The following is a 57,671-nucleotide window of genomic DNA, read 5'->3' on the forward strand; positions in this document are numbered from 1 at the left end:
TGGCTGCCTCTTTCTTGGCCTCTTTTGCTTTCTTGGCAGCTTCTTCTTCCGCCTGCTTAGTATCAAATAGCTCGGTTACTTCATCCGGTGTTTGTGTATTCATCAGCTTGTCGATGAAATCAGTATCAATGAGCAACCGAGAAAGGGCAGCCAGTGTGCGAAGATGTGTGTTTGCTGCTCCCTCTGGAGCTGCAATCATAAAGAATACCTTCGCGGGTTCACCGTCCAGCGATTCGAATTCTACGCCTTTACTGCTTTTGGCAAAAACGACGGTCGCTTCATTCACGGCTTTCGTCTTGGCATGCGGCATCGCAATACCACCGCCGATTCCAGTGCTGGATTCAGCTTCGCGTTTGTATATCATTTCTTTGAACAAGGCCCGGTCATTAATACGTCCACTTGCTTCGAGACTGGTGATGAGTTCCTCAATCGCCCCGTCCTTTGTCGTCGCCTGCAGGTCCATGATCATCGTTTCTTTAATCATCAGGTCTGTTATTCTCATTGTTCACACTCTCCTAAGTTCGATCAGCGTGTAGACACACGCATAATAAGCTCATGCTGTAGCCAGATTACCGTTTTGAAATCGTGACTTGCGGCCGTAATTGTTCAATTTTCTCTCTCGTAGCCAGATCATCGGAGAACGCGGTTGCGCTTCCGGATGCCACTCCTGCACGGAAGGCTTCGATCGGATCGCCATGTAGAGCCAGCGTACCCACGAATCCAGCAATCATAGAATCACCTGCGCCTACAGAATTTTTCACCATTCCTGCTGGTACATTTGCGTGATACACTTCATCTGCCGTAATGAACAAAGCCCCTTCTCCTGCCATGGAAATGAGTACATTTTTTGCACCTGCTTCCAGTAGTTTACGACCGTAAGTGACGATCTCCTCCTCAGAATGAATAGTTACGCCAAACAACTCAGCCAGCTCATGATGATTCGGCTTGATGAGCAGCGGTTTATGAACCAAGGCCTTCATCAGCGCCTCACCTGTGGTGTCGATAACGAATTCAGCCCCGGTTTGCTGACATACGCGAATCAGTCGCTCGTAGAAGTCCCCTCCAAGGGATGGCGGGATGCTTCCCGACAAGACGACAATGTCATTTTTCTGGAGACTCGCCAGCTTTTGCACCAATGCATCGGCTTCTTGCTCACGAATCGCAGGCCCCAAACCGTTAATTTCCGTTTCATCACCATGCTTGAGCTTAATATTGATCCGTGTATCATCTTCGATCATTACAAAATCAGTTTTAATGGATTCTTCCCGCAATGTATCGTCGATAAACCTGCCTGTGAACCCTCCGAGAAAACCAATCGCCGTGCTGTCTGCCCCCAACTGGTTTAGTACACGTGATACATTAATTCCCTTGCCACCTGGCAGTTTTAAATCACGTTTCATCCGGTTCAAATCACCAAGCTTCAAATCGTCAACTTCCACGATATAATCAATGGAAGGGTTCAGCGTTACTGTGTATATCATCGTTATCCCTCGATTATCTTAGTTTTCTGTGCGATGGATCGGCGTGAACGTTCTGGCACCGATTCAGTAATAAGGATAGCTTCCTTGAGTTCGAACAGTTTGGCGAAGGTTACTTCTCCAATTTTGCTGGAATCGGCCAACACATATGTTTTGCCGGACAGCTGGTGGGCACGCCGCTTGATCAGCGCCTCTTCAGGATCAGGAGTGGTATACCCCATCTCCACGTCTACCCCGTTCGTTCCCAGAAAGCACTTGTCGAATCGGAAATTGTCCAAATTCTGTAGGGCAATACTCCCGATTACGGCTTTGGTATGAATTTTCATCATCCCTCCCAGTAGATAGCTTCTAATTCGTTTGCTTACCAGTGCTTCTACGTGGGAGAGACCATTCGTCACGACCGTCACGTCTTTAGCTTCAATGTAAGGAATCATCGCCATCGTTGTTGTTCCCGCATCCAGATAGATACATTCACCATCCAAAATTTCTTTGGCTGCCATACGAGCGACTGCGTTTTTTTGTTGAACGTTTTTGAATGTTTTTTCTTCCATGCCAGGTTCCTGACTTTTCTGATTCAGCATGGTTGCCCCGCCATGAATCCGCTTTAACAACTGACGGCCTTCAAGATCTATCAAATCACGCCGAATCGTTGACTCAGAAGCTCCCAAGAGATCAGCCAATTCCTGCAATTTTACAACACCACGCTCTTGTAAGCGCTGTATTATTAACTTGTATCTTTCTTCCGTCAGCATCTTCATTCCCCCAACTGTTCTTATCGTACCACAAACCTAGCAAAAAACAATCATTTTTCTTCAAAAAGATTCAAAAAAATTCATTCCAACTTCATTTTTTTACAAAATGGTGAATTCCTGCTCCAATAAGCATGATTGCGTTTACATTTTAAAGAAAATTCAGCTACTTTTATGTAAATTCATTCTTCTTACATAGGAATTCAGCAGTAAACGTTCAAAAACGTTCTGACCCTTTAATATGCCCCATCATATCCCTTGCTCCCTACGGTCTGGATTTGCTGTAGCTGTAATTCTCGATTCTTCAGCCAGCAAATCATAAAACTTCTTATGCCCTGGACGCGAGGGTCAGTACTGCAAGCTTGGATTAACTCAACAAGAGCCATGATTGCATGCATACCGCATTCATGGCTCACCTCGTTATGATAAATATTCACCCTCAATCATCTTCTCCAGGTAATCTCCCGGCTGCGCAAGAAACTCAGCAAAGCTGCATACATCCGCATATTCCTGATGCTCTTCATCGTAATAGCCCAGACACTTGTGCTTGGGATTCCACACCAAAAGGATATCCGAATAGTTATCTACTTCTAGAGACAAACGCAACAGCTTTTGCCGACCTACTTTCATCTCAACCGTATCTATGAAAGAGAAGAACTCAACAAATTGGATACCTAAATCATTTTCTGGAAGATCCACACGGAGCTGATCTCCCATCAGAAAGGCTACAAGATCCTTAGGAAGCTTGTAGCTTTTTAAGGTATGTCGTTTATTCTCCAGATTATGAAACGCTGGTGGTTCCACAGACTTTAGATATTCGGCCATTTCCACGTTCTTATTGCTAACAGCAATCGTATATGCACGATCTCCATCCTTTTCTGCCAGTGTCACATCAGCCCCATACTCTACCAGGTACTTCACCATCGCAAAATCATTATTTCGTGCTGCCACAGTTAAAGGAGTCGCTTTATAGGGATATACCATATTATGGGCATTGTAATTAATATCCGCACCATGCTCCAACAGTAGTGCCACGGTGTTCAGATCATGGTTACTAACTGCGTTGCGCAGCGTTGCCCCACCGTGCTGCTTTATATCGAGGCCAAGTTCGTGAATCAGCGGGATATTCTTTTTATTGCCATAATAGGCTTGCTCATAGGCACCAGATTTGACTTGATTTTTTCCGTCCAGCTTGGCACCATGAGCCACCACATAGCGGACAATCTCTTCTGAGCAGTAGCGAACAGCTGTTAAAAATGCAGGGCGATCTTTTGCATTGAGTTGAACTCCCTGCTCCACCAACAGCTTTAACACGTCCATTCGCTGAGAAATAAGCGCAAGGTCTAATGGACTTAACGTCGTATGTTTGCTGAGTTTAATTTCTTGTTCTATATCCCAGCCTTCGGTCAGCGCTTGGCGTAATGCCGATATATTGCCTTCTACAATATGCATTGCGATTTCGGGAAGAACGTCAAATTTGCCGATATCTTTTAATTGGATCATCGTATACCCTCACTCTTTATGTATCTATTATCATGCAAATCTATTTTATACCAATCTCCCCTTTACATAAATCCGCCTGACTTCCCAGTTTATTTGCTCACTTTTAATGCAAACAAGTGAGTAGTATAGGTGAAAGTACCTTAGAGAAGCTATAATTGTATAGTATTATGATTCTGTATACTCGATGCAACGAAAGGAGAACATATGAATAGCATTCAATACTTATCCCAATTCAATTTGCTACATAGTCTCTCACGAGAAGATTTGATTGAAATGGATCAAATGACCTCCATTACGACTCTACCAAAAAATACATTTATTCAAACCCCAGATACCTTTTCCGAAGGGCTTTATTTTGTGAAGAAGGGAAAAGTACGTCTATATAAGCTAAATGCTGACGGGAAGCAATTTACTTTGGATATCCTCAATGAGGGGAATGTATTTGGTGAAATGGATATGATTTCATTAGGGACAAGGGATATGTATATAGAAACGATAGAAGAATGCGATATCTGCCGGATGGACAAAGACCGCTTTGAGCATTTTTTAATACAACATCCCCGGTTTATGATGAACATGATCAAGGTGCTAAGTGACCGAATCTCAGGAATGAGTAGTCTGGCCCAGCATTTAGCCTTGGGAAATTTACAGGATAAAATTTTATATGTTCTTTTAAAATTATGCGATCAATTTGCCCTTCAAAGTCATGATGAGTATTACAAAATTGATTTCCCGCTTTCTCACCAGGAAATAGCACATTTGGTTGGAGCCACCCGTGAGGCTGTAACAACCGCTCTACAGGAGCTCGTCAAAGAAAGGGTCATTAAGACCGGCTTTAAGACAATTTACATCCATCGCCAAAAGCTAGTGAAGTTGTAAGCTACATTACATCTTTCCTCCTGACAAAAGAATTATCGTATACCTACCAGCAAATATACGATATGGAGTGATGAAATGCTACACCGCAAAGGGGCTCGCAAAAGAACAGATATCCCTACTGATGTACTTCAATTGCTACAACAGGGACAACTTGAGACTGTGAATCTTACCGAATGGCTGGCTGTAGATCATATTGTACTTCTGCGGAACGCTCTTGATGAGTTTGGATTGCAGCGATCATTCAATGTCTTCTTGACTGAATTGGATCATCTGAAGGAAAAAAAGATCATGAAAATAATACCCGCAATAGCACAAGCATGGCTTCATGTGTTTGAGCAACAAACGTTAGAAGAGCGTACTCGTATCTTTGACGCGATGGCCTCTCATCTTTCAGATAGCATTCGCTGCTGGGCTGCCTACATCATCGGGGTAGATTCCCGTTTAAGTCTAGAAGAAAAATTAGCTGATATTCGACCATTTGCAGCAGATTCCCATTTCGGAGTACGTGAAATTGCCTGGATGGCAATGAGAGAACCTATATCCTTGCAACTGGATGAGGCGCTTGTGCTGTTAAACAGCTGGATGCGAAACAAGGATGCTAACATACGTCGTTTTGCTATAGAATTAACCCGGCCACAAGGCGTTTGGGCCAAACACATCCCTGAACTAAAAGAACATCCCGAGTTAGCCCTTCCACTTTTGGAAGTGGTTCAATCTGACCCTGTCAAATATGTTCAAGACTCGGTGGGCAATTGGCTGAATGATGCCAGCAAAACTAACCCGGAATGGGTAATTCAGGTATGTGATACATGGCTGTTGGCTTCAGATACAAAGGAAACGAAGCGAATAGTAACTCGGGCACAAAGAAGCTTGAACAAAATGGAATAATCTGGAGACTCCTCCCCATCCAATCCATAGCTAGAATATTTACATAAACTATGAGATACATCTGGAATATTAGGAATGGAGGAATTCCTATGTCTATTATCCGAATCTATCTGGAAGCAGACAGTGTTGTATCTGGAGACACTGCCATCACCACGAATATAAATGTCACTCCAATTGTCAATCGGTACACAGCCGTTGTTGTGCTCGGCAACATCCTAGGGGGAGTGACCACCATCCCGGCACAAAATTTTACGAATGATAGTGGGACTTCAGTTGCGGCAAACAGTCTGGTGGTTCCGACCAGTAACGGTTACTACAATGTATTTGTGAATGGAACGTTGCAGCGAGGCGGATTAACGACACTTTCTCCTACTAATCTAATCATAAATACTGGCTTGTTAGTTGGCGCTACCGTAGTTATTGAGGTGATCAATTTCAACACCAGCGCTTCCTCAACATCTGTCAACAACGTCACCGTGACGACCACAATAAGCGACTGAGCTACGTAAAACAGGACAAACGCCTCTTTTTTATAATTTAATAAAAGGGTAAAATTCCCTTTATAAATATGAAGCAGAGGGAGTTATTTCCATGCGATTCAGTTTTGCCTATTTTCGATTTTATATTATTGTACTTATAGCACTATTCATTCTTACCAGTTGCAATTCCAAAAATGCTGTAACTACAGTCCAAATGAATTCTAATGTAGACAATACGACTCATAATACAGCCGTTGTGGACAAAGAAAGTCAACCTGTCCCACACGTCACAGAGTCGTCAGCTCATACCGTTACCTCGGATAAGGATCTTGTGGCTCTCACCATTCCCGCTGGCTGGCGTAAATTTAAACAAGGACAACTGGATTCAGTGCTTAGTGTTTGTGACAAAGAAAAAAAGAACGTAGGTCTGGTTTTCCGTGTCCCCAAGTCAGCTTTTGCAAATAATATGACGCTCGACGAATTCGTACAGCAACGTGAAGAAATCTCCGCACTGGGCCTAGAAAACTTTAAGGCTGTGGATACTACCCCAATCCAGATTGATTCCACAACCGCTAGAACAGCCGATTATAGTGGGAATTTTCAGGGCCAACAGGTCTATTACTTCAGTGCCATGTTTGAGAGCAAACAGCATTATCTTCAAGTATTGATCTATTCAAGGGGAGGCTCAGCTATAGAAAAACATCACGAATTTGCGACAATAGCCAGCTCCTTAAAAATATTAAGCGACTCACAAGTGGAGCCTGATCTTCGTTCAACAACTATTTTAAAAACTTTTAAAAGCGAAGATGCCCAGCAACGAATCCGTCTCCCTTATGTATGGAAGGCTGGTTTAATTCTTAATCCAGATGCGTTAATTCAAGCCTGGTATGAGAAAAACGATGCGTACATGGTGGTCATCAAGGATTGGAAATCTGAACTACCTTATGAGAAATCCTCAATGATCACATTAAAAGAATACGCTGAGTTTTCAGCTCAATTAGTACTTAAAAGGTCTGGAAAAGGGATAATATTGACGGGACCAATAAAGGTCAATATTAACGGGAATCAAGGCTTGCAATACGAAGTATGGACAGAGAACGATAAAGTGAAAGTTGTATATTTAATCACTTATTTGGAGCATACCGATTCTTTCTCTCAAATTATTTTTTGGACGAGAGCTGATTATTACGATAATCAAAAATCTGAATTTCAAAGATACACCAAAACATATAGAGAAGAAGAAATATAGACATGACAAAATCCGCCAAACACTTAGAAATCTTTGTGTAAAGCGGATTTTTTCTATGTGACTATCACAGCTTGAAATCCTAAAAACTTCTCCATATTAAAATGGAACTATATCACCTTAATTCTTATCTTTTGTGGGCTAATAAGAGATTAACTATAGTATCCAGTTGAAGTTCCAGCGAATAGGGATCTTCCATCACAAACTCATCCCCTTTATCGCTGAATGAACCGTACATGTACACCTGTCCTTTTTTTACAGCCGGAAGACCCTTCCATAGCTCACTATGTAGAATCTGATTGGCCCCTTCATCTTCTGAGCCATATACAAAGATGTGATCTCCCATATACTCGGGTAAAACCTCAAGCGAAATATTTTCAAATCCTTCTTTCATATTCAATGCTTTCTTAGTGGGTGGCAGCTGTAGCATTTGATATATGGTTGGACTTCCGTAGTTACCGCCTTTCGCCGCTAAAACATAGATTGATTTATTGGCGACTTGTACGATCGAAATCGTCTCTCCATCTTTAATAATACCGTCAATTTTAGTTCTAGCCTCTGCAACTTTCTTCTCATATTCAGCAATCCACTGCTCGGCTTCTTTCTGCTTACCAAATATTTCACTGATTCTGCGGAATTTATCCAGTGGTCCCGCTGTAGATTCACCCTCCCAATACGGCAGGAACACAGTCGTTCCTACCTTCTGGTAGCTGTCGATGTTCTTTTCAATTGAGCCGATAATTAAATCCGGTTGCAGTACGGTCAGTTCCTCCAAATCCATAGGAAAATCCCCGAGATCTTTGATTCCGGCTAACTTCTCTTTGGGATATCCCGATTGATCAATCCAAGCCTCATTCAACATAAAGCTTCTGACCCCTACAGGTATAATCCCCAGTTTTAAAAGATGACCCATATACTGATCCGATGCTACTCGTTTTGGGTTAGCAGGTACTTCCACATCGCCTTTTAGTGTCTTTACCGTTCTGGTCTGTGCTTGTACTGCCGCTTGTCCATCGCTGTTGGATGATGTCGCTGTATGATTGGCTTTCGTTTGCGAGCTTCCATTTGTATTCGTCGGAGCTGAGCAGGCTCCCAGCATCAATGATAAGCACAACATGATCATCATTGCTGTAATTTTGCCTCTTCCGTGCATGAATAAATCCCCTTCCGCATGATACGATATTGATAATCAATATCAGTATAACGGGTGAAAGCTGTCCGCTGAAGGGCATATTTAAGCTTCGTTTGGGGCATATCCTGATCTTGCGCCTGGATATGCTGCTGCCGTTCTTTTTTGAATCGTACAGGAGATAGTCCCTTATATTTCTTGAAGCTGCGACTTAATGAATGAGCATCTGGATATCCCACACGCTCTGCGATCTCCTGCAAAGTGGCATCCGTCTGCATTAGCAGCTCTGCCGCTCGATTTGCCCGTATCTGGCCCAAGTAATGAATTGGACTGGTATGCATTTTACTTTTGAACAGCCTTGATAAATATCCGGTACTGCACTCTAGCTCCTCCGCAATGGACTCTAGTGTTATAGACCGACTAAAATGCTCACAAATATAAGTTACAGCTTGCGCTACCAAGTCAGGCTTAAGGGGCTGAATGCCTTGTCGATCCAATTGATGTAACAATTCGAAGACAAAATGATGAAATAAAGCTTTGACGTGCAGTTTACCAAGTCCCGATCCCTTATGCCATTCTTGCTCCAACAGCTTCACTTTATCATACAGGGGCAGCGGGTAATGAGGTGCGAAAGCATACTGATTCTGAAAAGGATTTCCCTTTTCCAGCAATTGTGCGATCTCCTTCCGACCAGGTAGGGCCAAAGTTGCCTTGTACAGAATGATGTAATATTCAAGCACATCCTCCGTCATGACGCTCAGGCACATTCCTTTTCCCCCATGCAGGACATGAAAACGATCCACCCTATGAACACTGTCATCTAACCATACCCGCGCACTTCCGCGTACAGTATATAAAAACGCACTGACCGGAAGTCTGTAGTTTCGCAATTCTTCCCCTTTATCCATTTTCTTATGGCGAACATCCATCACTTGTATAAACACATGATTCCACAATAAAATGTGTTCGTTCAACTTCATTACTACCGCTCACCCCCTATCCAAATATAAGAAAAAGCCCTGTAAAGGGCTATCTTTTTTTGTAAACCATTCAATTGTCGCTTGGATTTTCACCGATATGATTAGGTTCCAAATCGTTTGCGATAACCACACTTTCGGCACAACTCTTCCACTGCTTCTCTCTTGGAGAATCCAAAGTACAGACGGTTTGCACGCTCACCTTCCACGATCTCGGAAAAAGTTTGCTCATGCACATTTCCTAAATTAATGACGCCTTCTCCATCAAGACAGCAAGGGACCACTGTTCCATCCACCAAAACCGCCGCTTGACTGCGAAGCGCATGACAAAAGCCTTTTCCGTCATCTTCTGGTGCACTCAGGCTAGGCCATTCAAATTCGTAGTCTTGATTCAAATATACATTGGGGGCGATTTTGACCCCACTGCCCGGTATTACTTTTTCCTCAATCCGATAATCCAGTCCAAACTCTTGCTCCAATTGCTCCAGTGTCTCGCGGTTGCGCTGACGCTGCACATTAGTCAAATTATCTTGAGTCAGATTCCAGAGACGGAAGGAAATAATGATATTGTGCTTCACAGCTTCTCTGACAAACGTGAAAATATGACCCAAATAACCTTCTCGATCCACAGAACCTTCATGCCCGTCAAAACTATGAAGAGAAAAATTCATCTGCCGTAATGCCGGCTGACCAAGCAGCTTATGTCCGGTCTTCGGCAGCAAGGTACCATTGGTGGTAATGTTGACCTTTAAGCCTTTCTCATGCGCACTCTCTAGCAAAAGATCAATTTTGGGATGGAGCAAAGGCTCTCCTTTGACATGCAGATAAATGTAATCCGTATGCGGCTTGACCTGATCAAGCACATTCCGAAAGACTTCCGGATCAATAAATTTTTTGACACGTTGTGTCTGAGGGCAAAAACTGCATGCAAGATTGCAAATGCTTGTTATCTCAATGTATACCTTCTTAAATGTCTTCAACATAATTTCCCCATTCTAACCTTCATCCTGAACATTTGGTTTATGCTCACTAATCTTATGATTATAACGGGTTATGAACGAGAGGTAAACTCTGCGGATATTTTCTATTGACCTTAGGTCTGACCTAAGGTTTATAGTGAAGTTATTCAATTATCAAGAAGGAGACCTGTCATTGAAAAAACACATTACGATTAGTCAGCTTGCTCAGCTCATGAATGTATCTGTACATCAGCTGCGGTATTTTGAAGAAAAGGGTATCCTTTATCCGTTATACACAGATGAAAATCAATATCGAATGTACGGACTTCATGAAATTTATCAACTTTCACATATTTTAATGCTACGTAAATTAAATATCCCTGTCGGTCAAATTGAAGAATGCATGACTTCCTACACTGCCGATGATTACAACCAGCTTTTAGAACATTCGTTACAGAAGGTACAGGATGAAATCGCTAACTTAAAGCTGCTCGAACAGTTTATTCATAAAGTGCTAAAAGAACATCATAACCTTACCCGGCAAAACAATGAGTATCGAATCAAGCTTTTGGATACTCGACATTTAAAGCTGTGGTTTGCATTGGAGAGTGATCAAGAACTCACGGCCAGGAATCTATTTGAGCAGCGGCCTTCACCACCACAATTATTTGAAAATGATCTACATTATCTATCTGATTCTGGACAGGTGAAACTATATTATGAAACGACATCAGGAGCAGCTGACTATATTCTGGAAGAAGGCAGCTATCTTTATAAGCACTTCTCTGCCACTGAAGACGCTGAGATCGAACACCAAGTCCAACAACTGGAGCATTATGCGACCCAGCACCAATATGAATGCCTAAGCAAGGTCATTGTGGTGGAAAAATCCTATCTATCCATATTCGACAGCAACGAGCTGCAATATGAGATTCAAGTAAAAATTTCTGATGTGCAGGAGGACGTTACATGAGTCCACAATCCTATGACATTGTTGCTTATCAAGAGCAAGACCATGAAGCCGTATGTAAGCTCTTAGTGGAATCGTTTAAGGCAAAATTTCAAGCTCTTATTACTTTGGAGGATCAAGATATACAGCGTTTATTAATGCAGGTTTGGGTTCAACATCCTGATTCTACATCTGGGAAGCAATTTGTGGTTAAAGAGAACGAAGATGTTGTTGGTGTCCTTTCGCTCAAATGGAAGACCCCCTCCTCTTCACTTCCTAAAACAAATCTCACTTCTTTGGCTTCGCTTATAAAACAGTTTGGCTGCTTCAATGTATTTAAATTTTTGACAGGCATGTATGCGCTGGACTATAAACCTGCCATAGATGAGTGTTACATTGATCATTTGGCGATTCGCTCAAGTCATCGCAATCAAGGGATCGGGCGACGTTTTCTAGCTTTCGCACAGCAGTTTACGGTTGAATCCGGGTTCCATACGTTGACACTTTATGTAGCACATCAGAACCGGCAGGCTATCCGCTTGTACCGCAATCTAGCGTTTGAAATAGAGCAGTCCCGATATAATGGTTGGCGGCATTTTTGGTTCAAGGAGCCTGTATGGCATCTAATGAGCTGGAAAGAACAAAACTGCATTCGAGGAGAGAACAGCATTGAAAAAAACATATAAACTTACCCTTGGTATTGCGGCAGGTCTGGCTGTTGCCTTGATATTGATTGTTTTATATCAAAATTCCTACAAGATGACGGAAGAAAAAATACAAATTGCAACTCCCAAAGGAGTATTAACAGGTACACTGGCTTTGCCTAAAAACTACTCGGGAAAGGTTGGATTGGTTGTTTTTGTCCATGGAGATGGTCCAATCAATGACACCTATGATGATGGATACAAACCACTGTGGGAAAGGTTTGCTTCTAAGGGGTATGCTTCCTTATCCCTGAATAAGCCCGGTATTAACCGCGCTCCAGGCGATTGGCTGGAGCAAAGTATGGAGGACCGGGCACAGGAGATTCGATATGCAGTTGACTGGGCCAAAACCTTACCGATGATTGATAAGCACAAAATCGGCCTTTGGGGAGCCAGTCAAGCAGGCTGGGTCATTCCGAAAATCGTTAAAGAGGAGCATGATATTGCATTCAGCATCCTTGTATCGCCGGCTGTGAATTGGATTACACAAGGGCAATTTAACACAAAAAAAGAGTTGGAACAAGCAGGAGCTAGCCCGCAGCAAATTAAAAAGAGACTGGACTACGACCATAAGGTTCTACAATTACTGAAAAATCATGCTTCCTATGAAGAATACCTAAGCATAGCCAGTCCTAACGATATCATTTCCAAAGAAAGATGGAGCTTTATAGGCAAAAATTTTCGTTCTGATTCTACGGAAGAATTAAGCTACTTTAAATCTCCTGTACTCTTGGTTCTGGCTGGGAAAGATATAAACGTAGATGTAAAAGACACTGAGCGAGTATATCGCCAAAAGATATCTCCAGACCTGCTGTCTGTTATTCATTTGCCAGAAGTTGACCATTCCATGATGAATGAACAAATCGCGCATTCCAAGTCCCTAACCTTCTTAACCGCCGTATTTGCCCCCAGACAATTGGTAAATGATGATTATCTACAAATTCTCGCCGATTTTGTTAGTCAGCATTAAGCTTGGAACTGCTGTATACTCTATTAGACCGGGAATAGATATATAAACAGCAAAAAAACGGCATTTCTGCCGTTTTTTTAAAGGATGGACTCTCAGGGACTCGAACCCTGGACCAATTGATTAAGAGTCAACTGCTCTACCAACTGAGCTAAGAGTCCATATAAAATTATGGTGGAGCCTAGGGGGATCGAACCCCTGACCTCATCGCTGCCAGCGATGCGCTCTCCCAGCTGAGCTAAGGCCCCGTCTCATGTAAGTTAATTAACGTTTCAAGCGACTTCTATATCATATAAAATATTCGACCCTGTGTCAATACTTTTATAAAAAAAATATTAACATCTTCCCGCCACGGCCCTAAAAAGATACAGTCAGCGATCAGTCGCTGTCTGTATCTTTGGATAACAGTGTTTTCAGTTCCTTCATAAACATATTGATGTCTTTGAACTGCCGATAGACGGACGCAAAGCGTACGTAGGCCACTTCATCCACAGGATAGAGCTGTTCCATGACCAGCTCACCAATCTGCTGGCTATCCACCTCTGTGGCTGCCGTGTTGCGAATGGCGTTCTCCACCTGAGATACAATCAGATCGAGCTGCTCGACTGATACTGGACGCTTCTCACAGGCTCGAATGAGACCGCGCAGCATTTTATCACGGCTAAACTCTTCACGGCTGCCATCTTTTTTGATGACCATCAGTGGGGTCTCTTCCACCATTTCAAAGGTGGTAAAACGCCTGGCACACTGTTCGCATTCGCGGCGGCGTCGGATGGACTTATTATCATTCGCTGGTCGCGAATCCAACACTTTCGTGCCGTTGTAAGCGCAATACGGGCACTTCATAATCTCATCACTTCCTTTTTCCAATAAATTCCCGAAGCTTTTTAGTAATAATTTTGTCGAAACGGATCATAATATGTTTACCACGTCGCGAGGAGGTGAACAACAATGGCACAAGGAAACAATGGCAACTCCAACAACCTGGTAGTCAGCAGATCCTCCGGTGCTCTGGAGCAAATGAAATATGAAATCGCTCAAGAGCTGGGTATCAGCATTCCTCAAGATGGATACCAAGGTAACATGACTTCCTATGAGAACGGTTCGATCGGGGGCTACATCACAAAACGCCTCGTAACGATCGCCGAACAACAATTGGCAGGACAATACCAATAATCTCGGTAATAATGAAGAAGTAATACGAAAAAGTGTAGGGATAGGCTGCTAAAAACAGCCTGTCCTGCGCTTTTTTTCATTTTAAAGCGAAAAGGCTCATGTTGTCATTAACCTGTCCCTTAAAACTCATTATAAATTTTTGTATATTGCCTGTAGTAATAGATGACTCGCTGTACATAATGCCGTGTCTCACCAAAAGGGATTTGCTTAATGGACTCTTCTTTGCCATCCCACACCCCCTGATCTAGCCATTCCTGAACTTTACCTGGACCAGCATTATAAGCCGCTACGATGACCACAGGATTATCCTGAAACTTCATAGACAGGTTATGCAGATACCAGGTACCCAGCTCAATATTGGTGCCGGGCTCGTGCTTGACACTGTCCAGCGGGACCTTCTGAATCTGGGCACTCTCCATAATCCAATTGGCCGTGTTCGGCATAATCTGCATAAGCCCCAGCGCACCCTTGTGTGACTGCTTGCTGGTTTTGAAATTTGTTTCCACACGGATAATAGACGCCACCAAAAATGGGTCCACTTCATAGGTCTGTGAATACTGCCGAATCTCATCCTTATATTGAATCGGGTAAAACCAGGACATCCAATTCGAGTTGAGGAACAGAATCAGGACAAATCCGACAAACAAAATGAGCAGGACTCTTTTCTTACGTAAAATGTTCATGCAAGTCCCTTTCGCTGCCAAAACTGATCAATTTGCATCTGCGTCTCAGACTGTGTTCCGCTATTATCAATAACAATATCAGCTAAATTTTTTTTCTGCTCGATATCCATTTGTGCGGACAAACGAAGCTCGGCTTGCTCTTCTGTCAGACCGTCTCTGAGCATCAGACGTCGGAGCTGAACATCACGTGGTACATATACAACCATAATTTCCTCGTACAGGCTCTCCAGCCCAGACTCATACATTAACGGGATATCTGCCAAAACAAGCTTGTCCGGCTGCTCCCGTTCATAAGCTTCCATGCGCAGACGCATTTCCTCACGAATAGCAGGATGCGTAATATCGTTAAGTGCCTGTCGCTGTACAGGATCTCTGAATACAATCTCTCCCAGTCTTTTGCGGTGCAGGGTTCCGTCACTGTTCACTATAGCTTGTCCAAAATGCTGTATGACCGCCGCCAGCACCGGATGCCCCGGAAGCATAACTTCCCGGGCAATGGCATCTGCGTCGATCAGCAGCGCACCCTTGGCGACCAAAAGAGCCGACACGGTGCTTTTTCCGGTAGCGATCCCTCCGGTTAATCCGATATTCATGCTCTTCACCTCATAACAGCTTCAATATACCCATCATAATCAGTAATAATGCCGGCAATACGCCGAGCGCCTTCATAAATCGAAATGCTGACAGGAAGAACCCTGCCTTCATACCAGCAATCAAAAATACACCACTGAATAACGTAATAGCCAGCGCAGTAGACAGGGGCTGAAAACCAAGCATGGCTGCACCTAAGCCCGCTCCGAACGCATCGACCGATAATGCAATACCTAACCAAACCGCTTCGGTAGCAGATATACTGCCGGAACGGTCCATATCCGCAGCAGACGGGCTTCGAAGAATCCGAATAACAAGCCCCCATTTGCGGAACTCCAGCGAAAATAACGTTCGCTCCTCCTGCTGTAGCTCCAAAGAAGTCTCTGTCGATAGATCTCTTCCTGAGCTGGTTAGAGACTCTGTATTGGCATTCTCAGCACTTTTTTTCTCCGCAAGCGCTGATATATGCCCTGAATCTGAATCAACCTGTTCCGTAAGGTGCAGATCCCGAGGGACTTCCGCTGTTTCTTCCGTCAAATCTTCCTTGCGTTGCAGAGCCTGAATCAAAGAGTAACAGCCGATACAGATCAGAATGACAGCACCGAAAACCGTCGTATATACAGGAGACAGGACACGGGATAGTAATGCGCCGAGCTGCATAGATATGCCGATCACCAAACCTGAACATACGGAGATGATAGCAATCGACAACAATGGAATTTTCATTTTGCGCAGACCATATGTAACACCGACTCCGAAACTGTCCAAACTTAGCGCAAATGCCAGTAACAGCAGGGCTCCCCAATGATTAGCCACTCCAATTCCCTCCCATTGCGAAGGCTGGGCCTTACAGCAACCGACTCCCTTCGCAGTATTGGTACTTGGAACAATATATGAGAGGGATGGGCTTGGGGTGACTGTGCCTGTTTAGCGCAAAGGCTGGCAGACCGGGCAATGATGTGTGCCACGTCCAGCTACGACGGATTTTTCGATCAATGTACCACAGTTAATACAAGGCTTCGCGTTGCGTCCATAGATTTGCAACTGATGCTGGAAATCGCCCGTTTTGCCCTGTCCGTTAACGAAAGATTTGATGGACGAGCCACCAACCTGAATCGACGCGCCCAGCGTGGAGACAATAGCTTCATGCAGTACGCGAAATTGGCTATCCGTTAGGCTTTTGGCTGGCTGTGCCGGATGAATCCCTGCCTTAAATAACGATTCATCTACATAAATATTCCCGATGCCTACCACATATGACTGGTTTAACAGCGCTGCCTTGATCGAAGTCGAACGAGTTCCAACAGCGGCACGCAGCATTTCAGGTGTAAAAGCCTCGTCCATCGGTTCCAAACCGAGTTTATTCAGCGGCTTTTCCAGCAAATCCTGTCCTGCTGGAAATAAGTGCATTGTACCAAATTGGCGCACATCCTGATAACGCAGCTCTGTACCATCTTTAAAATGAAAGATGACATGGGTATGCTTTTCCACAGGATCATCTTGTGAATACAATCCATAGCGTCCTTCCATTCGAAGATGGGAGACAAGCACGAGCCCGTCCAGCAAAATCCGCAGAAACTTACCGCGTCTTTCCACCCCAATAATCCGGTGGTCAGCCAATTCCATCGCAAATGCGTGGATATCATCGGGACGTTGGATAATACGCGGCAAATTTACGGTTACATGATCTATATGTTTATCGACGATAAGCTCGTTTAGTGTTCGTTTAATGGTTTCTACTTCCGGTAATTCCGGCATGATGTCTTCACCTCACCCTATATTATAACGGAAGCAACGTCAAATTGGGACTATCTACTCATTGAAATATCTTACTTGGCCTCATACCAATTGCTGCCATAGCTTACTTCCGCTTTAAGCGGCACAGCCAGCTTTAATGCAGCTTCCATGGTAGCGGGAACAAGCTCTTTCATCGTTTCCATTTCCTCAGGCGGAACCTCGAATACAAGCTCATCATGTACTTGTAACAGCATACGGCTGCGAAGATTGCGCTCACGCAGCGCTGCGTCCATCTGCACCATCGCCAGCTTGATAATATCGGCTGCGGTACCTTGAATCGGCGTATTCATCGCTGTACGCTCGGCGAACGAACGCTGGTTGAAATTGCTGGCGTTAATCTCTGGCAAATATCGTCTGCGTTCCAACAACGTTTTTACGTATCCATCCCTCTTCGCATCCTTCACAATATCATCCATGTAACGGCGAACACCCTGGAACACGTCAAAATACTGGTCGATAAAGCGAGCCGCTTCCTTCCGCGTAATATTCAAATTTTGCGACAGACCATAGTCACTAATCCCGTAAACAATCCCAAAGTTGACCGCCTTTGCAGAACGGCGCATATCGGAGTCTACAGCCTCTGCCGGTACACCGAACACATCGGATGCGGTCTTGGTATGGATGTCCATATCGTGAACAAAAGCCTCTTTCAAGCGCTCATCATCCGAAATATCAGCCAGCACCCGCAGCTCGATTTGTGAATAGTCTGCCGCCAAAATCGACCAGCCCGGCTCCGATGGAACAAATACTTTGCGGATTTTGCGTCCTTCTTCGAGACGGATCGGAATGTTTTGCAAATTCGGAAATTGACTGCTCAAGCGTCCAGTTGCTGCAACCGTCTGCCGGAAATACGTGTGCACTTTACCTGTCTTCTCCGAAATTTCTTTAAGCAATCCTTCGACATACGTCGATTGAAGTTTGGCAATGGTGCGATATTGCAAAATGTTTTGCACAATATCATGATATGGCGCAAGCTTTTCCAGCACCTCTGCATCGGTCGAGTAGCCGGTTTTTGTCTTTTTAATAACGGGCAGACCCAGCTTATCAAACAAAATCTCACCCAACTGCTTGGGCGAATTAAGGTTGAACTCTACCCCTGCAATGCTGTAGATCTCACCCACCAACGTTGCAATCTGGGCTTCAAATTCTTTTCCCAAAGCGCGCAGTTCCTCTACATTCACCAAAATACCCTGCTTCTCCATATCCGCCAGAATGCGGGATAATGGCATCTCAAGCTCATGGAACAGCTTGTGCATTTCCGTTTTTTCCAGCTCCGCCTGCTGCACAGGTACCAACGCTTCGATCACCGTTGCCTTACGCGCCACATGATCGGATAGTACATCCACGTCAGGAACTTTATATTTAGCTCCTTTACCAAACACTTCGTCGTCTGGACGAATTGATGACAAGCCATACTTGGCTGCCAGCCCACTCAATGTCTGATTCGCGTCTGTCGGATCTAGCAAGTATCCGGCCAGCTGCACATCAAATTCAGCTCCAGCAAACTCAATTCCATGCCAGTGTAAAGCCAAGTCCGTACGATGCAGATCATGACCGCGTTTTTTGCGTTCAGGGTCGGCAAGCCATTCGCGAATAGGGGTAGCTGCATCACTTTGTAGAACTTCCAGTGTCATAAAAAACTGACGCCCTGTTGCGGCAAATATCAAGCCTACAATCTCAGCATGATGCGGATTATCACCATGCGTCTCAACATGCAGCACATCTACGTTATTCAGCACTTCTACCAATTCGCTGATCCGCTGTTCATCCAGCACAGTCACGTCTGCCGCGGCTTCCTCTACGCCGACTCCAGCACTGCCGACCTCTCCCGAAAAGGATAAACGCTCCAGCAGGGACTTGAACTCCAGCTTCGCCAAAGCTGGCCCAGCCGTCTCTGCCTGTAGCCCGCTGAAAACCACATCTTCCAGTTGCTTGTCCAACGTTACATCCCGATAAATGGTCGCCAAATCCTTGCTCATTCGCGCATCGTCAGCATGAGTCTCCACGCGTTCTTTCATTTTACCCTTCAGCTCATCCGTGTGCGCCAGCACCTCTTCAACTGAACCATATTGATGCAGCAGCTTGAGCGCTGTTTTCTCACCCACGCCTGGAATACCAGGAATGTTATCCGACGTATCGCCCATTAGGCCCTTAAGGTCTATGATTTGCAGCGGCTTCAAGCCGTAACGTTCCTGAATCTGCTCAGGTCCATACGTTTCCACCTCGGTAACCCCTTTGCGGGTCAAGCCGACCGTGACATGGTCTGAAGCCAATTGAAGCATATCCTTGTCGCCGGTCACAACCAGCACATTAAAACCCGCTTCGTCCGCTGTTTTGGACAGGGTGCCTATAATATCATCTGCCTCATAACCATCCAGTTCAAATTGGGCAATACCAAAAGCCGTCAATAGCTCTTTCAGCAGCGGAAATTGCTGGGACAGCTCCGGCGGCGTTTTCTCCCGTCCACCTTTGTAATCCTCGTACCCTTTATGGCGAAACGTAATTTTACCAGCATCAAACGCAACCAAAATATGTGTTGGTTTGTGCTCCTCCAAAAGCCGCAATAACATTGTCGTAAATCCGTACACCGCATTCGTCTGCTGTCCGCTTGAATTCGTCAACGGCGGCATAGCAAAAAACGCCCGGTATATGATACTGTTACCATCTATAAGCATGAGTTTATCCATTTCGCACCTCGCAAGTTCATCAATGCATTCGTAACGTTCTTACGTATTACGCATTCCTCTTCCTATCTTAACATACAAGACTCTTTTTCAGAAAAAAACGGCTGTTTCCTAGCCAAATTTGCCTTTTGCTCAAGACAAATCTGGATTAGAAACAACCGCTATATACTAAAAGCCTTACTGGTTCAAATCTGGTCGCTCTCCTGTCACGAGATATACAGTGCTTTCACCGATATTCGTAGCATGGTCGCCAATGCGTTCAATGTAACGTCCTACAAGCAGTTGCAGCATGGCTTGTGAAGCCTCTGCTGGCTTTTCTACCATAAATGCGTATAGATCGCTGATCATGTGGCTGTACAAGGAATCCACCCGATCATCCTCTTTAGCCATTTTGTAGGCCAGATCTGTATTTTCATCCAAATAGGATTTGATCGCATCGTCGATCATTTCTTTAACAATGGAAGCCATGTGTGGAATATCCACTAACGGCTTCATCGCCTGCTGCCCTTCCAAGCGAAGTGTGACCTTGGCAATATCAAGTGCCAAATCACCCATCCGTTCCAAATCACTGGAAATTTTAAATGCAACAATGATCCGGCGTAAATCCTTCGCTACTGGCTGCTGGGTAATAATGAGCTTGGAGCCCATATCCAGAATATTTTCTTCCATTGTATTGAGGGATGCATCATTTTTGACTACCTGCTGGGCCATTTCTGTATTTTTGGTCTGCAAACATTCAATAGCCTGATCGAGCGCCTTCGAAACGTGTGCACCCATTTCGCGCAGTACGGCTCTCAGTTCTTCTAATCCTTCATCAAAACCTTTTCTACGTATCATTTCGAAGTCACCCCTTCTCGCATAATCATCAATTTGGCTTTAGCCAAAACGCCCGGAAATATAATCTTCTGTACGTGAATCCTGTGGCGTGGAAAACATCGCCTCTGTATCCGCTGCCTCTACTACAACCCCATTCAAAAAGAACGCAGTTCGACCAGACACACGCGCTGCCTGATGCATGTTATGCGTCACCATGACGATGGTATACGTGTCTCTTAATTCTTGAACCAGTTCTTCAATTTTCATCGTCGAGATCGGGTCCAGCGCAGATGTCGCCTCGTCCATAAGTAAAATATCTGGCTGTACAGCAAGCGCCCGGGCAATACATAGCCGTTGTTGCTGTCCGCCGGACAAGCTCAGAGCAGAACGCTTGAGAAAATTTTTAACCTCTTCCCAAAGTGCTGCCTGCCGTAGGCTTTGCTCTACCAGTTCATCTAACTTGTCCTTTTGCCGGATTCCATGCAACCGCGGACCATAGGCCACGTTATCATAAATGGATTTGGGAAACGGGTTAGGCTGTTGAAAAACCATTCCCACCTGTTTACGCAGCGTTTCTACTTCCATAGTATCGCCGTATATATCCTGCCCTGCGATGCTCACGGTCCCTTCAATACGCGTTCCCGGTATCATGTCATTCATCCGGTTTAGCGTACGCAGCAAGGTTGATTTTCCACAGCCGGATGGGCCGATGAAGGCCGTTACCGTTTTTTCAGGAATATCCAGGTTTATATGTTTCAGCGCGTGGAATTTTTCATAATACAAATTCAGCTTATCAATCCGGATTACGGAATCATTCATGGATTTATGATCTCCTTCGTGTTGCAGTTATGGTCCTCAAGCATTGCACCTGATTTGCACAATATGAAGATTATATAAGCTGTGTGTAAATTCAGTGTGGTGGATTTGTTAACGGTATGTAAAATGATCAAGAACTCAGCATGAGCTCAAGCTCCTGTGCTATTCCAGCTGCATTCAAGGCAGCTTCTTCTGCGGAACGGGACATTTCACTATTTTTAGCCTCTATTTCATCGACTGACTGCAATAATTTGGTAAACGTTTGGGTTCCGGCAGATATAAATTTAGAGCCTGTATGAATCTGCTGCATACTTGTATCCGTCAGTTCAGCAGTGTCACGCAGCATTTGCTCAATATGAGTGAGTAAGCCGGTAATCTGTACAGAAAAAGCTTTGGTCTGGAGTGACATATTCCGAACCTCTTGAGACACAATCTGAAAGCCACGCCCGTGTTCGCCAGCATGGGCCGCTTCAATAGACGCATTGATCGCCAGCAATCCGCTGTGATCTGCCAATGCACGAATGGATGAGGCCATGCCCGCAATATCATTCAGCGATTGGGTTAAGGCTGTCATCTGCTCATGCTGGCGCTTCATTTGTTCCGTTACTGCATGATAAGAAAGCAGAACATCCTCCAGTTCCACTTTACCACGGCGGGATAATTCACTCATTGAGCGAGTTAGCTGCACACTGTCATCCGCCTCTTTCGCTGCATCCAAAACAGTCATCCGAATACGCTGGACTCCGTCATAGCTATGTCGAATCACATCGCCCCGATCTTCGTCTGCTTCTCTTTGCATTCGCTGAACGACAGACAGGATGTCACGAATTGTGAGTACACCGAGTAATCTTGTCCCTTCCTTTATCAATAAACAATCGTAAAAACGCTGATCTTCACGCATCATCGCCTGTTCTACAATTTCCGTTGCTGGACTTTTTAGATCCACAATTAATGTATTGGGATCGGCAAATAGGGAAGCTGGTTTGTCATAGAACAACGCCGCAGCGAACCTGCCCGTAAAATGACGATTGTACGCATCTCTCATGATAATGCCCAAAGGAAGATCATTTTTATCCACAACGATGACACAGGGAATATCTTCCTGTGTCTTCATGAGTGCTAACAGTTCCTTGCAAGACATATCCGTGCCAATGATCGGAACCTCCCGGCATGGCACATAGGTAGTAATCAGCTTGAACGTTTCACGTTCAATCACGGCAGTGGAACTCGGCTGGGTCTTTGGTTCCGTTATCATCGTTCTGAAGTCCCCTTTTTTTAACTACTTGGAGTGACGGGAACATCATATCGGTCATTTGTTGATTTTAATGGCTAGTTTTGTCAACGAAATGTAAAATCACAAAATGGACATAAAAGTTGCTGCTACGGCCTGGAAAGAGAAAAACGCTCCTCATTTATAACAAATGAGAAGCGCTTCTTTTTTTATTTACAACAAGCTTATACCCCACTCCGCGGATCGAATCAATATGAACCGAGTCGGGATCAAGCTCCAGCTTTTTACGTAAGGAGCTGACGTGTACATCCACCGTCCGTTGACCACCGATGTAGTCAAAGCCCCACACGGCATTCATTAGATCATCTCGAGTCAGGACGACACCCGGCTTGCGGGACAAATAGAGAAGTACCTCAAATTCCTTGGGTCTTAAGCTGATGGATTGACCTCCAAGAATGACTTCATATTTTTCAGGGTAGATTTCCAGCTCGCCCAGTTGAATTTTGGAGCCATCCTTCTGTTCAGACAGCACTCCCTCATCCCCTCCGGATGTTCTTCGCAGCACAGCCGTTACGCGGGCCAACAGCTCAGAAACGCCAAAGGGCTTTGTGATGTAGTCATCAGCACCCGACTTCAGTCCTTGGACAACCTCAGCCTCCCCGTTTTTAGCGGTGAGAATAATGATAGGTGTCGTCAGCCCCTGATGGCGAAGTCTGCTCAGAATGTCCAGTCCATTCATTCCCGGCAGCATCAAATCCAGCAGGATCAAATCGTAGGATTCTCTGGACGCTCTTTCAAACCCAGCACTGCCATGATCCTCCGTGTCCACTTCGAAACCTTCTTGTATCAAATTGTAGGATAGCAATCTGGCAAGCGTTGGTTCATCCTCAATAACCAGCAAACGTTGTCCCATTAATAACTTCATCTCCTGTTTACCTGTTAAAGGCGCATTAGTCAAAATCCTGAAATCTTTTCCATGCTCATGCGACACCCGTTTATTTTATCACGGCATTGTTAACACAATGTAAAAAATGTTATAGTTCATTCTTCCTGTTGCAATAACGGTAATTCAACGGTAAACGTCGTACCCAAACCAAGCTCGCTTTCGACCGAAAGTGTACCATGATGCAGATCAACCAGGTGCTTGACAATAGATAATCCCAAGCCCGTTCCGCCCGAGTTGCGTGAGCGACCTTTGTCCACCCGATAAAAGCGCTCAAAGATACGGGGCAGGTCCTTTTTCGGTATCCCAATACCCGTATCACTGACTGTAAATACGACCTTTTCCGTGTCATGGTCTCGCTGTAGCGTTATAACCTTAATTTTTACCTTGCCGCCATCAAGTGTATAGTTAATGCCATTAGACAAAAGGTTCAGGAAAATCTGCTGAAGCTTATCTTCATCTGCCTCCATAAACAATTCATCCGGGATATCCATGTGCAGTGTAATCCTTTTCTTCGCTGCTACATTGTTCAGTTTCTCCAGCAATGATTCTATGAAAGAAGAGATATGAATTGGAGAGCAATCCAGCGGAGAGCGCTTGGACTCGATTTTGGAAAGCTCCAGAATATCGCCGATCAGTCGATTCAGTCGTTCGCTTTCGTCATATATAATTTGTAAAAAGGAACGGGCTGTTTCCTCATCTTTGACCCCGCCACCAAGCAATGTCTCGGCAAAACCCTTGACTGCGGCAATCGGTGTTTTTAGCTCATGAGAGACGTTTGCCACAAATTCGCTTCGCATATTTTCCAACCGTCGAATAGCTGTAATATCCTGCAAAAGGAACAGCATCCCCCGGTATCCCCCTTCATCCTCATACATAGGGACACCATCTAGCAAAACGAGTCGTTCTTCGGGATTGTACAAATGCACCTCACCATGTAGCCTTTCTCGGCTTTGTATACTGCCCTCAATTAGCTTTGTGAGCTCATAGTGCTTCTTCAGCTCATGATACGGCTTGTCTGTCACCCGCTTACCCGCGACACCGAGCATACGCTCAGACTCACGGTTGACAAGCGCAATGCGTTCATTAGCATCGATCATCAGAATCCCGCCTGTCATATTACTCATGACGCTTTGCAGCAGATCCTCATTGTCACGAATCGTTTTCATTTGGTTTTGGAGGCTGTCAGCCATACGATTAATGGCTTCACCCAGTTGTCCTACCTCATCCCGGCGCTGTACGCCGACCCTTGCGTCATAATCCAGTCCTGAAATACGGTTGGCTACCCCTGTAATATGTTCAATGGGCGAGGTGAGGCTGCGAGCAATACGATAGCTCATCAGTCCAGCAGCAATAAACAGCAACACAAGACCAACCCCGATGGCCGTCCAGCCGCGCTGCATTCCCTCTTCCACCGCTTTCAGACTCATGGATAAACGGATATATCCGTCAAAGCCCTTGTCCGATACAACAGGCTCAGCGACGTATAGCATGTTTCGTTGCAAAGTTTCACTGTAGCGTATCGTCCGTCCGATTCCTTCCGACGTAGCTTGTCGTATTTCTTCACGCGATGCATGGTTTTCCATTTTGCGCGGATCGCTTAACGAATCACCCACCACCGTCCCGTCCTTACGAATGAAGGTCACTCGCGAATCGGTCAGATGGGCAATTTCCTTCGCCTTCTCAGAATAATAGGAGACGTAATCTGTGCTGGATAGGGCATCAGCATTAACAAATGGGAAAGTAGCGCGAAGCAAGTCAATCTCGCGGCCCATGTTCTCCTCTAGCACCTTCATATTCGAATTTTTGAAAATTTGTCCCATAGTGATTCCAGCAGCAAGGACAGATACGCCAATCAAAATCAGCATGATCAGGGTAAGCCTGAAACGAAACGATTTCATAGAAATTTGCCCATCCTTTTATGTAAGTTAATCTCATTCTACAGGCTACCTGCATTATGTTCCACTGTGAAAAGAAAAAAGGCCGGAGCAAAAGACTGCCCCAACCTTTTCTTTATCCTCTTATCCGTTTACAACTTCACCGCCATTGATATGAATAACCTGCCCGCTTACATAAGACGAATCGTCTGAAGCAAGGTACACATAAGCTGGCGCCAGTTCTTCCGGCTGACCCGGTCGCTTCATGGGCTGTGCTCCTCCAAATTCGCTGACCGTCTTGGCATCAAAGGTAGACGGGATTAACGGTGTCCAGATCGGCCCTGGGGCTACAGCGTTCACTCGAATACCTTGATCCACCAAATTGAGTGATAGGGAACGAGTGAATGATGTGATTGCCCCTTTGGTGGAGGAATAATCAATGAGTGTTTTATTCCCAGCGTATGCGGTAATCGACGTTGTGTTGACGATCGCGCTCCCTTTCTTCAAATGCGGCAATGCCGCTTGTGTTAGGAAGAACATACCGAAGATATTCGTGCGGAACGTGCGCTCCAGCTGTTCCTTGGTGATATCCTCCAGCTTTTGCTGTGGATGCTGCTCGGCCGCATTGTTCACGACGATATCGAGCTTGCCCAATTCGTTCACCGTCTGTTGCACCGCTTTTTTGGCAAATTGGTCATCTCCGATATCGCCAGGAATCAACACGCATTTGCGTCCTTCCTGTTCGACCTGACGTTTGGTTTCTTCCGCATCCTTATGCTCATTCAAGTAGACGATAGCTACATCCGCACCTTCTTTGGCGTACGTGACAGCTACAGCCCGCCCAATTCCACTGTCTCCACCAGTAATCAGTGCAACTTTGCCTGTTAGCTTGCCAGCCGCTTTGTAAGTTGGTTTTTCAAATTGCGGTGCAGGCGTCATTTTGGACTCAATCCCCGGTTGCTGTTCCTGGTGCTGCGGGGGCAAGGTTTGCTGAGGTTGGTTGCTTTTAGCCATTGTACATTCTCCCTTCAAAATCAGATATTTTTTAGGATGCAACATTTGCATCCACTCTACTCCTGATTTACCACACAAACTTATCCGTTAAACGAAAAAAGAAAAATCCAGCTATGTGAGCACACAAAAAAACGACCTATGCTTATTCTGCACAGACCGTTTTTTCAACGTTAGCCGTTGTCATTATTCAATTCCAACCGCTCATAAAATGATTCATTAAATAATATGGCTGTATACCATTAAAAACGTAATTAAGATCATGAAGACGGCCAACAGTGTACTGAACATTCGCACTTTACCAGCGTATTGCGTAATTGGCTGTTGGTTGCGAACCGCTTCCAGTGACAATCGTAATGGCTTACCCATAGCACCTGCGATACCAGAAATAGCAAGAAACAACAACAACACGACCACGATCCATGCTACCGAATAAGACTTCCAAGCAAAAATCATATAGATGCCGCTAATAAGCACAAGGATTAGTGCAAATTGCGCCAAACGGTTCAATAGCTGCACAGCCGATATCGTTCCCTCCTGCGCACTTGGAGCCAATTTGTCGATTTTGCCCACGACGAAGGGAAGCAATAAATAAAAGCCCATTGCCAGTGATCCAATAATGTGAATAAAAAACATTCTTTATAACCTCCAATTCTTTGTTTTCTTACAAACTGATTTTTCCATAGAACGATCATATTCCAACGAATGACTAGCATCTTTGCAATGTTTTGGGACATGCTTTTCTATGTAACTATTAATGCATATGAACTCTATTATACCGGGGAAGTGGGTCAAAGCAAAGGAGTATGAGGGGGAAAGTTTCAACTCGGGTGGATGCTTGTCCGCAATCATTCCGTTCGCTCCGCTGGTGCCAGCAAATCCTAACTGAAACTTTCAATATTAAAAGAAAAGGAAGAAAACAATAGACTATTTAAAAATAAAAGAGGTGGCCGACAGCCATAACTATGACTTGTGGACACCTCTTTAAGTAAAAAAGTATACCGTTTTAGTAGCAAATCGTATCTATACGTTGACTATTTTAGTAACATTACGAACCGCTTCGGCAGATTGATCGAGCGCTGCTTTTTCTGCAGCTGTCAATTCCAACTCGAACACTTTTTCGATGCCGTTACCGCCAAGAAGTGTAGGTACACCGAGGAACAGGTCCTGATAGCCATACTCTCCTTCCAGGTAAGCAATGACTGGAATAATCCGTTTTTTATCTTTTACAATCGCTTCTGTCATTTGCGCAAGCGAAGCTGCTGGAGCATAATATGCGCTGCCATTACCCAATAGGTTAACGATTTCTCCGCCACCCACTCGTGTACGTTGTACAATCGCTTCGATACGTTCCTGAGAAATCAGGTTATCGATAGGTATACCTCCTACGCTGGAATAGCGTACGAGCGGTACCATATCATCACCATGCCCTCCCATAACGAAACCGCGCACGTCTTCAACCGAAACATTCAGTTCCTGGGCAATAAAGGTACAATACCGAGCCGTATCCAACACACCTGATTGGCCAATAACCCGATTTTTCGGGAAGCCAAGCGTTTGGTACGCCGTATAGGTCATAGCATCGACCGGATTACTCAGAATAATGACGATAGCATTGGGCGCGTACTTCTTCACATTCTCACATACGGATTTTATAATTCCTGCGTTCGTGTTGACCAAATCATCACGGCTCATCCCCGGCTTGCGCGCGATCCCGGCTGTAATAATGACGATATCCGAGTTGGCTGCATCCTCATAATTAGAAGTGCCCATGATCTGGGTGTCAAATCCCTGCACTGGACCAGCTTCCAAAATATCAAGCGCTTTGCCTTTAGTCGGATTCTCTAGTTGCGGAATATCAATGAGTACGATATCACCTAACTCCTTTTGAGCCAGCAGCAATGCGGTAGTGGCACCGGTAAAACCGGCGCCAACAATGGATATTTTTTTGCGTTGAATGGTCAAGTAGTATTCCCCTTCCTTACAGGTTACTAATAATAGTGTCCGCGAACTCGGAGCATTTCACCTGTGTAGCACCGTCCATCAGACGGGCAAAGTCATAAGTTACGATCTTTTTATTAATGGACGTCTCCAGCCCCTTGTAAATCAGGTCAGCTGCTTCTTTCCAGCCCAAATGTTCAAGCAGCATAACGCCGGACAGAATTACGGAACCAGGGTTCACTACGTCTTTGTCTGCATATTTTGGAGCTGTACCATGCGTAGCTTCAAAGATAGCATGCCCGGTTACATAGTTAATGTTTGCACCTGGCGCGATCCCAATTCCACCAACTTGAGCAGCCAAAGCATCGGACAGATAGTCCCCGTTCAGGTTCAGCGTAGCAATGACATCAAATTCAGAAGGACGAGTCAGCACTTGTTGAAGTGCAATATCAGCAATCGCATCCTTAATAATGATTTTGCCTGCATCTTCAGCTGCTTTTTGAGCTGCATTTGCCGCATCCTCACCTTCTTTTTCCTTGATGACATCATACTGAGCCCAAGTAAATACTTTATCTGCAAACTCTTGCTCAGCTACTTCATAACCCCAGTTTTTGAAGGCACCTTCGGTAAATTTCATAATGTTACCTTTGTGTACGAGCGTTACACTCTTGCGCCCATGGTCAACGGCATACTGAATAGCTGCCCGTACCAGACGCTTTGAACCCTCGGAGGAAACTGGCTTAATCCCAATTCCTGAGGTTTCAGGGAAACGGATTTTATTCACGCCCAGCTCTTGCTGAAGGAACTGAATTACCTTTTTCACGTCTTCAGACCCTTCGGCATATTCGATCCCTGCGTAAATATCTTCTGTATTCTCACGGAAAATGACCATGTCTACCAACTCAGGACGTTTTACTGGAGATGGGACACCGTTAAAGTAGCGAACAGGACGCAGGCATACGTATAAGTCCAGTTCTTGGCGCAATGCCACATTCAATGAACGGATACCACCGCCAATAGGTGTCGTAAGTGGACCTTTAATGGCTACAATATACTCACGGATGGCTTCCAAAGTATCGTTAGGGAGCCACTCGCCGTATGTATTGAAAGCTTTCTCACCAGCGAATACTTCATACCAGGCAATCTTTTTCGTGCCGTTATATGCTTTTTCTACAGCCGCGTCCAGTACGCGCTTGGAAGCTTTCCAGATGTCGCGACCTGTGCCGTCACCCTCGATAAACGGAATTACCGGATGATTTGGAACCTGCAGTTGACCGTTATCAATTGTAATTTTTTCGCCTTCAGTTGGGAGCTCAAACTTTTCAAATTTCGCCATAAGTTCCTTTTCCTCCTCAGATATGAATGGGTACAGGACGAAAGACATGATCTTTATCACAGACAAAAACGTATATCTTTCGCCGACCCTTCTATTGTACCTTATTTTTTAAATTCAGGGTATACAACCTCAATCTTCCTCCAAAGGTTAGCGCAACTCTGGTGACACATATTTTTGATCCATCGGACCTGTGTATTCCGCACGCGGACGAATCAAGCGGTTATTTTCATACTGCTCCAAAATGTGTGCAGTCCACCCCGATACACGGCTTACAGCAAAGATAGGAGTAAACAGGTCCCTCTTGATACCCAACTGGGTATATACGGAGGCAGAATAAAAATCCACATTCGGCTTCAAGCCTTTTTGCCCTGTTACAATACTCTCAATTCGAACTGACATATCAAACAACGTAGTGTCGCCGTTCATTTCTCCCAGCTCGCGGGACATTTTGTGCAAATGTTTGGCACGCGGATCACCGTTTTTATAGACACGATGCCCAAAGCCCATAATTTTTTCGCGGTTATCCAGTTTGGCCTGAATATAGGAGTCCACCTGATCCAATCCGCCAATCTCCTCCAGTGTTTTAGCAACAGCCTCATTGGCCCCACCATGTAACGGTCCTTTTAAGGCCCCAATGGCAGACGTGATCCCGGAATAAATATCTGATAAAGTGGCTACCGTTACACGCGCAGCAAAGGTCGAAGCATTCAATTCATGATCGGCATGCAGCACGAGAGCCTGATTGAACGCCTTAATAGCCGTCTCCTCCGGGTCCTTGCCAGTCAGCTGATACAAAAAGTTTTCAGCAATGGAAACACCTTTTTTAGGCGCAATTGGTTCCAAGCCTTCGCGTATACGCGCTATGGCTGCCACAATTGTGGGCAATTGCGCCTGAAGCTTGACGGTTTTGGTCACATTGGACTCTCTTGACATATCATCCGCCTCTGGGTCATACAAAGCAAGAGACGATACAGCTGACCTCAAGGCAGCCATCGTACTCAATTCTTTCGGGTATAACTTTAATTGAGTAATAATTTCATCCGGAATAGCAGCATATTCGCTTAACTGGCTGCGAAGCTCTTGCAATTGCTCTTGGTCAGGTAATTTTCCAAACCACAACAAATAAGCTACCTCTTCAAAATCGGCGTTAACAGCCAAATCATCAATGTTATAACCCCGGTACGTGAGAACGCCATCTACGATAGAGCTTATGGAGGAAGTGGTCGCTACGATCCCTTCCAGACCTTTAGTCGCTGTCATCGTTACATCTCTCCTTTGTAAAAACATTGTGAACGGACTTGCAATGTAAACATTTTCAAAAGTAAGATATGTCTTTTATTTAGCTGAGTAATGTTAACGCCATATGTCAATATTTAAACCTTCTTTCACTATACTGGATTTTGTCGTTTATGTGAACATTGAGGGCTATTCCAACACATTCAATTGTTTTATCGCATCTATAAAGAAATTTTTGAAACCCCTTACAAAATATATGCGTTCATTTGCACTTTTTTACATAGGTCTTGTCTTACCCTCCTCCCGCATAAGTATAGTAGAGCACTTCCTTTAAGGAGTGCCATCGAAAAGAAAGGAGTCGTGAGAGCTTGAGTCGGTTAATCTTGAATCGCATATTTCGTGCTCTATGGGTCGTAATCGTGATTGTAGCTCTGTTGCTGGGCATATATATGCTGTTCCCTCTCGTTTATCCTTTCCTATTCGCCTGGCTTGTGGCCTATGCTATGAACCCATTGGTCGTTTTTTTGCGTAACAAGGCTCGTATGCCACGTTGGGCGGCTGTCACGGTCTCCTTATTTGTATATTTAGGCGGAATCGCAATCATCCTGTCTGCTGCAATCACCCGAATGGTTCGAGAAATGATTAAGCTGGCCATGACTTTTGACGGGCATATCGAGCGTTTTAAAAGCCTGTTTATTGATTGGACGCAAAGCGATTTAATCCAAAATATAATTATTGAAATCAACCATTTTATTCGGGATAATCCCGATTACCAACACACCATTAACAGCAATATTGATAAAACGACTCAAACCGTCAGTTCTGCTGTTACTACGCTAGTCGGTCAATTTTTTAATGGGGTTTTAAATTTGCTAACCTCTCTGCCTAATATGGGAGCTGTGCTAATGGTTATTGTATTAGCGGCCTTTTTTATTAGTAAGGATTGGGATCGACATAGTCGAATACTTTCGAATACGGTTCCTGATACGATCCGCAAACCATTGTCAGATATTTGGCACGATCTGCGTAAAGCATTGTACGGCTATTTGCGTGCACAGTTTATTATCATTTCCATTACGGCATTAACGGTTATCATTGGGCTGTTCATCTTGCGTGTGGAATCGGCCTTTACCATCGGTTTGATGATCGGGCTGGTGGATTTGTTACCTTATTTAGGGGTTGGCATTGTGATGATTCCGTGGACACTGTATGCGTATATGTCAGGGAATTTGGCACTAGGGGTTGGATTGTCGATCCTCTATGCCATCCTGTTGATTGGACGGCAGATCGTGGAGCCTAAGGTGCTGGCCAGCAGCGTGGGATTGAACCCGCTTCCCACCCTCATCGGTATGTTCATCGGGCTCAAGCTGTTTGGCGTTTTAGGACTCATTATCGGACCTGTATCACTCATCGTTCTTGATGCACTGAATCGTGCAAATGTCATTCAGGACTTGCGCAACTACATTCTTGCTGGAAGAGTCCGCTAGGTTATAGAGAGGGGACAACGGCAGCTCAGTCAAAACCGCCGAAACGTAATACTGCCGTTTTTCATTTTTTTCTCCAGCCACTTTAATAAAAAACGTCGGTACAATACTCGTGTTAAAGGAAACACCAACGTAAAACCAATAATATCCGTTATAAATCCAGGGATAAGCAGCAAGCTCCCGCCGAAAAACACACATAATCCATCCAGCATTTTACGGCCAGGCATTTGGCCCCGGTTCATTTCATTTTTGGCATCGGCAATCACCTTTCGACCTTCAAATTGCATCATGGCAGCGCCAATCAAGGTCGTCAGAATAATGAGCAGGATAGTTTTCCCCGCTCCAATCCAGTGACTTACCCATATAAACCCGTACAGCTCCGCCAAAGGAATGAGCAGCAGCAACAGCCACAGACGTTTACGCATCATCATGACTTCTGTCCCTCCCCGCCTGTAAAAGCAGACCTTAACGCAGTGTACAACTCAGGCAGTGCCTGATCGAGCCGAACGGGCTTCCAGTCTGTATTCAACCACGCATGTCGTGTCGATCCTGTGACCAGCAGTTCTCCCGGCAGCGTGTCAGCCTCTGTCCATACCTTTCCCACATTGTTTTGGTGCTCCTCATCCGTTACCCGTCGAACCTCATAAGTATAGTTCAGACGTAGTCTGGAGAAGTCCGTAATAGCGGTATAGATAGTAACTAAATCATCATATCGAGCAGGGCTCGCATATTTCGCATTGATTTCAATAACTGGCAGCAAAACTCCTCGATCTTCCATGCTCCGGTAGTTAAAGCCTGCCTGCCGAATCATTTCCGTACGCCCGATCTCAAACCAGTTTAAATAATTCGCATGATACACGACCCCCATCTGGTCGCTTTCCTGATAACGGACACGTAGAGGTGCGCCATACCATCGTAGTTGCGTTTGTTTCTCCTCTTGAGTCATACAAGCTCTCCTATCTTTGTGCATCTTTATCTCTATTTTGCCCTCTCTCCATTAAACCATATTTACCGCCTGGGAACAAAAAGAGGGCCGAACCATACGGCTCTCCCTCTCAAAGCATTTACAATGATGGCTTTATTATTGTGGCAACGGCTTGGACAGTTTATAATATCCACTTTCCGAAGCCAGTTTCAATAAGCTCTTCGCCTGACTTCCCGCCCAGGCGTAACCAAGTCGTCTTTCTTCACTAATTTTCATGATGTCCGTATACTTTTTGCCATCTCGGTCTGAGAAGAAATACTTATTGTCCTCCACGTTGTAGAAACGATACCACATCACGCTTGATGCATCCTTTTGGAAAAACTCCGGACCTTGACGATTGTATTTCATACCGTCGATCCGATTCGTGTCAAACCATTTCAAAGCACTCTGAGCTGCTTTTTTCACCTCAGTCGTCTGCGGTTGAGACATTAAGAATGCGGTAATGCCTACCGATTCCGTCGTTGTTTTGGAAGCAAGCTCGAATGCTCGCGCAGGCACAGATTCATAAGTAACCGGATCATGCTGTGCTCCCCAAATTGTTGGTGTGCCATTGTTTACAATTTGAGCTTTTAGTGTATACTGTACGCCTTTATTCAGGGCCTGCTGAAGTCTGGAGCGATATGTATTGTCAAGAATATCGCTATCAAACGGCTGCCTTTTGTTTACAATGTCATCTGCCAGTACCATCACTCTAACCATAGCATCATCGTTGTAGGTTGCAGCATCAGAATAATTACCACGTTTAGGGTATACCTGCGGCCAAGCGCCAGAGGAATATTGAGAGGTTAGTACGAAATCAACTGCTTTTTGTACACTGTTTTTAATGTCTTTGTTTTTAGTTTTTTTGTATACATCCGCTAAAAAGCGGATCTCGGTTGTCGTGGCCTCGTTATCAAACGTTCCGAGTTCAACACCATCCTTGCTCTTCCATGTAGAACGTGCTGCTTTGCCATCCCATTTGGATTTATAATTCTTTTCCATCGCTTTGAAGAATCCACCATGCGGCAATTGCCACGATACAATATTCAAAGCAAGCGTAGTGTCCTTGGATGTATTTCCTGTAGAAAATTTACTAAAATCACGATACTTATCCAGCAAACTACTCACATTCACACTAGCCAGTGGAACAATAGTATTTTTGTAAACGTTTGCATCATTGTATACGGCTTGGGTAACACTCGCACCTGCATCAGTCACATTCTGCTCAGCTGCTGCCCATGAAGGGCTAACAAGTCCAGTTGTTAGGGTAATAGCCATTCCAGAAAAAGCAATCCATTTGACAGATTTTTTAACGTTAAACTTCATTGCAAACCTCTCCTTTAATTGGATTGTGGTATTTCAAGAACTATTAAACACATGTATTATATGAAAATATAACCAAATAATCAATATATTTTATTATATACAAATGTAAGAGTTTACTAAACTAATAAAAAAACATCTTACCAATACTAGATTAGTAAGATGTTTCTCATGTTTTATATCTATAACAAGTCGTCAATCTGGACGGCTTATCCAAAGCGACCCATGATATACTCTTGAGTCAACTCGTTTTCAGGATTGGTGAATATATCGTTTGTTTTCCCATGTTCCACCAAACTTCCAACATAAAAATAGGCAGTATAATCGGAAATTCGTGCAGCCTGCTGCATATTGTGCGTCACAATAACGATGCGCAGTTCTTTTTTCAATTCGGTAATAAGCTCTTCCACCTTGCCTGTAGACACAGGGTCCAGCGCGGAAGCTGGCTCGTCAAGCAACAGGATTTTCGGTTGAACGGAAAGTGCACGTGCAATACAAAGCCGCTGCTGTTGCCCGCCAGACAGAGCAAGAGCCGAATCGTGAAGACGATCCTTGACCTCATCCCATAATGCCGCCTTACGCAGGCTGCTCTCGACGATTTCATCGAGCTGCTTCTTTTTGCGCACTCCCCGGTATTTAGGACCGAACGCAATGTTATTATAAATCGATTTGTAAAAAGGGTTAGGCCGTTGCCACACCATGCCTATTTGCTGACGCAGCTTGATCACGTCCGTCTCAGGTGCCGTTAAATCCTGTCCGTCCATCCAAATATGTCCCGTTGTCGATGAAGACGCAATCTCATCATTCATTCGGTTAAGGGAACGCAAAAAAGTCGATTTACCACAGCCGGAAGGCCCAATCAGGGCGGTCACGGTCTGCTCTGGAAAAGCTAAGTTTACTTTTTTCACGGCCTCAAAGCTTCCGTAATAAATACTCAAATCCTCAGTACTGAACGGATGTGGCGCTTGCCCCGCAAGTTGTTCTGAACGCGTAGACTGAACGGATGTTGCTGGTGTGGCGGTTTTTGCCGTTCGTGTAATCACATGTTCCATTGTTCTCCATCCCCTTTCTAATCCATTCGTTTGGCAGCTGTCAACCGACGGTAAACGACTCTTCCGAACCATCTTGCACTCAAGTTGAAGACCAGAACGAGCAGCACCAATACCGCAGAAGCGCCTGCGGCGATATCTTTGGAGTCAGGAGCAATGCCTTCACTGTTGACCTTCCAAATATGAACAGCCAATGTTTCGGCAGGTCGCATCGGATTAATAGGCGATCTGGCATGCAATGGATTCCAATCGGTAAAATCAAGCGGCGGTGTACTCATCCCTGCTGTAAACAGCAATGCGGCGGCTTCCCCAAAAATACGGCCTGCGGCCAAGATGGTACCCGTAATCAAGCTTGGCAGCGCTGCTGGCAACAAAATGGAGGTAATGATTTTCCACTTGGACAATCCGAGCGCAAGTCCGGCTTCCTTTTGCTCCTTCGGTACAGCACGGAAAGCCTGCTCAGTTGTGCGAACCATCAGCGGCAGATTGAATACGGCTAGAGCCAGCGCCCCTGACAAGAGGGAAAAGCCAAAATTAAATGTATTGACGATGAGTAATAGTCCAAACAATCCAATGACGATCGACGGGAACGAGGACAATACTTCGACGACAAGTCGTATGAAGTCCGTAATTTTTCCCGGCTTTGCATATTGCGCCATGTAAATGCCGGCGCCCCAGCCAATTGGAATGGTGATAATCAAAGTTAAGATTAGCAAAAATACAGAATTAAACAGTTGCGGACCAATGCCGCCACCTGCACGTAACGTTTGCGGAGCACTGGTTAGAAAGTCAAAAGAAATATGACTGACTCCACGGGCCAAAATGAAGCCCAGCAATCCCACCAAAAGTGCAACAATGAACAAGGCGAAGAAACAGATTACAAATGTAGCGATCTTGTCGGTCGTTTTAGCTTTCATCAAACCCGGTTTCTCCTTTCAAGCAGCCTTACCAGCAGCACGAAAATAAATGTCATGAGCAGAAGAACAAGCGCCATACTCCAGAGTGCATTGTTATGAACGGAGCCCATCGCTGTGTTGCCCATGCTAAGTGTAATGACGCTGGTCAAGGTCGAAGCGGATTCCAGCAAGGAATGCGGTATGTGCGGAGCATTCCCGATGACCATCTGTACAGCCAACGCTTCTCCGAAGGCACGAGCCATCCCGAGAATAATTCCTGTTAAAAGAGCAGGCAGCAGCGTCGGGATAATAACACGGGCAATTGTCTGCCAGCGGGTAGCCCCCAATGCATAAGAGGATTCTCGCAGTCCCCCCGGCAGGGAAGACAACGCATCCGCCATAATACTCGTAATCGTCGGTAAAATCATAACCGACAACACAAGGCAACCTGCGAGAATACCAATGCCTTGTCCCCCGAACACGTTTCGCAGCAATGGGACGATTACGGTCAAGCCGACAAAGCCATAGACAACCGACGGAATGCCGGATAACAATTCAATGGCAGGCTGAAGGATACGTTTACCCGATTTCGGCACGATTTCCGTCATAAACAAAGCTGCGCACAAGCTAAGCGGACTGGCAATTAAGGCCGCTAGTATGGTTACGGCAAAAGAACCCGTAATGAACGGAAGCGCGCCGAAGGACTTGGGCTCGCCATCCGGGCTCCATTTGGTTCCAAAGAAAAATTCTCGCAGACTGACTCCATTCACCGCAAATGTAGCTACACCTTTGGAGGCAACAAAATATACGATGGAGACAATGACTGCAACTAAAAAAACGACACAAACCGACGTATAGATGCGGCCGGTCCATTCTTCCCAGTAATGTCTTTCTTTCATAACTCGGGATCGTTTATTCTGTTCCATGTATGCCTTCCCTTCAATTGGTTCCATACTGTAACTCCTTTAAGCGAAGAATAGAGGCCGGACGTTAGTCCGCCTCTTCTTCGTGAATATACTCGCGTTAGCTGCGTTCATCCGAACAGGAGATCGCTCTCCTTATTTCGTGATATTACCGTCAGCATCACGTTTCACTTGCATACCTGATACCGGGATGTATCCCAGGTCTACAACGTCTGCTTTTTGGATTTCATCAGACAGAATATAGTCCAGGAATGCTTTTACATGTTCTTTTGGCTCACCTTTAGTGTACATATGCTCATATGCCCACACTGGATATTTACCTTGTTCTACATTTTCAACGTTAGCTTCCACACCGTCGTACTTCAAAGCAGTAACTGTGTTGTCGATGTAGGACAGAGCCAGGTAACCAATCGCACCAGGTGTTTCAGCAATCAGCTTTTTCACAGTACCAGAGGAATCTTCCTGAATGGAGCCTGGCAGATCTTCTGTTTTTTGTCCCAGCGCGTATTTTTCAAAGGTTGCACGAGTACCGGAGCTACTTGGACGGTTCACGATCACGATTTTTTGATCTGCACCGCCAACTTCTTTCCAGTTCGTAATTTTACCTGTGAAGATTTGTACCAGTTGATCTTTTTTCAGGTCTGTTACGCCTACTTTAGGATTCGCTACCGCTGACATAGCTACAACAGCTACTTGGTGATCGACCAGCTCTTCTGCGCCGCTCTCCAGTTTTTCCTTTGCAAATACGTCAGAGTTACCGATATCCGCTTGTCCACCGGAAACTTGGGTCAAGCCAGTACCGCTACCGCCACCCTGCACTTGAACCGCAATGCCTTTATATTTATCGACAGCCATAAATTTTTGTCCCGCTTGCTCTACCAATGGTTGAAGTGCAGTGGAGCCAACAGCCAGAATGTTACCTGTCAGTTCAGCAGCTGCTTTATTGTCTGTTCCTGCAGCAGCGTCTCCTTGTGGTGCAGCATTGTTACCGGATCCGCAAGCTGCAAGTGCAAATACCATGGTGAGAGTCATCAGAATGAACGGCCATTTTTTCAACATTTTTTATTGTCCTCCCCTTAGTTAAGTGACGGTTTTTTATTTATGACCATCAACACTTTTACATTGTAGGCCCGGAATGTTAGACGAACGACTAGGTTTTGTAAAACAAATATAAAATATTGATAGATAAATTATTTTTCGGTATATAATTAATCTATAGTTTAAATTCACGCATAAATATCAAGTAAGGAGAGTTGTTCGATTCTATGAATATTTTAAAATTGCGCATCTTAGTGCTGATCGATAAATACCATAAAGCGACGGAGGTGGCCGAAACTTTACAAATCAAACAGCCCACCGTCAGCTTTCATATGAAAAGTCTGGAAAAGGAAATGGGTGCGACTCTGTTCTCTCTCCAACAAGGCAGAATTATGCTAACCGAGGCTGGTAAAAAAATGTTGCCTTACGCAAAGCAGATTCTCTCTCTTGAGCAAGAGGCCCGACAAGCTGTAGATGAACAGACAGAAGAATCTCAGAGCCTCTTACATCTGGGCGCAGAGTCGATTTCAGGCATGTATCTTCTCCCAACTATCATGGCTGAATTTGCACAACAATATCCAGAATGGCGTATTCAGTTAGAGATTCAATCTCCGGATGTAATCAAGCAGCTACTGAAAGAGGGAGATATTGATTTTGCTTTTCTCGACGATGGAGAATCTCTTCTGGAGAATACGGTGGCAGAACCAGTGGCTTCAGATCAGGTGGGGATTATCCGCTCTGCATCGGCAGAGACATCCAAGTCACTGGACATCAATGGGCTCGATACGCTGGATAAGCACATATGGGTAAAATATAGCGGGGCATCCGTTGTAGATTCCTATTCTTCGCTAATTAAATCCCATCTGGAAATCAACTCTTGGGAAGCAGTAAAGCAAGTGGTAAGTGGCGGTGACGCGCTTGCCTTCTTTCCTGCCTGCGGAGTTCGTAGCGAGGATCATACTTTCCCCTCGGTGGAATGGCTTCCTTTTCCCGAAGCTGACAAAAAAAAGCGCTATTATCAAATAAACATCGTGTATCAACAAGATACACATAGGAACATGATGCAACAGGCATTCCTTGATTTTATACGACGAGAAGGAATAAGAACTAGTTAACAAAAAAAAGCATTCAGGTCTTATGGACCTGAATGCTCTTTTACTTATTGTAACGAGTAAATGCCATCCCTGTATTACTTTGCGGGGACTACAATTACGCTTGTGCTGGTACGCAGCTAATTTTGATCAGGTTCGTGGAACCGGAATCACCAAGAGGTACGCCCGCTGTAATCACAACCAAATCGCCCTCTTTAACGAGGCCAGATTTGCGGCCACCTTCCAGAGCATTGTCAAACAGACTGTCTGTTGTGTCAACGATGGGTCTGCCTTGTACTGCATGTACGCCCCAGATCAGAGCCAAACGGCGAACTGTTCTTTCCTGTGTTGTCACAGCGACAATCGGAGCTTCTGGACGGTATTTAGAGATCATACGCGCCGTTGTTCCGCTTTGCGTGGACGTCAGGATTGCTTTGGCATGCAGGTCAAGTGCAGAAATAGAAACGGATTGGCTGATTGCTTCTGTAATACTAATTTCTTGAGCCGTTCTTTGTTTTTTGAACAAATCGCGGTAGTTCAGAGAAGACTCAGCTTTTTCAGCAATACGTGACATGGTCAATACAGATTCTACCGGATATTTACCCGCAGCTGTTTCGCCGGACAGCATAATTGCATCTGTTCCGTCAAAAATAGCATTGGCTACGTCACTTGCTTCCGCACGAGTCGGACGCGGGTTACGTTGCATGGAATCCAGCATTTGTGTTGCTGTAATAACAGGCTTGCCAGCTACATTACATTTGTTAATCATCAATTTTTGCGCCAAAGGCACTTCTTCAGCAGGAATTTCCACACCGAGGTCACCACGGGCAACCATCAGACCATCCGAAGCTTCCAAAATTTCATCCAGGTTGTCAACACCTTGCTGATTTTCTATTTTGGAGATGATTTGAATGTGGCTTGCGTTGTGCTTCGCCAGCAATTCACGAATTTCCTGTACATCACTTGCTTTACGAACAAAAGAAGCCGCGATGAAATCAATGTCCTGCTCAATACCGAAAATGATATCATTCGCATCTTTCTCCGTAATACCAGGCAATGAAATAGCAACGCCTGGAACGTTAACGCCCTTCTTGCTTTTGATCGTTCCGCCATTGACAATGCGGCATTTGATTTCAGTGCCTGATACTTCAATAACGGTGAGTCCGATCAGACCATCGTCGATCAGAATGGTGGAGCCGGGCTCCACGTCCGAGGGAAGATCCTTGTACGTAATGGAGATACGATCTTGCGTACCGAGAATTTCTTCCGTTGTCAGCGTAATGAACTCGTCCTGAACAAGCTCAATAGGTTCAACTTCGAGCTTTCCTGTCCGGATTTCCGGCCCCTTCGTATCGAGCAAAATAGCAACATTTTTGTTAAGCTCCTTACAAGCTTGACGGATGTTTTTAATCCGGTTGCCATGCTCCTCGAAATCACCGTGAGAGAAATTCAGGCGGGCTACGTTCATACCAGCCATAATCAGTTTCTTCACATTTTCCAATGATTCACTGGAAGGACCGATGGTACATACAATCTTAGTTTTGCGCATTTGGGTTTTTCCTCCGTTTTCAAAGGTGCTACTCTTTATATCTTTTTCCAACAATTAAATCTACTACACTTTTTCCTATTTGTATAGGAAGTTCGTCATATTTATTGTTACCCGTTTCCAGCGTATTACAACATAGGTTCAGATTCCGAAGGTTTTAAGAAAGTATATTGTCCTATTTTCCGGAATTTTTGATACCTGTCTTCTCTCAATTCATCGCAGCTCATATTCGTAAGGTCTGCCAAATGACGTTCTAATAACTCCTTGATTGCGGCAGCAGTCACTTCATAGTTACGATGTGCGCCCCCTTTCGGCTCTGGCACGATATCCTCGATAATCTCCATGCGCAGGAGGTCATTAGCGGTGATCTTCATCGCTTCAGCTGCCTGATCTGCCTTAGAAGCATCTTTCCATAGAATCGAGGCTGCGCCGTTCGGAGAAATGGCCGAATAAATGGCGTGTTCCAGCATCAGCACACGGTTACCCACTGCAAACGCAAGCGCACCGCCGCTTCCACCCTCGCCGATGACCACACAAATAACAGGCACCGAAAGCTTTGCCATCTCCCGCAAATTGCGGGCAATCGCTTCCGATTGACCTCTCTCCTCTGCTGTATTACCCGGATAAGCGCCCTTCGTATCAATAAATGTAATAATAGGACGCTTAAATTTTTCAGCCTGCTGCATCAGCCGCAAGCCTTTACGGAATCCTTCCGGATGAGCACTACCAAAAAAGCGTGCAATGTTATCTTTCGTATCCTTACCACGTTGCTGACCAATGACGGTCACCGGAATACCATTTAGCTTGGCAATCCCGCCCACAACCGCCAGATCGTCTCCGAACAAGCGGTCGCCATGCAATTCAATAAAATCTGTAAACACCTGCTCGATCAAATCAAGGGACGTTGGTCTTTGATGATGACGAGCCAGATGCATCTTTTGCGATGCTGTAATGTTCGTGTATATTTCTTCTTCCATCTGGAGATAACGTTCTTCCAGACGGTTAATTTCATCTGTAAAATCAATTTGCTTGTCCTGTCCGAATTGCTTAAGTTCTTCGATCTTCTGTCGCATCTCGACCAGGGGCTTTTCATAAGGCAATTCGCCAGCCATTTATTCCTCCCCTTTCACACTGTGCAGATCAAGCAATTGCCCAAGGGTATCACGCAGTTCCTTGCGATGTACAACCATATCCAATTGTCCGTGCTGCAAATTAAATTCGGAAGTTTGGAAATCATCCGGCAGCTTCTGTCTGATCGTTTGCTCAATTACAATGCGACCTGCAAAACCAAATACAGCACCTGGCTCTGCAATAATAATATCTCCAAGCATAGCAAAGCTGGCGGAGACTCCACCTGTAGTCGGATCAGTGATCACAGAAATATAGAGCAATCCCTGCTCGTCCAGACGAGCGAGAGCAGCGCTTGTTTTGGCCATCTGCATCAGACTCAGAATACTTTCCTGCATACGTGCCCCACCGGATGTGGAGAAGATGATAAGCGGCAAGCGCTTGTCAATCGCCTGCTCAATGGCACGCGTAATTTTCTCTCCTACGACCGAGCCCATACTGCCTGTAAAAAAGTCAAAGCTCATCACCGCTACGACAACAGGATGCCCATGAATAAGGCCGTCGCCCGTAACGACAGCCTCGCGCAGGCCAGATTTCAGGGTCTGTTGCTCCAACTTACTTGCATATCCCGGAAAGTCCAGCGGATCAACCGAAATCATATCGGCATCATATTCCGTAAACGTGTCTTCGTCGAGCACCATGCGAATGCGATCCATTGCATTCAAACGCATATGGTATCCGCACACCGGACACACTTTCAAATTTTTCTCCAACTCTTTGCTGTATTGAATACTTCCACACTTGCCACATTTGGTCATAAGACCTTCGGGAATTTCCCGTTTGGGACGATCCGGCATGTCCGCTTGATCGCCGCTCAGCGCCCGTTCCGAAGGGATGGTCGCGTATTTACGCTTCTTTTGGAATAAATCTTTAAACACAACTACACCTCTCCAGCCGTTTATTTGTCAGCCGTAACCGATACAAGGTCCTCTGCCGTCGATGCGGCACCTCTAAGCATTATGTTCATACACACGTCAACGCCTGTTAATACAACATTACCGCCGATCGTGCATCCTTTGTTCCATTCATGCTGCTGTATCACTTCCGCCGTTCCGGACTCAAGGGCGCAAAATCGAATTAAGCACTTCCTGTATTTCTTCGACTTCACCCGAAGGCACAAGTATCTCAAACTGTTGCTTGGATGCACTGATGGCCCGGGTCTGCACCATAAAACCTTCTTCAGACAGTTTGAGCTTAATCATGTCAGCCAGTCTGGCCGTCGGTGCAATATATATCACCGTCCACATGCCTTGTTTCTACCCCCTAAGCCTCAAGTTTTGAGCCCATATAATAGACTCATGATAACATACCTTACTTTTTTCCCGCAACAAAAGCCCTCCTGATCATTCAAGTTCCGTCGGAGGGCCTAGATAATCATTAATTCTGTTTATTCAGGCCAATTAAACATCCAATGATGCAGGATAATGCTTGGCATGAAGGCTCCGATGGGCAATACGCGAAGAAGCGGCGGCAGCCAATCCGGCGACAAGATCGTCTAAAAACACATGAATACCACTGCCTTTTTGGTTCAGCTTATCGATAATTCCAATCTTTTCTTTATCCAGATAGCCAAAACTGGTCAAGCCAATCATGCCGTACACGCTCGTAATGCCAAGAGCCATTGTCTCGTCCACTCCATACAGCGGTTCGTCTGCCTCCATAATGGCTTGAAGTGGCTGGGGAAGAAGTTTTTTTTCGGCCAGCTCATCGAGTGCAATGCCTGTCAGCAGTGTATATTGTACCTCTCGCTTTTGCAAAACCGCTTTGACACTTTCTACACATTCTTCCATAGTCAAATGAGGATAATATTTTAGCTGAAGCTGAAAAACAATGTCCGCAATGGACTCGATCCGAATGCCTCTGCGATTTAACAAGGTTTCTGCATATTCATAGGACATAATTTCCCTCCCGCTTTCACCATGCAGTTCTAATTCTTCCACCGTGCGGGACCTAATGGTGCAGGACACGTGTTGAATCTCCTGTTCCGCCAGTTTTCCAAGTGTATGCGAAAGGGAAGGAAAATGTTCATTAAACCGTTACAATAAGGGCGGGTTGCTGTGTGTCTGTCATTTGACTTTCACGGTGCCTTCACCTAGCATCGACTCCATTCGATCAAAAAGCTGAGGAGAAGGCTTAATGCTGTAAGCATCACTCAACGCCAGCAGACGCTGGTTGCTCTCGTAAAAAAGTACGGTAGGCACAGCACCGGGATGCTCCTGTAGCAATGCCTTGAGGCTGACCAGCAAGCTGGCGTCCTCCTCGGCCTGGCGGGTGATTTTGACAAACACCCGCTGACGGGCGGACGCTTCCGAGCCGCGCGGGGAAGGCACCTGCTCACCGTGAGCCGCTTCGCCTCCGCGTTGTGAGGGGGCCGCTACGGGACGAGCCGCCTTCTGCTGCGGCGAAGCTGATGGAGCGGCTGCTGAAGGCAAGGGCGACGTACGCGGCGCTCTCCCGCCCGGACTGCCAGCAGCTGACACGGATGTTCCAGCTGCTGCGGACGAACGTGCGCCGGTACGCCGGCGCTGAAGAAGCCTTGCCAACGCGTCTTCCGCCAGCGGGGCTGCCTCATCCGCAAGGAGCTTGAAGTGCTCGTCCTGCTGCTGCATCTTGGCACGTAGTGCAAGCAAGGCACCCTTTTCAATCCACTGCTGGCTTCGCTTCCATACCTCAGGAAACAGCACAACCTCACAGCGCTCAATCTGATCCTCCAGCTCAATGAAGGCCATGGCCTTTCCCTGCTTGGTCGTAATCGTCTTGAGTGACACCACCATGCCTGCGGTTACAATAACTGTTTCATCTGGCACTTCGCTCAGCTCCATCAGACGATCCGCTTGGCTGCTTTCCAGCAGCGACTCAAAATCATCTAGCGGATGCCCAGACAAATACAGTCCCAGCAGTTCGCGTTCCAGCTCTAATTGCTGGCTGGTACTAAATGGAGGTACATTGGGGTATTCAATATCCCAATTAGGCATTTCTACAAAGCCAAACATATCAATTTGCAAATCGTCACGTTCCTTGCGCCATTTGGCAGCTGCATCCACCGTTTCATCCAGCATGGCAAGCAACTGTGCCCGATGGCCTGTCAATGAATCAAATGCCCCTGCCTGAATGAGCGATTCAATCACTCTCTTATTACACACCCTCAAATCAACGCGTCGACAAAAATCGAGCAAGCTGTCGAAAGGGCGTTCCTTACGAACAGCAAGAATGCTTTCCATTGCTTGTGTGCCGACATTTTTAATGGCAGCCAGTCCAAAGCGGATATCACCCTGCTGTAATGGGGTAAACAGCACCCCACTCTCATTCACATCAGGCGGCAACACTGCGATATCCATACGACGGCATTCGACGACATATTCAGCCACTTTTCGATGACTTCCCATGACGGCCGTCAGCATGGAAGCCATGAATTGTACTGGATAATGGGCCTTAAGATAAGCCGTCTGGAATGCTAGCACACCATAAGCAGCTGCATGGGCACGCGGAAAACCGTAGTCAGCAAAACGGACAATCATATCGTAAACCCTGCCGGCTTCCTCCTCTGTGTACCCCTGTTTAATACTGCCTTCGACAAAATGACCACGCTCCAGATCCAGCACCTCGCGTTTTTTCTTAGACACCGCGCGGCGCAGCAGATCGGCCTCTCCCAAGGAAAAGCCAGCCATGCGCGATGCAATCTGCATGATTTGTTCCTGATACACAATAATACCGTACGTATCCTTTAAGATCGGTTCAAGATCAGGATGCGGATAAGAAACCTCAATCTGTCCGTGCTTAGCCTGTATAAAGTTGGGAATAAAACCCATTGGGCCCGGACGATACAAAGCCAGGACAGAAATGATATCCTCGAAAACACTCGGTTTCAAATCCTTGAGTACCCGGCGTATACCGGCCGACTCCAGCTGGAACACGCCCCCTGTATCCCCTTTGCCCAGCAAGTCATAGGTATGCGGGTCATCGTCGGGAATACGGCTAAAGTCAGGTGTTTCTCCATGCTGCTCCGCAACCCAGCGCATGCACCGTTCAATAATGGAGAGCGTACGCAGTCCAAGAAAATCCATTTTCAACAAACCGATGCGCTCCAGATTTTCCATTGAGTACTGCGTTAAAGGAACCCCTTCGCTTCCCTCTTGCAGCGGAACCGCATCGGTCAATGGAGTCCGCGAGATGACAACACCCGCCGCATGTGTCGAAGCATGGCGAGGCATTCCTTCTACTTTGATCGCCATATCCAGCAGTTCACGTGTCTTGGGCTTCGTTTCATACAGAGCCTTCAGCTCAGGGGTAATCTCCAGCGCATGCCGGATATTAATACCGAGCTGCGCCGGGATCAACTTGGCCGCCTTGTCCACCTCACCATACGGCACATTCAATACACGGCCGACGTCACGGACTGCGGCTCTTGCCGCTAATGTCCCAAAGGTAATAATTTGCGCAACATGCTCATTTCCGTACTTCTGTACTACATAGTCGATAACCTCGTCACGACGTTCATCGCTAAAATCAATATCTATATCTGGCATGCTGATCCGTTCAGGGTTCAGAAACCGTTCAAAGAGCAGATTGTATTTTATCGGATCGACATTCGTGATATTAAGCACATAGGCGACCAAACTACCAGCGGAGGAACCCCGTCCCGGACCGGTTGCAATCTTATGCTTATGAGCAAAAGCAATAAAATCCCATACAATCAAGAAATAATCGCTGAAGCCCATACTGTCAATCGTATTTAATTCGTAGTTTAGCCGCTGGTCCAGTCTTTCCCGCTCCTCCGGCTGCTCCCATACAGGATCGCCTCCGTAGCGACGCTCTAGCCCTTGCATACACAGACTACGCAAATAGGACGAAGATGTCATGTCCTCTGGCAGCGGGCGATATTCAGGCAAAATCGATTGGCCGAATTCCAGCTCCAGCTCGCATTTTTCAGCAATACGCACCGTATTAGCAATGGCTTCTGCTACATGTGGAAATAAACGAGCCATGTCCTCTTGACTTTTCAGATACAACTGACGTGTTGGTATACGCAAGCGCTCCTCATCGTCAACTGTCTTCCCTGTCCCGATACAAATCAGAACGTCCTGGACATCAGCATCCGGCTCGGTTAAGTAATGCACGTCATTCGTCGCCACTAGCGGAATATCCAGTTCCTTCGCCAATGCGATCAATTGAGGATTTACGCGTTTTTGCTCCGACAGACCATGATCCTGAAGCTCCAGATAAAAATCTTCGCCAAAAATGCTACGGTATCGTTCGGCCGCACGTCGTGCTTCGGCTTCCCGACCATGCAGCAAATGCTGCGGCACTTCACCGCCCAAGCAAGCGCTCAAGCATATGATGCCTTCATGATGGGCAGCCAAAGCATCCATATCGATGCGCGGCTTATAGTGAAAACCCTCCAAATGGCCAATGGAGCACAACTTCATCAAATTTTGATAGCCTGTTTTATTTTTGGCGAGCAAAATTAAATGATATATGGGCTGATCCTTCCGGCTGCCACGCTCCTTGCGCGATCCTGCCGTCATATAAGCCTCACACCCGATAATCGGCTTAATGCCGTTCTCTACACATGCTCTATAAAAAGGAATGGCACCGTACATGACCCCATGATCTGTAAGAGCCAGCGCCTCCATTCCATAAGCTGATGCCTGTTTGACCAATTCCGCGGTACGAGCCGCGCCGTCCAGCAGGCTGTACTCGCTGTGAACATGCAAATGCACAAATGAACTCATGCGCTTCTCTTCCCTTCACCGCTTGATTTTCTTCAAACTATTTTATCATATCCACGTTAGTAGCGCCCATAGAATAAAAGTACAGACCCGGGCGGACAAGCGCGGTCCTGATTCGTATACCCAAGGAGGAAAAGAGCATGAGCACTTTTATATCCAAAGCGATTCTCGACTTCTTCATTGCCTTCGGCATCGTGCTCGGAGGAGCCATGCTCGGCGGAATGGGAGCTGTAGTATCGCTTCAGCCGCCTACCCAGACGATGCTGGAGGTTGCAGGAAGGATTAAAATATGGGCGCTTGCCGCCGCTGTGGGAGGAACGATGGACCCGATCCGGGTCATTGAGAGCAATATGTTGGATGGTAATTTGTCACCTGCCATTAAGCAGATATTGTATTTGATTTTCGCCTTTTTAGGCGCTCATATGGGTGCAGAGCTGGTCAAGTGGGTATGCGGCAACGGACGGCCGTGAGGTGAAACGACTATGAGAGTCCCTCCCTTTGAGCGCCTGCGCCCTTTTATGCAATTATCCTCCGTTTTTGTACTCGGTATGATTACGGGAGGATTGATCTACAATGCCATCTGGCATGCGAGCTTCAATCAGCTGTGGATGAACAACCAGGACCTTCAATTCCAGCTCCAGCAAGCTGAAGAGGACAACAAAACATTACGTAAATACAGCAAGCGCCAAACCGTCATCAAAGAAATCAAGCTGATTGCGGAGGAAGCCACGGCTGAAAAAATTGACTCTATTAATCTGAAAGAGCTTCTTCGCCGCGTCAGTCGTGATCTGGAGGTGCTGCGCGGCAGAGATATGTTTGAGATTGACTCTGACAGCAAGCTGGTACGTATGTTGCTGCACCAAAAAAAATACACCGTTCGTGACAAGGAGTATACTATCCAGGTCAAAACGATGCTTGTAATGGAAGGTGTGCTGCAAATCTGGCTGGAGGCCAAAGAAAGACTGCCTCAAAGCCACTAAGTCGATCTATTTAACTCCATCTTCTGCTCCAATCCAGAGGTGGATTAACCATGTTCAATGGATTGAAGCGTCATCACTGCTTTGCACACCAAATGATTTTCCCGAGAAATCGCAATTTCTAGCTTGCAGGTGCGGCGACTCATCTCAAGCAGTAAAGGACGAAGAACGACAGCATCCTCAATCTGTACTGGTCGAATAAAATAAGTTGTCAAATTATCCAGCACATAATCCTTGCCGCTCATATCTCTAGCTGCCCGGTAGCCCGCTTGTGTCATCACGTTGACCAGTACGCCTTCCGAGATCGTCCCTAAATTGGTAGCCATCTGTGGAATGATAAAGCCGCGAAAAAATAATGATCCGTCCTCATTACGCTCCTCAGCAAAACCGTTCCAGATCAGCTGGTCGAACGTCTCGCCAAGTTGTGGCTGCTTTTGGGCGTTACGCAGCGCCTCCAGCACCTCACGCCGTGTAACGGACCCGAGCAGCTTACGGTTGCGGTCCACGACCGGCAAGTAATCTACACCTTCCCATGCCATCATTTGAGCAGCAGAAGCCAGCGAGGTCTGGTAGGTGACCGTAATTGGGTTACGGATCATACATTTATCCATCGTATGCTCAGGTTGAAGTCCTTCCACATCTTTACGGCTGACGATACCAATTAAACGATTCCATTCATCCACTATGGCAAAATGATGATATCCCGTGGTCGCTGATAGCTCTTCAAATTCGGTCAGCGTGCTGTTGATTTTCAAGGTCAGCGTCTTCGGTTTGCTGGCCGCAATGTCTTCAATCAACATAATTTTCTTTTTGATCAAGCGGTCAAATATCGCCCTATTAATCATAGAAGCCACGGTAAATGTATCATGACGCGAGGAAATAATCGGCAGACTGATCTGGTCTGCAAGCTGCTTAACCTCCCGACTCGTACCGAACCCCCCTGTAATCAGCACACCTGCTCCTTGCTCTAATGCAAGCGAATGCGCATCCTCTCGGTTACCTACGATCAGCAAACTGCCTGCGTCAATATAACGAGCCATGGCTTCCTCACGCATCGCCCCAATCACATACTTGTGCAGCGGCTTCTCGAGCCCCTCGCTTCCGCCCAGCACATGTCCCTCTACAATATTCACAACATCCGCAAAGGTCAGCTGCTCAGACAAGCCGCGTGGACGCTTCTCCACTCGTACTGTTCCGATCCGTTCCTTGGTAATGACAATTCCCAAATTCTCTGCTTCTTTCACAGCCCGATAAGCCGTGCCTTCGCTAACGCTCATTTCTTTAGCCAACCTGCGTACAGAAATTTTGGAGCCTATTTTTAACTGCTCGATATGACGCAATAGCTGCTCATGCTTCGTAACTGTTTCATCTAGCCCGTCCAACTCTGTTACACCCCCAACGTTCAATCTGTATCATTCTGTATCTATTATACCACAAAACCCCTTTGTTTTAGACCCTTGTTATTAGGATATCTTTGCTTTGAAAATAACAAAAAAGCGGTCCCTTGTTACAAGAGACCGCTTCGTACTAGAAACACTTACAACATATTGCCTTTGTCAGCTTTATTATCCCATTTCATCTGCCACTGCTGCATTTTGGCCCGTCGCACACGCTCCAGCGTTTTACGCTTTTCCTCATCTACACCCAGCAAAAAATGCAGGTTCGCTCCGATGACAAGCAACGCAAAAAGTACCCATACCATCCCAAAGCCGTTGACCCAATTCAAACCACCTGCCAACGAGATGCGTGGTAATGCGACCAATACCATAGCCAATGCAATCAGTGTGTACAAACCGTGTTTCCATTTTTTAAATGAACCCAATCGTATCCCTTCCTCTCCCTGTGACTCTATGTATCTAGTCTATGAGAGGACAGGAAGGAATATGAGACAAACTTACAGAGACGAACCGTACAAATGTTGAAGACTGTCCGCAATAATCTTATTTACGTCCTCAATAATCACGCTCAAGCGACGTTCAGCGTCGAACAGACGACGGATGTTGAGGTTCAAGCTGAGTACCTCGAACATTTTTTCCATCTTTTCCATCTCTTCCTGTGCTGGCATATCGCCGCTCATCATCCGCTGTTGCACTTCCATTTGGCGTTCACGGAAATCGTCGAGCATTTTCTTGGCTTCTGGATCCGTTTCAATCAGCTTCATCGCTGACGTAATTTCCTCTACCTCTTTGCTTTCTTTCAATGCTTTTGCTAAATCATGGGCTTTGTCATAGATATTCATGATTGTTCATTCCTCCATTACAAGTTTTGTGTCAACATTTCACATTGTCCGTCAATCACCAAGGTATATATGTCCTCATATGATGAATCAGTGCTATTACAGCCCATTCACGTTTCCCGTTACTTTCAAGACATCAAGTTGCTGCCCGGAAGGAGATCCACGATGTCCATCAAAAAAACAACGATTCAAATCATCGGATCGGGCATCTTGCAGGATGACGTACTCATGGTCGGCGAGTCCCTGCTTCGCAAATGGAAAATATCCGCAGGCCACCCCGTTCAGCTCGCCTTCGGTTCGTTCCGCCAAGAGGTTACCGTCATATCGGTACCCCGATACAGCGGTCTACGCGTGGGAAGCGTACTGGCCCGAAAAATGGGGCTTCATGCCAGTCATGACAGTTGTAATCTGCGAGTAACCTACAGCCGAGGCCGCCGGACACTTCGAGTGGGCCCACTTATTAGCGTGCTGGTTAGTCGGGATTATCCCGAACAACCCGACAAGCCTTTCGGGTCGATCACCCTGTTCTGCCGTGAACTAGTCGGGGAATGCCGCAGACAAGGAGCATATGTGTATTTCTTCACCCCGGAGCATATCGGAAGTCAGCCCGGGCGAGTTCAGGGATGGGTGTATGACGGAGGCTGGAAAAAGACGGTCATGCCTGCCGGCGATGTCGTCAATAACCGGCTTACCTCCCGTAAACTCGAGAACAGAACTAGCGTACAGCATTTCATGAAAGAAGTAAAATCGCAGTACGGCACAGCCTTTTTTAATGAAAAGTTTTTGGATAAGAATGAAGTGTTTGATGCACTCAAATCGAATTCTTCCCTACGCAAGTATTTACCCGAGTCCCACTTGCTGCAAACCTTTGCCGTTTTCAAAAAAATGTGCACCCAGTATCCCTCTGTTTTTCTCAAACCCGTGCGCGGAAGCCTTGGTAAAGGCATCATGCGCATTAACAAGCAAACCGATGGTACCTTTTCAGTGCTATCCACGACAGCAGGCACACCCCGAAAGCAAACGTACGCCAATGTCGATAAACTGTACAAAAGCTTAGCGGGAAAAATGAAATCAACACGCTTTCAGCTGCAACAGGGTCTTACCTTGATTGATCACGGTAAACGTCCGGTCGATTTTCGCGCGCTTGTACAAAAAAATGCGTCTGGAACCTGGACCGTAACATCCATTGTCGCTCGGATCGCCGGAGGCAGCCACTTTGTATCCAATCTGGCAAGAGGCGGTACGCTCAGTACAGTCAAGGAAGCACTGGCCAAAACCACGCTGCCCGCAACTGTTAAATCGAATGGTCTTACCTCTCTTAAAACAGCAGCACTGGATATCGCAAGCGGAGTAGAAAAGGCAATTCCCGCCCATTTCGCGGAATTTGGTATTGATTTGGCGATTGACAGCACGGGGCGTATCTGGTTGCTGGAGGTCAATTCCAAACCATCAAAAAATGACAATACGCCGTTAAACGATCAGAAAACCCGCCCGTCCGTAAAAAAAATGATTGAATATTGCTGTTATTCAGCCGGATTCAAATGAATCCATCTCTTCCAGAGTCCGGCTGCCAAAGGAGCTGTTGTCGGTGTCTCTTGTTATGCCAGGCATGCTGGGCGTGCTTGTTAGCCGAAAGCAGGACGCTACTCCCCCTATTACCGAAGCCGACTTCTGCCGCAGGCTAAGCTTGTTGGGCAAGCGCTCTGGTATTAGCGTAATGGCGTTTACCGCCGAAGGAGTTTCACCTGAAGATCATTCCATACGGGGTTATGTTTATCGTGCTGGAGTATGGACATTTGGCCGCTTTCCCTTGCCGGATATTATTTATAACCGCTGTCTCCATATCCATGAGAGCCAGAATGTCAAGCGCACACTGGGAGACATAGCGGAGCAAAAGTCGCGCAAGCTCATCTACTGGTCGCGTAACTTGCCAGGCAAATGGCAGGTGTATCGCGCTCTGCATACGGTAGATAAAGTACGGCCCTTTGTACCGCCTACGGCCCCATACCGGGATACGACCCAGCTTGTGGAGTGGCTGCAACGCCATTCGGAGCTATTTATGAAACCACAGTCCGGAACACATGGCAAGGGCACGCTGTATCTCCGGCTGGCGGAAGGAGGGCAGGGACTGTACGTACAAGGCAGGAACTCCCAAAACCGCCCGTTCCGTCGCTTGTTTACTGAATTGGATGCAGGATTGTCATGGATTGACGGTATTGCACACAAACGCGCCTATATCGTGCAGCCTTATTTGAAATTAACAAGCCAAAGCAATCATCCCTTTGATGTTCGCGCGCTCATGCAAAAGGACGGCAACGGCTGTTGGCGCCTGACGGGCTTTGCCGTGAGGGAAGGCAGAAAAGGAACTCTGACTTCCAATCTGCACGGTGGGGGCGAAGCCCATCCGGCAGAGCCTTACCTTCGTGAACAATTTGGTGTGGACAGCACACGTCTCATCATCGGACAGATGATAGAGCTGTCCTTGACCATTGCCGGGGCGTTGGAGGAACGCTATGGCCGCCTTGGCGAGTTGGGAATTGATTATGGTATTGACCGGAGCGGGAATATCTGGCTGTTGGAGGTTAATTCCCGCCCTGGCCGGGCCTCCTTTTTTCAGACTCGTCAGCCAGAGTGCGCTTTTCGGTCGGTCAACCGCCCGCTCGAATATGCTCGATATTTAATGACCCATTCCAAAGCGACAGGGCCAAAGGGCGCGGGCGCCTCCCTTGAACATACGGTATAGGAGGATAAACAGATGAGTTTAACGCATTGCAATGTGCATTTCTCACAGCAGCCCGACAAGGTGGCGTATATATCCACTGCCTTGTTGAAAAGCCTTAAGTTATCTGGAGCCAAGTCCATTCGTCTGCGACTTGGCAAGGATCAGATTCCCGCAACAGTAAAACCCATTCAGAAGGCGGGACGTCATCTATACTTGACCTCCGGCTTGCGCAACGCAATCCGTGTTCCCAAAAGCGGGTCTATTTATTTGCGGAATCTGGACGGAGATGTTCAGCTTGGACCGTTGATTGGAGTATTGTCTGATGCTACTAACTCCACCACCCGCCCTTTCGGATCACGCACAGGCTTTATTAAACAACTTTTGAAGGAAGGCAGCAAAAAATCTTATATTTTTGCCTTCACCCCACGGGATATCAACTGGCAAAATGATACGATTAACGGCTATTTCCTGTCATCCAGCGGGGAGTTTACACGTAAACTCGTACCTCTGCCGGACGTAATTTATAATCGTTTGCCGAGCCGCCGCTCAGATTTTTCCCCAGCGATTAATCAACTACGCGAACGCTTTTCCCGCAAACGAATTCCTTTCTTTAACTGGAGCTTTTTCAATAAATCCGATATCTATCATCTGCTAGAAAATAATCCAGAGGTTAACCGTTATGTCCCTGAATCCTATATGAATCCCAGCTCTGAACGTATCCGAGGTATGCTGGAGCGGCATCAATTTGCTTATTATAAGCCAAGTAGCGGCAGTCTGGGCAAAGGAATCTATCGTCTGTCCTATGTCCCCAAGCAAGGATACTATGTGAGGTATCGGAAGAAAAATAGCAATGTACTGCTGCGGTTTACCACTTTTAACTCCATGCTGCGGATGCTTCACTCCAATAAGGGACAGACGCTAAAAGGCTACGTCATTCAGCAGGGCATTCAGCTGATCGAGATTGATAATTGCCCGATTGATTTCCGGTTTCATATGCACAAAGACGGCAATAACCAATGGGTCGTCGTTGGCATTGGAGCCAAAAAAGCCGGACGTGGCAGTGTCACGACTCATATCAAAAACGGCGGTTCCCTGATGACACCCGAGCAAGCGCTCGGTCGGGTATTCGGAGACCGAGCGGGTGAAGTGCTTCAACGTGCCAAGAATGTAGCAGTTACGCTAGCAGAAGCCATTGAATATCACCACCAGCATCTACTGGGTGAAATCGGATTCGACCTGGGCATTGATCAGGATGAAAAGGTATGGATGTTTGAAGCCAATTCTAAGCCAGGTCGATCCATTTTTCAGCATCCATCGTTGCGTGCGGAGGGTAAAGCATCCGTGGAGCATATTTTGGACCACTGTCTTTACCTCAGTAAATTCCGCAGAAAAGAGGAACTATGAATACCCGGGCGGAGCAAAAACCAGTTGTTGCTGTATTGACAGTGCACGACGATGAACAATTTTTCAAGGGAAATCAGCGAAACTTCAGGGATATTCTAGAAACGGGAACGCGCATGGGGTATCAGGTGTACATTGTTACTGTCAGGGACTTGAAGCTGGCAGATGAAACAGTGAAGGGCTACATCTACAACAAAAACTCACAGATATGGGAGGAACAAGATTTCCCATCTCCACAGGTCATTTATAATCGTATCCCCAACCGTAATTATGAACTTAAAACTTCTGTGCGCGCAAAGCTGGATGAAATTTCACATGCCTCAGGTGTTGAGCTGTACAATCCGGGCTTTTTTAACAAATGGGAACTGTTCAAATGGCTCCGTACCTCGGAATCCACTCGTCAGCTTGTTCCAATTACCAAACGGTTGAGCAACCTGTCTTCCTTAGGAAAAATGCTGTCTGCATATCCATACCTGTATCTCAAACCGGAAAACGGTAAAGCCGGAAAGGGAATTATGATTCTCAGATTCAACCCTGAGCATCTGATGGCATACAGATTGACCATTCAACATGACAAAAAAAGCATAACCTACCGATCTGTATCCTTGTCTCGGTTATGGGGACGTATTCGCCGAGAAACAGGCAACTCGCCTTATATCATTCAGCAGGGTATCGATCTGGCAACCTATCAGAAAAAGCCCTTCGATTTGCGGCTTCTGGTGCAAAAAAATGCCCGTGGCGCATGGAGCATTACCGGAGTAGGCGCCAGACTAGCGGGTAAGGGAAGTATTACAACACATGTTCCGCGTGGGGGAAGTGTGGAGGATCCGTTCAAGCTGCTATCCTCAATCTTTGGACCTGAGGACAGCACAGATTTGCTGGATAAGGTTAAAAGTACGGCCATTCAGATTGCACGTCAAATTGAACGCGCATCCGGTCTTTCTCACGGTGAAATGTCTATGGATTTGGGCGTAGACACACTCGGGACCCTCTGGTTTTTTGAAGCCAATGCCAAACCGATGAAATTCGACGAGCCCGAAATCCGTCAAAAATCACTTAGACGTATATTTCAATACAGCTCCTTTTTGGCCGAACGAATGAAATAATCTCAAGGAAGTGGAATCATGCCGCAAATTAGCGATGTTCAACATTTGCCTGCCCGGAGTTGGGTACTGAGACGACGACAGTTGCTGTTTCTGGCTCGCAGTTCGGGCGGCATGCGCATTACTCGCAATGCTCTGCGGCAGTTGGCTGTTTTAACGCCGGAGCAATTGAACACCCCTGGCTCCTCCCTCCTGTGCGCATATGTGCGCACGGAGAAGGGGCTACGGATTGCGGGATTTTCCCTCGCTCTGAATTATGGGAAAGATGCTTGCATCGTGATTGTTCGTCCGCTTTACCGGGGCCGCAGACTGGGCGCTAGACTGCTGTCCGCCCAGCTCCAACAGCTGCGCCGTCTGACGTGCAGCGTAGCCACCGACAATATGGCCAGTCTCAAAACCTGTTTCGGCGCTGGACTTATTGCGCATGAAATGACGACTGGACCGACGGGAAAGCCCACGCTGATATTTTGTGGGGAGTTGTCCGAAGATGAGCAGACGGCAGAGGAAGGTGGAATGCTGTGCCAAAACCTGTCCTAGGCATCATGACTTTGTATTTGAACAGTAAGAAGCAACTGGAGGAACGTGACATATATGAACGCATGATCGCAGAAGGCAAAAGGCTGGGGCTGGATATGTATGTATTCACTCCTGCGGATGTCCATAAGGATCGCAGACTGCTCCTTGCCCAAATTTATGATCCACATAGCGGTAAATGGACTCGAAAATGGCGAGAATTTCCGGATATGATTTTCGACCGCTGCCGAGTGCAGCGCAGTGAGCGGTATCGTCAATTAAAGAAATTCCGATTGCAGTATACAGACCTTGTTTATTTAAACCGACCGCTGAGCAATAAATGGGCCATTCATCAGCAGCTTGCGAGAAAGGCTGCCTTTCGCCCCCATCTGCCTGCAACAGAGCCGTTCGATGGATTTCATAGTGTAAAGCGAATGCTCAAACAGAATTCACTAGTATACCTCAAGCCAATTAACGGCACAGGAGGCCGCGGCATTTTACGC

Annotated in this window: 57 protein-coding genes and 2 tRNA genes (2 of these 59 cut by a window edge); 18 read left to right on the forward strand and 41 right to left on the reverse strand. The window is 46.1% G+C overall.

The annotated features are described in order from the left end of the window. From G9G57_RS19420 to G9G57_RS19435, 4 genes are all read right to left on the reverse strand, one after another. On the reverse strand, positions 1 to 502 hold the 5' portion of the coding sequence (locus G9G57_RS19420; protein WP_164965436.1) for a PTS fructose transporter subunit IIABC. Its footprint begins 1,427 nt before the window's first position; 502 of the gene's 1,929 nt are visible here — the first part of the coding sequence; its start codon is at positions 500 to 502; its stop codon lies off the left edge, out of view. A 67-nt stretch (positions 503 to 569) separates the two neighbouring features. Continuing rightward, positions 570 to 1,481 carry a 1-phosphofructokinase gene (gene pfkB, locus G9G57_RS19425; RefSeq protein WP_164965437.1) on the reverse strand — a complete coding sequence of 304 codons (912 nt, stop codon included), beginning with the start codon at positions 1,479 to 1,481 and terminating at the stop codon, positions 570 to 572. A gap of 2 nt (positions 1,482 to 1,483) precedes the next feature. Beyond that, positions 1,484 to 2,230, reverse strand: a complete 747-nt coding sequence (locus tag G9G57_RS19430; protein ID WP_164965438.1) for a DeoR/GlpR family DNA-binding transcription regulator — start codon at positions 2,228 to 2,230, stop codon at positions 1,484 to 1,486. 417 nt (positions 2,231 to 2,647) lie between these two features. Then, positions 2,648 to 3,730: an ankyrin repeat domain-containing protein gene (locus G9G57_RS19435; RefSeq protein WP_164965439.1), complete on the reverse strand. Its 1,083-nt coding sequence runs from the start codon at positions 3,728 to 3,730 to the stop codon at positions 2,648 to 2,650. Between the two features lie 204 nt (positions 3,731 to 3,934). On the opposite strand from G9G57_RS19435, the gene G9G57_RS19440 reads away from it, so the two are divergent. From G9G57_RS19440 to G9G57_RS19455, 4 genes are all read left to right on the forward strand, one after another. Then, positions 3,935 to 4,609, forward strand: a complete 675-nt coding sequence (locus tag G9G57_RS19440) for a Crp/Fnr family transcriptional regulator (protein WP_025364524.1) — start codon at positions 3,935 to 3,937, stop codon at positions 4,607 to 4,609. A 75-nt stretch (positions 4,610 to 4,684) separates the two neighbouring features. Then, positions 4,685 to 5,497, forward strand: coding sequence for a DNA alkylation repair protein (locus tag G9G57_RS19445; protein ID WP_044785451.1), 813 nt, complete (start codon positions 4,685 to 4,687; stop codon positions 5,495 to 5,497). An 89-nt stretch (positions 5,498 to 5,586) separates the two neighbouring features. Beyond that, positions 5,587 to 5,997: a DUF4183 domain-containing protein gene (locus tag G9G57_RS19450; RefSeq protein ID WP_044785449.1), complete on the forward strand. Its 411-nt coding sequence runs from the start codon at positions 5,587 to 5,589 to the stop codon at positions 5,995 to 5,997. 91 nt (positions 5,998 to 6,088) lie between these two features. Next, positions 6,089 to 7,225: a DUF1795 domain-containing protein gene (locus tag G9G57_RS19455; protein WP_164965440.1), complete on the forward strand. Its 1,137-nt coding sequence runs from the start codon at positions 6,089 to 6,091 to the stop codon at positions 7,223 to 7,225. Between the two features lie 124 nt (positions 7,226 to 7,349). Here the strand turns inward: G9G57_RS19455 and G9G57_RS26005 are convergent, their stop codons facing one another. From G9G57_RS26005 to G9G57_RS19465, 3 genes are all read right to left on the reverse strand, one after another. Continuing rightward, on the reverse strand, positions 7,350 to 8,375 hold the full coding sequence (locus tag G9G57_RS26005; protein WP_238799324.1) for an ABC transporter substrate-binding protein: 1,026 nt from the start codon (positions 8,373 to 8,375) through the stop codon (positions 7,350 to 7,352). Then, complete coding sequence (locus G9G57_RS26010; protein ID WP_238799325.1) at positions 8,345 to 9,331, reverse strand: helix-turn-helix transcriptional regulator; 987 nt, start codon at positions 9,329 to 9,331, stop codon at positions 8,345 to 8,347. Before G9G57_RS26010 ends, G9G57_RS26005 begins: the two co-directional genes overlap by 31 nt. 101 nt (positions 9,332 to 9,432) lie before the next feature. Then, positions 9,433 to 10,311 carry a radical SAM/SPASM domain-containing protein gene (locus tag G9G57_RS19465; RefSeq protein WP_164965441.1) on the reverse strand — a complete coding sequence of 293 codons (879 nt, stop codon included), beginning with the start codon at positions 10,309 to 10,311 and terminating at the stop codon, positions 9,433 to 9,435. 169 nt (positions 10,312 to 10,480) lie between these two features. Between G9G57_RS19465 and G9G57_RS19470 the strand changes: the two genes are divergently transcribed. Genes G9G57_RS19470 through G9G57_RS19480 form a run of 3 tightly spaced genes read left to right on the forward strand, consistent with a single transcriptional unit; the run spans position 10,481 to position 12,910 of the window. Further along, a complete protein-coding gene (locus G9G57_RS19470) occupies positions 10,481 to 11,260 on the forward strand; it encodes a helix-turn-helix domain-containing protein (RefSeq protein WP_025364520.1) in 780 nt (259 codons plus the stop codon). Next, positions 11,257 to 11,922 (forward strand): GNAT family N-acetyltransferase, encoded by a 666-nt coding sequence (locus G9G57_RS19475; RefSeq protein WP_044785446.1) that lies wholly within the window; start codon positions 11,257 to 11,259, stop codon positions 11,920 to 11,922. The genes G9G57_RS19470 and G9G57_RS19475 overlap by 4 nt, the downstream gene beginning before the upstream one ends. Then, positions 11,906 to 12,910, forward strand: coding sequence for an alpha/beta hydrolase family protein (locus G9G57_RS19480; protein WP_164965442.1), 1,005 nt, complete (start codon positions 11,906 to 11,908; stop codon positions 12,908 to 12,910). Before G9G57_RS19475 ends, G9G57_RS19480 begins: the two co-directional genes overlap by 17 nt. 85 nt (positions 12,911 to 12,995) lie before the next feature. Here the strand turns inward: G9G57_RS19480 and G9G57_RS19485 are convergent. From G9G57_RS19485 to nrdR, 3 genes are all read right to left on the reverse strand, one after another. Continuing rightward, positions 12,996 to 13,068, reverse strand: a tRNA-Lys gene (locus tag G9G57_RS19485). Between the two features lie 11 nt (positions 13,069 to 13,079). After that, positions 13,080 to 13,155: transfer RNA gene (locus G9G57_RS19490), tRNA-Ala, on the reverse strand. A 130-nt stretch (positions 13,156 to 13,285) separates the two neighbouring features. Beyond that, on the reverse strand, positions 13,286 to 13,753 hold the full coding sequence (nrdR, locus tag G9G57_RS19495; RefSeq protein WP_013370366.1) for a transcriptional regulator NrdR: 468 nt from the start codon (positions 13,751 to 13,753) through the stop codon (positions 13,286 to 13,288). Between the two features lie 105 nt (positions 13,754 to 13,858). On the opposite strand from nrdR, the gene G9G57_RS19500 reads away from it, so the two are divergent. Next, the gene (locus G9G57_RS19500) at positions 13,859 to 14,083 is read left to right on the forward strand and encodes an alpha/beta-type small acid-soluble spore protein (RefSeq protein WP_013309613.1); all 225 of its coding nucleotides are present in this window, start codon (positions 13,859 to 13,861) and stop codon (positions 14,081 to 14,083) included. A 119-nt stretch (positions 14,084 to 14,202) separates the two neighbouring features. Here G9G57_RS19500 and G9G57_RS19505 read toward each other — a convergent pair whose 3' ends face one another. From G9G57_RS19505 to citZ, 15 genes are all read right to left on the reverse strand, one after another. Then, complete coding sequence (locus tag G9G57_RS19505) at positions 14,203 to 14,766, reverse strand: lytic transglycosylase domain-containing protein (RefSeq protein ID WP_016819641.1); 564 nt, start codon at positions 14,764 to 14,766, stop codon at positions 14,203 to 14,205. Beyond that, on the reverse strand, positions 14,763 to 15,359 hold the full coding sequence (coaE, locus tag G9G57_RS19510) for a dephospho-CoA kinase (protein ID WP_019686847.1): 597 nt from the start codon (positions 15,357 to 15,359) through the stop codon (positions 14,763 to 14,765). Before coaE ends, G9G57_RS19505 begins: the two co-directional genes overlap by 4 nt. Positions 15,360 to 15,369: 10 nt before the next feature. Then, positions 15,370 to 16,173 (reverse strand): MntP/YtaF family protein, encoded by an 804-nt coding sequence (locus G9G57_RS19515; protein ID WP_016819639.1) that lies wholly within the window; start codon positions 16,171 to 16,173, stop codon positions 15,370 to 15,372. A gap of 111 nt (positions 16,174 to 16,284) precedes the next feature. Continuing rightward, positions 16,285 to 17,115 carry a DNA-formamidopyrimidine glycosylase gene (gene mutM / locus G9G57_RS19520; protein ID WP_016819638.1) on the reverse strand — a complete coding sequence of 277 codons (831 nt, stop codon included), beginning with the start codon at positions 17,113 to 17,115 and terminating at the stop codon, positions 16,285 to 16,287. Positions 17,116 to 17,186: 71 nt separating this feature from the next. After that, positions 17,187 to 19,841: a DNA polymerase I gene (polA, locus tag G9G57_RS19525; RefSeq protein ID WP_113050472.1), complete on the reverse strand. Its 2,655-nt coding sequence runs from the start codon at positions 19,839 to 19,841 to the stop codon at positions 17,187 to 17,189. 174 nt (positions 19,842 to 20,015) lie between these two features. Continuing rightward, the gene (gene phoU, locus G9G57_RS19530; protein ID WP_019686846.1) at positions 20,016 to 20,675 is read right to left on the reverse strand and encodes a phosphate signaling complex protein PhoU; all 660 of its coding nucleotides are present in this window, start codon (positions 20,673 to 20,675) and stop codon (positions 20,016 to 20,018) included. Positions 20,676 to 20,714: 39 nt separating this feature from the next. Further along, on the reverse strand, positions 20,715 to 21,473 hold the full coding sequence (gene pstB, locus G9G57_RS19535; protein WP_016819635.1) for a phosphate ABC transporter ATP-binding protein PstB: 759 nt from the start codon (positions 21,471 to 21,473) through the stop codon (positions 20,715 to 20,717). 127 nt (positions 21,474 to 21,600) lie between these two features. Beyond that, complete coding sequence (locus G9G57_RS19540; RefSeq protein WP_113050471.1) at positions 21,601 to 22,725, reverse strand: methyl-accepting chemotaxis protein; 1,125 nt, start codon at positions 22,723 to 22,725, stop codon at positions 21,601 to 21,603. 157 nt (positions 22,726 to 22,882) lie between these two features. Beyond that, positions 22,883 to 23,614 (reverse strand): response regulator transcription factor, encoded by a 732-nt coding sequence (locus G9G57_RS19545; RefSeq protein ID WP_013370356.1) that lies wholly within the window; start codon positions 23,612 to 23,614, stop codon positions 22,883 to 22,885. A 128-nt stretch (positions 23,615 to 23,742) separates the two neighbouring features. Further along, the gene (gene pnpS, locus G9G57_RS19550; protein ID WP_102997785.1) at positions 23,743 to 25,545 is read right to left on the reverse strand and encodes a two-component system histidine kinase PnpS; all 1,803 of its coding nucleotides are present in this window, start codon (positions 25,543 to 25,545) and stop codon (positions 23,743 to 23,745) included. A gap of 120 nt (positions 25,546 to 25,665) precedes the next feature. Then, a complete protein-coding gene (locus tag G9G57_RS19555) occupies positions 25,666 to 26,535 on the reverse strand; it encodes an SDR family oxidoreductase (RefSeq protein WP_029514976.1) in 870 nt (289 codons plus the stop codon). Between the two features lie 216 nt (positions 26,536 to 26,751). Further along, on the reverse strand, positions 26,752 to 27,168 hold the full coding sequence (locus tag G9G57_RS19560) for a hypothetical protein (protein WP_017425909.1): 417 nt from the start codon (positions 27,166 to 27,168) through the stop codon (positions 26,752 to 26,754). A gap of 387 nt (positions 27,169 to 27,555) precedes the next feature. Then, on the reverse strand, positions 27,556 to 28,497 hold the full coding sequence (gene mdh, locus G9G57_RS19565; protein WP_016819630.1) for a malate dehydrogenase: 942 nt from the start codon (positions 28,495 to 28,497) through the stop codon (positions 27,556 to 27,558). Between the two features lie 16 nt (positions 28,498 to 28,513). Continuing rightward, complete coding sequence (icd, locus tag G9G57_RS19570; RefSeq protein WP_016819629.1) at positions 28,514 to 29,809, reverse strand: NADP-dependent isocitrate dehydrogenase; 1,296 nt, start codon at positions 29,807 to 29,809, stop codon at positions 28,514 to 28,516. Between the two features lie 147 nt (positions 29,810 to 29,956). Continuing rightward, positions 29,957 to 31,069, reverse strand: coding sequence for a citrate synthase (gene citZ, locus G9G57_RS19575; RefSeq protein WP_016819628.1), 1,113 nt, complete (start codon positions 31,067 to 31,069; stop codon positions 29,957 to 29,959). A gap of 344 nt (positions 31,070 to 31,413) precedes the next feature. Between citZ and ytvI the strand changes: the two genes are divergently transcribed. After that, complete coding sequence (gene ytvI / locus G9G57_RS19580; RefSeq protein ID WP_016819627.1) at positions 31,414 to 32,532, forward strand: sporulation integral membrane protein YtvI; 1,119 nt, start codon at positions 31,414 to 31,416, stop codon at positions 32,530 to 32,532. A gap of 29 nt (positions 32,533 to 32,561) precedes the next feature. On the opposite strand, the gene G9G57_RS19585 is transcribed toward ytvI, so the two are convergent. The 7 genes from G9G57_RS19585 to G9G57_RS19615 all read right to left on the reverse strand — a co-directional run bounded on the left by G9G57_RS19585 (position 32,562) and on the right by G9G57_RS19615 (position 38,743). Beyond that, positions 32,562 to 32,960: an FxsA family protein gene (locus G9G57_RS19585; RefSeq protein WP_013370347.1), complete on the reverse strand. Its 399-nt coding sequence runs from the start codon at positions 32,958 to 32,960 to the stop codon at positions 32,562 to 32,564. Continuing rightward, a complete protein-coding gene (locus G9G57_RS19590; protein WP_164965443.1) occupies positions 32,957 to 33,475 on the reverse strand; it encodes an acyl-CoA thioesterase in 519 nt (172 codons plus the stop codon). Before G9G57_RS19590 ends, G9G57_RS19585 begins: the two co-directional genes overlap by 4 nt. A gap of 135 nt (positions 33,476 to 33,610) precedes the next feature. Continuing rightward, positions 33,611 to 34,819 (reverse strand): pectate lyase, encoded by a 1,209-nt coding sequence (gene pelA, locus G9G57_RS19595; RefSeq protein ID WP_025364513.1) that lies wholly within the window; start codon positions 34,817 to 34,819, stop codon positions 33,611 to 33,613. Between the two features lie 206 nt (positions 34,820 to 35,025). Beyond that, positions 35,026 to 35,868 (reverse strand): phosphate ABC transporter ATP-binding protein PstB, encoded by an 843-nt coding sequence (gene pstB, locus G9G57_RS19600; RefSeq protein WP_016819624.1) that lies wholly within the window; start codon positions 35,866 to 35,868, stop codon positions 35,026 to 35,028. A gap of 17 nt (positions 35,869 to 35,885) precedes the next feature. Continuing rightward, complete coding sequence (gene pstA, locus G9G57_RS19605; RefSeq protein WP_016819623.1) at positions 35,886 to 36,782, reverse strand: phosphate ABC transporter permease PstA; 897 nt, start codon at positions 36,780 to 36,782, stop codon at positions 35,886 to 35,888. After that, positions 36,782 to 37,714, reverse strand: a complete 933-nt coding sequence (gene pstC / locus G9G57_RS19610; protein WP_013370343.1) for a phosphate ABC transporter permease subunit PstC — start codon at positions 37,712 to 37,714, stop codon at positions 36,782 to 36,784. Before pstC ends, pstA begins: the two co-directional genes overlap by 1 nt. A 105-nt stretch (positions 37,715 to 37,819) precedes the next feature. Next, positions 37,820 to 38,743 carry a phosphate ABC transporter substrate-binding protein gene (locus G9G57_RS19615; RefSeq protein ID WP_016819622.1) on the reverse strand — a complete coding sequence of 308 codons (924 nt, stop codon included), beginning with the start codon at positions 38,741 to 38,743 and terminating at the stop codon, positions 37,820 to 37,822. 206 nt (positions 38,744 to 38,949) lie between these two features. Between G9G57_RS19615 and G9G57_RS19620 the strand changes: the two genes are divergently transcribed. After that, complete coding sequence (locus G9G57_RS19620) at positions 38,950 to 39,837, forward strand: LysR family transcriptional regulator (RefSeq protein WP_117289740.1); 888 nt, start codon at positions 38,950 to 38,952, stop codon at positions 39,835 to 39,837. A 94-nt stretch (positions 39,838 to 39,931) separates the two neighbouring features. On the opposite strand, the gene pyk is transcribed toward G9G57_RS19620, so the two are convergent. The 6 genes from pyk to G9G57_RS19650 form a co-directional block, all read right to left on the reverse strand. Beyond that, complete coding sequence (pyk, locus tag G9G57_RS19625) at positions 39,932 to 41,362, reverse strand: pyruvate kinase (RefSeq protein ID WP_016819620.1); 1,431 nt, start codon at positions 41,360 to 41,362, stop codon at positions 39,932 to 39,934. Between the two features lie 125 nt (positions 41,363 to 41,487). Beyond that, a complete protein-coding gene (locus G9G57_RS19630) occupies positions 41,488 to 42,471 on the reverse strand; it encodes an acetyl-CoA carboxylase carboxyltransferase subunit alpha (protein ID WP_016819619.1) in 984 nt (327 codons plus the stop codon). Further along, the gene (accD, locus tag G9G57_RS19635) at positions 42,472 to 43,365 is read right to left on the reverse strand and encodes an acetyl-CoA carboxylase, carboxyltransferase subunit beta (RefSeq protein WP_016819618.1); all 894 of its coding nucleotides are present in this window, start codon (positions 43,363 to 43,365) and stop codon (positions 42,472 to 42,474) included. Positions 43,366 to 43,545: 180 nt separating this feature from the next. After that, the gene (locus G9G57_RS19640; RefSeq protein ID WP_007429680.1) at positions 43,546 to 43,734 is read right to left on the reverse strand and encodes a hypothetical protein; all 189 of its coding nucleotides are present in this window, start codon (positions 43,732 to 43,734) and stop codon (positions 43,546 to 43,548) included. A gap of 153 nt (positions 43,735 to 43,887) precedes the next feature. Next, positions 43,888 to 44,385 carry a phosphatidylglycerophosphatase A family protein gene (locus G9G57_RS19645; protein ID WP_025364511.1) on the reverse strand — a complete coding sequence of 166 codons (498 nt, stop codon included), beginning with the start codon at positions 44,383 to 44,385 and terminating at the stop codon, positions 43,888 to 43,890. Between the two features lie 168 nt (positions 44,386 to 44,553). Continuing rightward, entirely contained in the window at positions 44,554 to 48,219 is a 3,666-nt protein-coding gene (locus G9G57_RS19650) for a DNA polymerase III subunit alpha (RefSeq protein ID WP_164965444.1), read from the reverse strand. 137 nt (positions 48,220 to 48,356) lie between these two features. Here G9G57_RS19650 and G9G57_RS19655 point away from each other — a divergent pair, with 137 nt between their 5' ends. Then, on the forward strand, positions 48,357 to 48,686 hold the full coding sequence (locus G9G57_RS19655; protein ID WP_013309582.1) for a YtrH family sporulation protein: 330 nt from the start codon (positions 48,357 to 48,359) through the stop codon (positions 48,684 to 48,686). Between the two features lie 12 nt (positions 48,687 to 48,698). Then, positions 48,699 to 49,196, forward strand: a complete 498-nt coding sequence (locus G9G57_RS19660; protein ID WP_016819615.1) for a hypothetical protein — start codon at positions 48,699 to 48,701, stop codon at positions 49,194 to 49,196. Positions 49,197 to 49,240: 44 nt separating this feature from the next. On the opposite strand, the gene G9G57_RS19665 is transcribed toward G9G57_RS19660, so the two are convergent. The 3 genes from G9G57_RS19665 to G9G57_RS19675 all read right to left on the reverse strand — a co-directional run bounded on the left by G9G57_RS19665 (position 49,241) and on the right by G9G57_RS19675 (position 51,432). Further along, complete coding sequence (locus G9G57_RS19665) at positions 49,241 to 50,575, reverse strand: DRTGG domain-containing protein (protein ID WP_013370334.1); 1,335 nt, start codon at positions 50,573 to 50,575, stop codon at positions 49,241 to 49,243. Positions 50,576 to 50,730: 155 nt separating this feature from the next. After that, complete coding sequence (locus tag G9G57_RS19670; RefSeq protein ID WP_039276954.1) at positions 50,731 to 51,015, reverse strand: hypothetical protein; 285 nt, start codon at positions 51,013 to 51,015, stop codon at positions 50,731 to 50,733. 72 nt (positions 51,016 to 51,087) lie between these two features. After that, on the reverse strand, positions 51,088 to 51,432 hold the full coding sequence (locus G9G57_RS19675) for a YlbF family regulator (RefSeq protein ID WP_016819612.1): 345 nt from the start codon (positions 51,430 to 51,432) through the stop codon (positions 51,088 to 51,090). A gap of 162 nt (positions 51,433 to 51,594) precedes the next feature. Here G9G57_RS19675 and G9G57_RS19680 point away from each other — a divergent pair, with 162 nt between their 5' ends. The 6 genes in view from G9G57_RS19680 to G9G57_RS19705 are tightly spaced (at most 43 nt apart) and all read left to right on the forward strand, a layout consistent with a single transcriptional unit that may run on beyond the window. Continuing rightward, on the forward strand, positions 51,595 to 52,974 hold the full coding sequence (locus G9G57_RS19680) for a YheC/YheD family endospore coat-associated protein (protein WP_016819611.1): 1,380 nt from the start codon (positions 51,595 to 51,597) through the stop codon (positions 52,972 to 52,974). A gap of 43 nt (positions 52,975 to 53,017) precedes the next feature. Further along, positions 53,018 to 54,172 (forward strand): YheC/YheD family endospore coat-associated protein, encoded by a 1,155-nt coding sequence (locus G9G57_RS19685; RefSeq protein ID WP_017425917.1) that lies wholly within the window; start codon positions 53,018 to 53,020, stop codon positions 54,170 to 54,172. Between the two features lie 12 nt (positions 54,173 to 54,184). Continuing rightward, complete coding sequence (locus tag G9G57_RS19690; protein WP_016819609.1) at positions 54,185 to 55,555, forward strand: YheC/YheD family endospore coat-associated protein; 1,371 nt, start codon at positions 54,185 to 54,187, stop codon at positions 55,553 to 55,555. After that, positions 55,552 to 56,658 (forward strand): YheC/YheD family endospore coat-associated protein, encoded by a 1,107-nt coding sequence (locus G9G57_RS19695; protein WP_017425918.1) that lies wholly within the window; start codon positions 55,552 to 55,554, stop codon positions 56,656 to 56,658. The genes G9G57_RS19690 and G9G57_RS19695 overlap by 4 nt, the downstream gene beginning before the upstream one ends. 18 nt (positions 56,659 to 56,676) lie before the next feature. Further along, positions 56,677 to 57,192, forward strand: coding sequence for a GNAT family N-acetyltransferase (locus G9G57_RS19700; RefSeq protein ID WP_016819607.1), 516 nt, complete (start codon positions 56,677 to 56,679; stop codon positions 57,190 to 57,192). Next, on the forward strand, positions 57,174 to 57,671 hold the 5' portion of the coding sequence (locus G9G57_RS19705) for a YheC/YheD family endospore coat-associated protein (protein WP_017425919.1). Its footprint extends 681 nt past the window's final position; only the first 498 of its 1,179 coding nucleotides appear in the window; it begins with the start codon at positions 57,174 to 57,176; the stop codon falls past the right edge of the window. The genes G9G57_RS19700 and G9G57_RS19705 overlap by 19 nt, the downstream gene beginning before the upstream one ends.

It is taken from the genome of Paenibacillus sp. EKM211P, assembly GCF_011066175.1.
Classification (GTDB): Bacteria; Bacillota; Bacilli; order Paenibacillales; family Paenibacillaceae; genus Paenibacillus; species Paenibacillus polymyxa.

What these genes read in the sequence shown, in the direction of transcription:
- coaE (WP_019686847.1), bottom strand. Translation starts at nt 15,359, where the DNA reads ATGAATATCGGATTAACCGGAGGGATCGCTACCGGAAAAAGCACCGTG.
- G9G57_RS19590 (WP_164965443.1), bottom strand. Translation starts at nt 33,475, where the DNA reads ATGACTCAAGAGGAGAAACAAACGCAACTACGATGGTATGGCGCACCT.
- pstB (WP_016819635.1), bottom strand. Translation starts at nt 21,473, where the DNA reads ATGAATGATTCCGTAATCCGGATTGATAAGCTGAATTTGTATTATGAA.
- G9G57_RS26010 (WP_238799325.1), bottom strand. Translation starts at nt 9,331, where the DNA reads ATGAAGTTGAACGAACACATTTTATTGTGGAATCATGTGTTTATACAA.
- G9G57_RS19700 (WP_016819607.1), top strand. Translation starts at nt 56,677, where the DNA reads ATGCCGCAAATTAGCGATGTTCAACATTTGCCTGCCCGGAGTTGGGTA.
- G9G57_RS19455 (WP_164965440.1), top strand. Translation starts at nt 6,089, where the DNA reads ATGCGATTCAGTTTTGCCTATTTTCGATTTTATATTATTGTACTTATA.
- G9G57_RS19675 (WP_016819612.1), bottom strand. Translation starts at nt 51,432, where the DNA reads ATGAATATCTATGACAAAGCCCATGATTTAGCAAAAGCATTGAAAGAA.
- G9G57_RS19585 (WP_013370347.1), bottom strand. Translation starts at nt 32,960, where the DNA reads ATGATGATGCGTAAACGTCTGTGGCTGTTGCTGCTGCTCATTCCTTTG.
- nrdR (WP_013370366.1), bottom strand. Translation starts at nt 13,753, where the DNA reads ATGAAGTGCCCGTATTGCGCTTACAACGGCACGAAAGTGTTGGATTCG.
- G9G57_RS19645 (WP_025364511.1), bottom strand. Translation starts at nt 44,385, where the DNA reads ATGTCCTATGAATATGCAGAAACCTTGTTAAATCGCAGAGGCATTCGG.
- pnpS (WP_102997785.1), bottom strand. Translation starts at nt 25,545, where the DNA reads ATGAAATCGTTTCGTTTCAGGCTTACCCTGATCATGCTGATTTTGATT.
- pelA (WP_025364513.1), bottom strand. Translation starts at nt 34,819, where the DNA reads ATGAAGTTTAACGTTAAAAAATCTGTCAAATGGATTGCTTTTTCTGGA.
- polA (WP_113050472.1), bottom strand. Translation starts at nt 19,841, where the DNA reads ATGGATAAACTCATGCTTATAGATGGTAACAGTATCATATACCGGGCG.
- pyk (WP_016819620.1), bottom strand. Translation starts at nt 41,362, where the DNA reads ATGCGCAAAACTAAGATTGTATGTACCATCGGTCCTTCCAGTGAATCA.
- G9G57_RS19450 (WP_044785449.1), top strand. Translation starts at nt 5,587, where the DNA reads ATGTCTATTATCCGAATCTATCTGGAAGCAGACAGTGTTGTATCTGGA.
- G9G57_RS19680 (WP_016819611.1), top strand. Translation starts at nt 51,595, where the DNA reads ATGTCCATCAAAAAAACAACGATTCAAATCATCGGATCGGGCATCTTG.
- G9G57_RS19690 (WP_016819609.1), top strand. Translation starts at nt 54,185, where the DNA reads ATGAGTTTAACGCATTGCAATGTGCATTTCTCACAGCAGCCCGACAAG.
- icd (WP_016819629.1), bottom strand. Translation starts at nt 29,809, where the DNA reads ATGGCGAAATTTGAAAAGTTTGAGCTCCCAACTGAAGGCGAAAAAATT.
- G9G57_RS19695 (WP_017425918.1), top strand. Translation starts at nt 55,552, where the DNA reads ATGAATACCCGGGCGGAGCAAAAACCAGTTGTTGCTGTATTGACAGTG.
- G9G57_RS19505 (WP_016819641.1), bottom strand. Translation starts at nt 14,766, where the DNA reads ATGAACATTTTACGTAAGAAAAGAGTCCTGCTCATTTTGTTTGTCGGA.
- G9G57_RS19560 (WP_017425909.1), bottom strand. Translation starts at nt 27,168, where the DNA reads ATGTTTTTTATTCACATTATTGGATCACTGGCAATGGGCTTTTATTTA.
- G9G57_RS19655 (WP_013309582.1), top strand. Translation starts at nt 48,357, where the DNA reads ATGAGCACTTTTATATCCAAAGCGATTCTCGACTTCTTCATTGCCTTC.
- G9G57_RS19475 (WP_044785446.1), top strand. Translation starts at nt 11,257, where the DNA reads ATGAGTCCACAATCCTATGACATTGTTGCTTATCAAGAGCAAGACCAT.
- G9G57_RS19465 (WP_164965441.1), bottom strand. Translation starts at nt 10,311, where the DNA reads ATGTTGAAGACATTTAAGAAGGTATACATTGAGATAACAAGCATTTGC.
- G9G57_RS19615 (WP_016819622.1), bottom strand. Translation starts at nt 38,743, where the DNA reads ATGTTGAAAAAATGGCCGTTCATTCTGATGACTCTCACCATGGTATTT.
- pstA (WP_016819623.1), bottom strand. Translation starts at nt 36,782, where the DNA reads ATGAAAGCTAAAACGACCGACAAGATCGCTACATTTGTAATCTGTTTC.
- G9G57_RS19555 (WP_029514976.1), bottom strand. Translation starts at nt 26,535, where the DNA reads ATGGCTAAAAGCAACCAACCTCAGCAAACCTTGCCCCCGCAGCACCAG.
- G9G57_RS19630 (WP_016819619.1), bottom strand. Translation starts at nt 42,471, where the DNA reads ATGGCTGGCGAATTGCCTTATGAAAAGCCCCTGGTCGAGATGCGACAG.
- G9G57_RS19440 (WP_025364524.1), top strand. Translation starts at nt 3,935, where the DNA reads ATGAATAGCATTCAATACTTATCCCAATTCAATTTGCTACATAGTCTC.
- pstC (WP_013370343.1), bottom strand. Translation starts at nt 37,714, where the DNA reads ATGGAACCAATTGAAGGGAAGGCATACATGGAACAGAATAAACGATCC.
- G9G57_RS19500 (WP_013309613.1), top strand. Translation starts at nt 13,859, where the DNA reads ATGGCACAAGGAAACAATGGCAACTCCAACAACCTGGTAGTCAGCAGA.
- pfkB (WP_164965437.1), bottom strand. Translation starts at nt 1,481, where the DNA reads ATGATATACACAGTAACGCTGAACCCTTCCATTGATTATATCGTGGAA.
- G9G57_RS19430 (WP_164965438.1), bottom strand. Translation starts at nt 2,230, where the DNA reads ATGCTGACGGAAGAAAGATACAAGTTAATAATACAGCGCTTACAAGAG.
- G9G57_RS19660 (WP_016819615.1), top strand. Translation starts at nt 48,699, where the DNA reads ATGAGAGTCCCTCCCTTTGAGCGCCTGCGCCCTTTTATGCAATTATCC.
- G9G57_RS19545 (WP_013370356.1), bottom strand. Translation starts at nt 23,614, where the DNA reads ATGGGACAACGTTTGCTGGTTATTGAGGATGAACCAACGCTTGCCAGA.
- citZ (WP_016819628.1), bottom strand. Translation starts at nt 31,069, where the DNA reads ATGACAGCGACTAAAGGTCTGGAAGGGATCGTAGCGACCACTTCCTCC.
- phoU (WP_019686846.1), bottom strand. Translation starts at nt 20,675, where the DNA reads ATGATACGTAGAAAAGGTTTTGATGAAGGATTAGAAGAACTGAGAGCC.
- G9G57_RS19540 (WP_113050471.1), bottom strand. Translation starts at nt 22,725, where the DNA reads ATGATAACGGAACCAAAGACCCAGCCGAGTTCCACTGCCGTGATTGAA.
- mutM (WP_016819638.1), bottom strand. Translation starts at nt 17,115, where the DNA reads ATGCCGGAATTACCGGAAGTAGAAACCATTAAACGAACACTAAACGAG.
- G9G57_RS19640 (WP_007429680.1), bottom strand. Translation starts at nt 43,734, where the DNA reads ATGTGGACGGTGATATATATTGCACCGACGGCCAGACTGGCTGACATG.
- G9G57_RS26005 (WP_238799324.1), bottom strand. Translation starts at nt 8,375, where the DNA reads ATGCACGGAAGAGGCAAAATTACAGCAATGATGATCATGTTGTGCTTA.
- G9G57_RS19445 (WP_044785451.1), top strand. Translation starts at nt 4,685, where the DNA reads ATGCTACACCGCAAAGGGGCTCGCAAAAGAACAGATATCCCTACTGAT.
- G9G57_RS19650 (WP_164965444.1), bottom strand. Translation starts at nt 48,219, where the DNA reads ATGAGTTCATTTGTGCATTTGCATGTTCACAGCGAGTACAGCCTGCTG.
- G9G57_RS19435 (WP_164965439.1), bottom strand. Translation starts at nt 3,730, where the DNA reads ATGATCCAATTAAAAGATATCGGCAAATTTGACGTTCTTCCCGAAATC.
- pstB (WP_016819624.1), bottom strand. Translation starts at nt 35,868, where the DNA reads ATGGAACATGTGATTACACGAACGGCAAAAACCGCCACACCAGCAACA.
- G9G57_RS19620 (WP_117289740.1), top strand. Translation starts at nt 38,950, where the DNA reads ATGAATATTTTAAAATTGCGCATCTTAGTGCTGATCGATAAATACCAT.